General features: G+C 69.5%; 51 protein-coding genes and 1 pseudogene (1 of these 52 running past the window's edge). 13 read left to right on the forward strand and 39 right to left on the reverse strand.

Annotation, left to right across the window (positions count from 1 at the left end):
• Positions 1 to 436: 436 nt before the first annotated feature.
• From ACIREI_RS43165 to ACIREI_RS43190, 6 genes are all read right to left on the reverse strand, one after another.
• Complete coding sequence (locus ACIREI_RS43165; protein ID WP_403345497.1) at positions 437 to 1678, reverse strand: sensor histidine kinase; 1242 nt, start codon at positions 1676 to 1678, stop codon at positions 437 to 439.
• A 412-nt stretch (positions 1679 to 2090) separates the two neighbouring features.
• Positions 2091 to 3029 (reverse strand): PmoA family protein, encoded by a 939-nt coding sequence (locus ACIREI_RS43170; protein ID WP_062705346.1) that lies wholly within the window; start codon positions 3027 to 3029, stop codon positions 2091 to 2093.
• Positions 3026 to 4141 (reverse strand): Gfo/Idh/MocA family protein, encoded by a 1116-nt coding sequence (locus ACIREI_RS43175; protein WP_403345499.1) that lies wholly within the window; start codon positions 4139 to 4141, stop codon positions 3026 to 3028. Before ACIREI_RS43175 ends, ACIREI_RS43170 begins: the two co-directional genes overlap by 4 nt.
• A gap of 86 nt (positions 4142 to 4227) precedes the next feature.
• On the reverse strand, positions 4228 to 5532 hold the full coding sequence (locus tag ACIREI_RS43180; protein ID WP_403345501.1) for an ABC transporter substrate-binding protein: 1305 nt from the start codon (positions 5530 to 5532) through the stop codon (positions 4228 to 4230).
• Between the two features lie 102 nt (positions 5533 to 5634).
• A complete protein-coding gene (locus ACIREI_RS43185) occupies positions 5635 to 6531 on the reverse strand; it encodes a carbohydrate ABC transporter permease (protein ID WP_403345502.1) in 897 nt (298 codons plus the stop codon).
• Positions 6524 to 7435 (reverse strand): carbohydrate ABC transporter permease, encoded by a 912-nt coding sequence (locus ACIREI_RS43190; protein WP_403345635.1) that lies wholly within the window; start codon positions 7433 to 7435, stop codon positions 6524 to 6526. Before ACIREI_RS43190 ends, ACIREI_RS43185 begins: the two co-directional genes overlap by 8 nt.
• A gap of 239 nt (positions 7436 to 7674) precedes the next feature.
• Between ACIREI_RS43190 and ACIREI_RS43195 the strand changes: the two genes are divergently transcribed.
• Positions 7675 to 8664: a LacI family DNA-binding transcriptional regulator gene (locus ACIREI_RS43195; RefSeq protein ID WP_403345504.1), complete on the forward strand. Its 990-nt coding sequence runs from the start codon at positions 7675 to 7677 to the stop codon at positions 8662 to 8664.
• A gap of 133 nt (positions 8665 to 8797) precedes the next feature.
• Here ACIREI_RS43195 and ACIREI_RS43200 read toward each other — a convergent pair whose 3' ends face one another.
• Positions 8798 to 9508, reverse strand: a complete 711-nt coding sequence (locus ACIREI_RS43200; RefSeq protein ID WP_403345506.1) for a cupin domain-containing protein — start codon at positions 9506 to 9508, stop codon at positions 8798 to 8800.
• Between the two features lie 127 nt (positions 9509 to 9635).
• Between ACIREI_RS43200 and ACIREI_RS43205 the strand changes: the two genes are divergently transcribed.
• Entirely contained in the window at positions 9636 to 10280 is a 645-nt protein-coding gene (locus ACIREI_RS43205) for an SGNH/GDSL hydrolase family protein (protein WP_403345507.1), read from the forward strand.
• Positions 10281 to 10438: 158 nt separating this feature from the next.
• Here ACIREI_RS43205 and ACIREI_RS43210 read toward each other — a convergent pair whose 3' ends face one another.
• From ACIREI_RS43210 to ACIREI_RS43220, 3 genes are all read right to left on the reverse strand, one after another.
• Positions 10439 to 12691 carry a right-handed parallel beta-helix repeat-containing protein gene (locus ACIREI_RS43210; RefSeq protein WP_403345509.1) on the reverse strand — a complete coding sequence of 751 codons (2253 nt, stop codon included), beginning with the start codon at positions 12689 to 12691 and terminating at the stop codon, positions 10439 to 10441.
• Positions 12692 to 13275: 584 nt separating this feature from the next.
• Positions 13276 to 15756, reverse strand: coding sequence for an RICIN domain-containing protein (locus ACIREI_RS43215; protein WP_403345510.1), 2481 nt, complete (start codon positions 15754 to 15756; stop codon positions 13276 to 13278).
• 290 nt (positions 15757 to 16046) lie between these two features.
• A complete protein-coding gene (locus ACIREI_RS43220; RefSeq protein WP_403345512.1) occupies positions 16047 to 17042 on the reverse strand; it encodes a LacI family DNA-binding transcriptional regulator in 996 nt (331 codons plus the stop codon).
• A gap of 385 nt (positions 17043 to 17427) precedes the next feature.
• On the opposite strand from ACIREI_RS43220, the gene ACIREI_RS43225 reads away from it, so the two are divergent.
• Both ACIREI_RS43225 and ACIREI_RS43230 read left to right on the forward strand, forming a co-directional pair.
• On the forward strand, positions 17428 to 18435 hold the full coding sequence (locus ACIREI_RS43225; RefSeq protein WP_403345514.1) for a LacI family DNA-binding transcriptional regulator: 1008 nt from the start codon (positions 17428 to 17430) through the stop codon (positions 18433 to 18435).
• A gap of 499 nt (positions 18436 to 18934) precedes the next feature.
• Positions 18935 to 19063 carry a hypothetical protein gene (locus tag ACIREI_RS43230; RefSeq protein WP_279617164.1) on the forward strand — a complete coding sequence of 43 codons (129 nt, stop codon included), beginning with the start codon at positions 18935 to 18937 and terminating at the stop codon, positions 19061 to 19063.
• A gap of 139 nt (positions 19064 to 19202) precedes the next feature.
• On the opposite strand, the gene ACIREI_RS43235 is transcribed toward ACIREI_RS43230, so the two are convergent.
• The 9 genes from ACIREI_RS43235 to ACIREI_RS43275 all read right to left on the reverse strand — a co-directional run bounded on the left by ACIREI_RS43235 (position 19203) and on the right by ACIREI_RS43275 (position 28561).
• Entirely contained in the window at positions 19203 to 20462 is a 1260-nt protein-coding gene (locus ACIREI_RS43235; RefSeq protein ID WP_403345516.1) for an FAD-dependent oxidoreductase, read from the reverse strand.
• A gap of 36 nt (positions 20463 to 20498) precedes the next feature.
• Complete coding sequence (locus ACIREI_RS43240) at positions 20499 to 21134, reverse strand: CoA transferase subunit B (RefSeq protein WP_403345518.1); 636 nt, start codon at positions 21132 to 21134, stop codon at positions 20499 to 20501.
• Entirely contained in the window at positions 21134 to 21916 is a 783-nt protein-coding gene (locus ACIREI_RS43245; protein ID WP_403345520.1) for a CoA transferase subunit A, read from the reverse strand. Before ACIREI_RS43245 ends, ACIREI_RS43240 begins: the two co-directional genes overlap by 1 nt.
• Positions 21917 to 22274: 358 nt before the next feature.
• Complete coding sequence (locus ACIREI_RS43250; protein ID WP_403345522.1) at positions 22275 to 23240, reverse strand: fumarylacetoacetate hydrolase family protein; 966 nt, start codon at positions 23238 to 23240, stop codon at positions 22275 to 22277.
• A 92-nt stretch (positions 23241 to 23332) separates the two neighbouring features.
• Positions 23333 to 24271 (reverse strand): VOC family protein, encoded by a 939-nt coding sequence (locus ACIREI_RS43255; protein ID WP_403345524.1) that lies wholly within the window; start codon positions 24269 to 24271, stop codon positions 23333 to 23335.
• A gap of 42 nt (positions 24272 to 24313) precedes the next feature.
• On the reverse strand, positions 24314 to 25342 hold the full coding sequence (locus ACIREI_RS43260) for an amidohydrolase family protein (protein WP_403345525.1): 1029 nt from the start codon (positions 25340 to 25342) through the stop codon (positions 24314 to 24316).
• A complete protein-coding gene (locus tag ACIREI_RS43265) occupies positions 25339 to 26472 on the reverse strand; it encodes an FAD-dependent oxidoreductase (protein WP_403345527.1) in 1134 nt (377 codons plus the stop codon). The genes ACIREI_RS43260 and ACIREI_RS43265 overlap by 4 nt, the downstream gene beginning before the upstream one ends.
• A 116-nt stretch (positions 26473 to 26588) precedes the next feature.
• On the reverse strand, positions 26589 to 27560 hold the full coding sequence (locus ACIREI_RS43270; RefSeq protein ID WP_403345529.1) for a cyclase family protein: 972 nt from the start codon (positions 27558 to 27560) through the stop codon (positions 26589 to 26591).
• Positions 27557 to 28561, reverse strand: a complete 1005-nt coding sequence (locus tag ACIREI_RS43275; RefSeq protein ID WP_403345530.1) for a fumarylacetoacetate hydrolase family protein — start codon at positions 28559 to 28561, stop codon at positions 27557 to 27559. The genes ACIREI_RS43270 and ACIREI_RS43275 overlap by 4 nt, the downstream gene beginning before the upstream one ends.
• A gap of 129 nt (positions 28562 to 28690) precedes the next feature.
• Here ACIREI_RS43275 and ACIREI_RS43280 point away from each other — a divergent pair, with 129 nt between their 5' ends.
• Positions 28691 to 29626 (forward strand): LysR family transcriptional regulator, encoded by a 936-nt coding sequence (locus tag ACIREI_RS43280; RefSeq protein ID WP_403345532.1) that lies wholly within the window; start codon positions 28691 to 28693, stop codon positions 29624 to 29626.
• Positions 29627 to 30419: 793 nt separating this feature from the next.
• Here the strand turns inward: ACIREI_RS43280 and ACIREI_RS43285 are convergent.
• Positions 30420 to 30848: a hypothetical protein gene (locus ACIREI_RS43285; protein ID WP_403345534.1), complete on the reverse strand. Its 429-nt coding sequence runs from the start codon at positions 30846 to 30848 to the stop codon at positions 30420 to 30422.
• A gap of 64 nt (positions 30849 to 30912) precedes the next feature.
• Positions 30913 to 32568, reverse strand: a complete 1656-nt coding sequence (locus tag ACIREI_RS43290; RefSeq protein WP_403345637.1) for a serine/threonine-protein kinase — start codon at positions 32566 to 32568, stop codon at positions 30913 to 30915.
• A 521-nt stretch (positions 32569 to 33089) separates the two neighbouring features.
• On the opposite strand from ACIREI_RS43290, the gene ACIREI_RS43295 reads away from it, so the two are divergent.
• The gene (locus tag ACIREI_RS43295) at positions 33090 to 33437 is read left to right on the forward strand and encodes a hypothetical protein (RefSeq protein WP_403345536.1); all 348 of its coding nucleotides are present in this window, start codon (positions 33090 to 33092) and stop codon (positions 33435 to 33437) included.
• Positions 33438 to 33686: 249 nt separating this feature from the next.
• Here the strand turns inward: ACIREI_RS43295 and ACIREI_RS43300 are convergent.
• Together ACIREI_RS43300 and ACIREI_RS43305 are read right to left on the reverse strand one after the other, a co-directional pair.
• Positions 33687 to 33868: pseudogene (locus ACIREI_RS43300) on the reverse strand (PadR family transcriptional regulator); the annotation flags it as partial.
• Positions 33869 to 34023: 155 nt separating this feature from the next.
• The gene (locus ACIREI_RS43305; protein WP_403345537.1) at positions 34024 to 34587 is read right to left on the reverse strand and encodes a QsdR family transcriptional regulator; all 564 of its coding nucleotides are present in this window, start codon (positions 34585 to 34587) and stop codon (positions 34024 to 34026) included.
• 72 nt (positions 34588 to 34659) lie between these two features.
• Here ACIREI_RS43305 and ACIREI_RS43310 point away from each other — a divergent pair, with 72 nt between their 5' ends.
• Complete coding sequence (locus tag ACIREI_RS43310; protein ID WP_403345539.1) at positions 34660 to 35586, forward strand: DUF1295 domain-containing protein; 927 nt, start codon at positions 34660 to 34662, stop codon at positions 35584 to 35586.
• A gap of 290 nt (positions 35587 to 35876) precedes the next feature.
• On the opposite strand, the gene ACIREI_RS43315 is transcribed toward ACIREI_RS43310, so the two are convergent.
• Both ACIREI_RS43315 and ACIREI_RS43320 read right to left on the reverse strand, forming a co-directional pair.
• Entirely contained in the window at positions 35877 to 36512 is a 636-nt protein-coding gene (locus tag ACIREI_RS43315; protein WP_403345541.1) for a response regulator, read from the reverse strand.
• A complete protein-coding gene (locus ACIREI_RS43320; RefSeq protein WP_403345543.1) occupies positions 36509 to 37780 on the reverse strand; it encodes a sensor histidine kinase in 1272 nt (423 codons plus the stop codon). Before ACIREI_RS43320 ends, ACIREI_RS43315 begins: the two co-directional genes overlap by 4 nt.
• A 239-nt stretch (positions 37781 to 38019) precedes the next feature.
• Between ACIREI_RS43320 and ACIREI_RS43325 the strand changes: the two genes are divergently transcribed.
• On the forward strand, positions 38020 to 38223 hold the full coding sequence (locus ACIREI_RS43325) for a hypothetical protein (RefSeq protein ID WP_062705398.1): 204 nt from the start codon (positions 38020 to 38022) through the stop codon (positions 38221 to 38223).
• 26 nt (positions 38224 to 38249) lie between these two features.
• Positions 38250 to 39923: a molybdopterin-dependent oxidoreductase gene (locus ACIREI_RS43330; protein ID WP_403345545.1), complete on the forward strand. Its 1674-nt coding sequence runs from the start codon at positions 38250 to 38252 to the stop codon at positions 39921 to 39923.
• A gap of 63 nt (positions 39924 to 39986) precedes the next feature.
• On the opposite strand, the gene ACIREI_RS43335 is transcribed toward ACIREI_RS43330, so the two are convergent.
• Positions 39987 to 40469, reverse strand: coding sequence for an MFS transporter (locus ACIREI_RS43335; RefSeq protein ID WP_403345547.1), 483 nt, complete (start codon positions 40467 to 40469; stop codon positions 39987 to 39989).
• Between the two features lie 78 nt (positions 40470 to 40547).
• On the opposite strand from ACIREI_RS43335, the gene ACIREI_RS43340 reads away from it, so the two are divergent.
• Positions 40548 to 40850 carry a hypothetical protein gene (locus ACIREI_RS43340; protein WP_403345549.1) on the forward strand — a complete coding sequence of 101 codons (303 nt, stop codon included), beginning with the start codon at positions 40548 to 40550 and terminating at the stop codon, positions 40848 to 40850.
• A 63-nt stretch (positions 40851 to 40913) separates the two neighbouring features.
• On the opposite strand, the gene ACIREI_RS43345 is transcribed toward ACIREI_RS43340, so the two are convergent.
• The 8 genes from ACIREI_RS43345 to ACIREI_RS43380 all read right to left on the reverse strand — a co-directional run bounded on the left by ACIREI_RS43345 (position 40914) and on the right by ACIREI_RS43380 (position 45732).
• The gene (locus ACIREI_RS43345) at positions 40914 to 41225 is read right to left on the reverse strand and encodes a hypothetical protein (protein WP_403345551.1); all 312 of its coding nucleotides are present in this window, start codon (positions 41223 to 41225) and stop codon (positions 40914 to 40916) included.
• Positions 41226 to 41351: 126 nt separating this feature from the next.
• Positions 41352 to 42224, reverse strand: coding sequence for a hypothetical protein (locus ACIREI_RS43350; protein WP_403345552.1), 873 nt, complete (start codon positions 42222 to 42224; stop codon positions 41352 to 41354).
• Positions 42221 to 42772 carry a ParA family protein gene (locus ACIREI_RS43355; protein WP_403345554.1) on the reverse strand — a complete coding sequence of 184 codons (552 nt, stop codon included), beginning with the start codon at positions 42770 to 42772 and terminating at the stop codon, positions 42221 to 42223. Before ACIREI_RS43355 ends, ACIREI_RS43350 begins: the two co-directional genes overlap by 4 nt.
• On the reverse strand, positions 42711 to 42935 hold the full coding sequence (locus ACIREI_RS43360) for a hypothetical protein (RefSeq protein WP_403345556.1): 225 nt from the start codon (positions 42933 to 42935) through the stop codon (positions 42711 to 42713). The genes ACIREI_RS43355 and ACIREI_RS43360 overlap by 62 nt, the downstream gene beginning before the upstream one ends.
• 207 nt (positions 42936 to 43142) lie before the next feature.
• On the reverse strand, positions 43143 to 43715 hold the full coding sequence (locus tag ACIREI_RS43365; protein WP_403345558.1) for a helix-turn-helix domain-containing protein: 573 nt from the start codon (positions 43713 to 43715) through the stop codon (positions 43143 to 43145).
• Positions 43712 to 43873, reverse strand: coding sequence for a hypothetical protein (locus ACIREI_RS43370; RefSeq protein WP_403345560.1), 162 nt, complete (start codon positions 43871 to 43873; stop codon positions 43712 to 43714). The genes ACIREI_RS43365 and ACIREI_RS43370 overlap by 4 nt, the downstream gene beginning before the upstream one ends.
• A gap of 548 nt (positions 43874 to 44421) precedes the next feature.
• A complete protein-coding gene (locus ACIREI_RS43375) occupies positions 44422 to 45048 on the reverse strand; it encodes a hypothetical protein (RefSeq protein ID WP_403345562.1) in 627 nt (208 codons plus the stop codon).
• 531 nt (positions 45049 to 45579) lie between these two features.
• Positions 45580 to 45732: a hypothetical protein gene (locus ACIREI_RS43380; RefSeq protein ID WP_403345643.1), complete on the reverse strand. Its 153-nt coding sequence runs from the start codon at positions 45730 to 45732 to the stop codon at positions 45580 to 45582.
• A 173-nt stretch (positions 45733 to 45905) separates the two neighbouring features.
• On the opposite strand from ACIREI_RS43380, the gene ACIREI_RS43385 reads away from it, so the two are divergent.
• The gene (locus ACIREI_RS43385) at positions 45906 to 47957 is read left to right on the forward strand and encodes a phosphocholine-specific phospholipase C (RefSeq protein ID WP_403345564.1); all 2052 of its coding nucleotides are present in this window, start codon (positions 45906 to 45908) and stop codon (positions 47955 to 47957) included.
• A 27-nt stretch (positions 47958 to 47984) separates the two neighbouring features.
• Here ACIREI_RS43385 and ACIREI_RS43390 read toward each other — a convergent pair whose 3' ends face one another.
• Positions 47985 to 48977: a DMT family transporter gene (locus tag ACIREI_RS43390; RefSeq protein WP_403345565.1), complete on the reverse strand. Its 993-nt coding sequence runs from the start codon at positions 48975 to 48977 to the stop codon at positions 47985 to 47987.
• Entirely contained in the window at positions 48974 to 49780 is an 807-nt protein-coding gene (locus ACIREI_RS43395; RefSeq protein WP_403345566.1) for a phosphatase PAP2 family protein, read from the reverse strand. The genes ACIREI_RS43390 and ACIREI_RS43395 overlap by 4 nt, the downstream gene beginning before the upstream one ends.
• A gap of 243 nt (positions 49781 to 50023) precedes the next feature.
• On the opposite strand from ACIREI_RS43395, the gene ACIREI_RS43400 reads away from it, so the two are divergent.
• The gene (locus ACIREI_RS43400) at positions 50024 to 50638 is read left to right on the forward strand and encodes a TetR/AcrR family transcriptional regulator C-terminal ligand-binding domain-containing protein (RefSeq protein ID WP_403345568.1); all 615 of its coding nucleotides are present in this window, start codon (positions 50024 to 50026) and stop codon (positions 50636 to 50638) included.
• Between the two features lie 154 nt (positions 50639 to 50792).
• Here ACIREI_RS43400 and ACIREI_RS43405 read toward each other — a convergent pair whose 3' ends face one another.
• The 3 genes from ACIREI_RS43405 to ACIREI_RS43415 all read right to left on the reverse strand — a co-directional run bounded on the left by ACIREI_RS43405 (position 50793) and on the right by ACIREI_RS43415 (position 54294).
• Positions 50793 to 51788, reverse strand: coding sequence for a DUF2510 domain-containing protein (locus tag ACIREI_RS43405; RefSeq protein WP_403345570.1), 996 nt, complete (start codon positions 51786 to 51788; stop codon positions 50793 to 50795).
• A gap of 75 nt (positions 51789 to 51863) precedes the next feature.
• Positions 51864 to 53018: an anhydro-N-acetylmuramic acid kinase gene (locus ACIREI_RS43410; RefSeq protein WP_403345572.1), complete on the reverse strand. Its 1155-nt coding sequence runs from the start codon at positions 53016 to 53018 to the stop codon at positions 51864 to 51866.
• Positions 53019 to 53022: 4 nt separating this feature from the next.
• Positions 53023 to 54294, reverse strand: coding sequence for an MFS transporter (locus ACIREI_RS43415; RefSeq protein ID WP_403345574.1), 1272 nt, complete (start codon positions 54292 to 54294; stop codon positions 53023 to 53025).
• Between the two features lie 206 nt (positions 54295 to 54500).
• On the opposite strand from ACIREI_RS43415, the gene ACIREI_RS43420 reads away from it, so the two are divergent.
• Positions 54501 to 57035: the 5' portion of an ATP-binding protein gene (locus ACIREI_RS43420; RefSeq protein ID WP_403345576.1), read on the forward strand. 138 nt of this gene lie beyond the right edge of the window; 2535 of the gene's 2673 nt are visible here — the first part of the coding sequence; it begins with the start codon at positions 54501 to 54503; its stop codon lies beyond the right edge, outside the window.

Consider the following 57035-nt stretch of genomic DNA (forward strand, 5'->3'; position numbering starts at 1 on the left):
GCGAAGCCTCTTTCGCACACAAGAAGAAAAAGCTGATCAGCAGCACAAGGTACTTTTCGCCTCCGTCGGGCGAGAACACTTTCCGACTGTGATGTTCGCCGGAGAAGTTGTTCGTACCAGCGGTGCGGAGTCTGTTTTCCCTGATGAGAGGGGGGATGGCTGACAATTCCTGGGTTGCCGGGCCCGGTCCCGCCTCGGCGCTCTCATTGCCGAGCGATCACCTGACAACCAGGAGGCCGACCAGGCCGAGGCCCTGCGCGAGCAGGTCGCCGAGGTCGTGGCCCCGCTTGGCCTCATCACCGCACCCGAACCGCTCGGCCGCCTCCAGCCTCAAAAACGCCTAGACCGAGCTGAGCGGCATGAACGGCGCACACGACGGCGTTCGACCCAGCCATGCCCCCCGAGCCTGCGTCACGTCAATCAGGCCGCCGACACGTCACGCCCTGGCTGATGAGGCCGTCGGCAGCACCGCCGTGACCTCCCACCCCTGGGCCGTGAGGCGGGGACCGGTGCGCAGTTCGCCGCCGAGTGCGGTGACGCGTTCGGTGAGGCCGACGAGACCGAAGCCGCCGCCCCGCGCGGCCTGCGGGAGCCAGGTGCCGCCGCGGCCGTCGTCGCGCACGGTCACCGTCAGCATGCGGCCGTCGTGGACCAGCTCCACAGTGACCTCGGTGGCGTCGGCGGCGTGGCGGCGCACGTTGGTCAGGGCTTCCTGGACGACACGGTATGCGGCTGCCTGTACCTCGGGCGGGAGGTCGTCGGGTACGGCGGGATCACGGTGCACAACGACTTTCGGGCCGACGGGACCGCCGAAGCCCTCGACCAGGCCCAGGAGCGCCGCCAGATCACCGAGCGGACGGCTCGCGCTGCCGGCTGTGGCGCTGTCGTCCGGCGCCTCGCGCAATAGGCCGACGGTGCGCCGCATGGAGGCCAGGGCCTCGGTTGCGGAAGTTTCGATGTTCCGCAGCACGGGGCGCAGTTGGTCCGGGTCGGTGGTCATCATCTGGGCCACCTGCGCCTGGACCAGGACCCCGGTGACGTGATGGGCGACGAAGTCGTGCAGGTCGGCGGCCATCGCCAGGCGTTCACTGCGGCGGGTCCTGTTGACCATCACGCGGCGGCGGTGATCGAGGAAGCGCAGGTAGCCGCCCAGTCCGACGGTCACCATGACCGGAAACAGGAGCGCCGGCCCGAATCCTCCGGCTCCGGTGGAGTCCGTGGGAAGCCTGGCGGGCAGGGCGACGACGGCCACGCCGCACAGCCCCCCGCACGCCGCCGCCCACCACCCGGGACAGGAACGGACCGCAACCAGCAGCAGGCACAGCAGGCACGCCACTTCCCCCAGGCCGAACGCCATCTGCCAGTCGGCCAGGACAGCGACCACCGTCAACGCAACCGAGGCCCCGGCGGGTACGGCGATGCGCAGCGCAGGACTGGCCCACGCAGGCCGCCTGGCGGAGGGCCAGAGCACCGCGGCCAGGCAGAGCGGTAGCACTGCGGCGGGCTGCAGCCACGGTGTCACGCCGTATCCACCCGGCCTGTCCAATGCCGCGAGGCCCGCTTCCAGCAGGTCCGTGCCGGCCGCGAGGATCATCAGGGCCACGCCGACCGCGTGCAGCCTTCCGAGCCGACGGACGTGCGGCGCGTCCGGTCGGTCGATCAGGTGCCAGGAGTTCACGGCGCCACAGTAGACACCCCGCGGCCCGGCCGGATCGGCCGAACGGCCATCACCGCCCAAGCGGGGGACGCCGTAACTGTGGCCGAATGACCGATGCGTGAGCGGGATCCCGCGAGGAAGGTGGGCGATGTCCGCCTCAGCCCTGTCCGGTACTGGCTGTCCCAGCCGTCGCTTCCGCCACCGTGACCCGCACCGTCGGCTGTCGGCCGCCACAGCCTCATCCACCCCCACAAGCACGCGTCCGCCACCCGGGCCGCCGTGACCTGGGCCTCGGTCCGCACTCGCTGCGGGGCACCATGACGGACGACGGACGCCCCGGCGCGCCCAGGGCGCGGGCACCGGCCATGGTTCGTTGACGGAGCAAGCCGAAGTGCCGGGCCCGCCCAGCACTTCGGCTGCCATCCCGTGGTGCTCATGCGGATTCCCCGGCAGCGGTGATCGCGTCGGAACGCGCGAGCGTCTCGCGCACCGCGTCCGCGAGTGCGGGAGCCGCGCTCGCCTCGGCGTCAGCGATACCCACCCCATAACGGAATCGCACGGTCGCGCCGTCCTCGATGGCCAGTTCCTCGCTGAAGAACGGTGCCGGGTTGAGACAGGCGAACTCCTCTGATCGGGCGAACCACTGCGGCGGGTGACTCGGGTTGGCCGCGTCGTCGACCATGAGCACGAGCGACTGCGCGTCCGTCTCGTCGTGGCGGCCCGCGAAGCCCATCCACTCCATGCGCCGCCCGCGGACCTCGTCACCGCCCAGGCCTTCCTCGGTCACGAACTGTCCGCCGGTGAATGACCGCGGGCCACGCCAGAACAGCCCGCCGTAGCCGGCGTTCTCCCGTCCCTTGGTGGTCGGCGATCCCATGGCGACGTCCGTTCCGGAGACGTTCGTCATCCGCGTCTCGAACGTCAACGCCCAGGCGTGCGGGGAGATCAGGCTCGCTCGCAGTGTCCTGCGTTCGGTGAAGAACAACGCGCCGGACTGGGTGGTCCAGTCCAGGTCGTGGGCGAACGTCGCCGTCCCGTCGGCCCTGTCCAGGTCGACGACCCGGCGGTGCGCCTGGGTTCCGTTGTTCTCCAGCTGGACGTAGAAGCGTCCGTGGATGTACGTGGGACCGCCCCAGAAGTTCTCCTCGCCGACGTGGGGCAGGGACCATGCGATGCCCTTGTGCCACACGTGGTCGTGAGGACGGAACAGGCTGACCACCTTGCCGGCCCGGGTGCGCAGGGGGTGGATGTAGGGCTTGGGCGATTCCAGTTGGACGGTGTCCGGCTGGTACACGTAGCGGAACAACTCGGTGCCGCCGTCGCGGACGGTGACCGAGGTACCGAGGTCGTGGCGGATCTCAAGAGCGTTCATACGAGGGCCTCCTTGACCGGTTCCCACGGCACGGCGCCGCCGTCCATACTGACCGCGAACGGGTCGTCGTCGGTCAGTTCGCCCGCGGCGACGGGGACACCGCGGAAGGCGGAGGCGTACGTCGCCGCCGCGAACTCCAGCGTGCGGCGCGCGTCTTGCAGACAGACGCCGGGTTCCTTTCCGGTCTCCCAGGCGTCGAACACGGCCTCGATCTGGAGCCTGTGGCCGCTCGTGACGTCCAGCTCGTCACCGTCGGCCCAGAGGTCCGAGAGATCCTCGCGGCCGGGGGCCGGCGTGAACCGCCAGTGTTCCTCGCGGTAGCCGTAGAGGTGTTCGAGTTCGACCGTGGCGTGTTCGAAGTCGAAGCGCAGACGCGAGGTCTCCCGGGGGGACAGCAGGGAGTTGACCACCGTGGCGAGGGCTCCGCTGTCGAACCGGACGGCGGCGATCGAGACGTCCTCGGTGTCCGTGGGCCGGGCCTGGCGCTCGGCGAGTGCGGTGATCTGGGACCAGGGGCCGAGGACCGACAGCATGAGGTCGAACTGGTGGATGCCGTGTCCCATCGTGGGGCCGCCGCCCTCGACGTCCCAGCGCCCCCGCCACGGCACCTCGAAGTACGCGTCGGGCCGGTACCAGAGGGTCTCGCAGGTGGCGACCAGTGGCCGGCCCAGTGCGCCGGAGCCGGCCAGCCGGCGCAGGCGTACCGCCGCCGCGCCGTAGCGGTGCTGGAAGACGGTCAGGGCCTTGGAGCCGGTCTCTTCCTGCACCGTGGCCAGTTGGTCCATCTCGCGCAGGCTCAGTGCCGTCGGCTTCTCCACCAAGGCAGTGACGCCGGCCCGCATCACCGTGGTTGCCAGCGATACGTGGGTCTGCGGGGGCGTACAGATGTGTACGAGATCGAGGTCTTCGCTCTCCAGCAGAGCCTGCGGGTCGTTGAAGACGTGCGGCACGGAGAATCGGTCGGCGAACTCGGCGGCACGGCTGGGGTCGAGGTCGGCGACGGCGACCAGCCGGGCACGTTCGGAGAGTTCGGCGAGGGCTTCGGCATGGGCGTGGGCGATACCGCCGGTGCCGATGATGGCCACGCGGTACGGCGGCCGGGGGCTGGGCATGAGTGTTTTCTCTCTCTTGGTTCCTGACCCACTTCTCGTGGGGCTATCGGGGGCCGTGGGCAGCGGCGACGGCCCCCGGAAGGAGGTCACTTGGCCGCGTCGATCTCGCCCTGGAGTTCCTTGATGAAGGCCTTCGCGGCGGCTTCGGGCGAGGTCTTCTTGAAGTAGACCTCCTGGCTGTAGCGCTGCAGCTCCGGCTCGATTCCGCTTCCGCCGTTGGGGGTCACGACCGGCGACTCACCCGGGGTCACCGCGTTCATGTAGTCGGCCGCTGCCTTGTCGGTCCCGGCCAGAGTCGGCTGCAGGTGCTTCAGCATCTCCTTGTTGGCGGGGATTCCGCGCTCCGTCTTGAGGATGTCGGCGGCTTTGGGGTCGTTGAGCATGAAGTTTATGAACGCGGCCGCCTCGGCCGGATGCGCGCTCTGGCTCGAGACCGCCCAGTACATGGAGGGCTTGAAGAAGTTCGCCTTGGTGCTGCCGACACGAGGCATCTGCAGTAGTTGCACATGGGCGCCCGCGGCCTGCTGGATTGCGGTGATCTGGGTGTTGTACACCCCCATCATGGCCGCCTTGCCGGTGGCGAAGCTGCCCGCGGTCACACCGGCGGTCAGGTCCTCGACCATCGTCGACGTATTGACGCTGGCCCCGGACGAGAGCAGGCCCAGACCGTACTTCCACATGCCGGCGAGCGTCTCGGGCTTCAGCGAGACGTTGCCGTCCTTGTCGAAGAGGTTCTCACCGTGCTGACGAGCCCAGTACTTGACATCGCCGGCGGAGAAGCCGGGGGCGCCGGCCGCACCATGGATCTTGCCGCCACTCTTGTCCGTCAGCTCCTTCCCGATCTTGGCGTAGTCGTCCCACGTCCATGTCTTGTCGTCGGGAACCTTCACGCCGTACTTCTTGAACAGGTCGGTGTTCACGAGGATGGACAGGACGCCGACGCCGACGGGAAGCGCGTACTGCGTTCCATCGACCTGCCCGGTGGCCAGGGCCTGGTCGTCGAACTGCGAGGTGCTGAGGAGCTTCTTGGCCTTGCCGAGGTCGTACAGCGCTCCGCGGTCGGCGTACGACGCGAGATACAGCTCGTCCATCTGGACGACGTCGGGGGAGTCCTTGGCCGCGGTCGTCGTGGCGAGCGCGTCCCAGTAGCCGTTCCAGTCCTTGTACTGGCCCTTGACCGTGATGTTGGGGTACTTCTTCTCGAACGCCTTGATGACCTCGTCGGTGAGCTGGGCGCGGGCGTCCGCACCCCACCAGGTGGCACGGATGGTGACCGGCTTGTCGCCGAGCTCGGGAGCGGCGCCGGTGCTGCCGCCGGAGCAGGCGGTCAGTACGAGCGAGAGTGAGGCGACCGCCCCGATCGCGACGCGTCTGAAGGGGCTGGGGTTCATGTGGTTCTCCTGTGGCTGATAAATGGGTCGGATCGGTGGCTGCGGTGCTCCCGAACGGCCATGACTCGGTCGCCTCCGCGTGTCCGGCAGTAGCCCCCGCGGTTACTTGCCGCCGGTGGTCGCGATACCTCGCAGCAGGAAACGCTGTCCGGCGAGGAAGACGAGGAAGACGGGAACGAGCGACACGACGCTCATGGCGAACACCGAGCCCCAATCCGTCGCGCTCTGCTGGTCCACGAAGGTGCGCAGCGCGAGAGGAGTGGTGTACATGTCCGGGTCGGTCAGGTAAATGAGCTGGGTGTAGAAGTCGTTCCAGGTCCAGATGAAGGTGAAGATCGCGGTGGTCGCCAGGGCCGGGACCATCAGCGGCAGGATGACGTGGAAGAAGATCCGCGCGTGCCCGGCGCCGTCGATCCGAGCCGCCTCGTCGATCTCGCGGGGGATACCCCGGATGAACTGCACCATCAGGAAGATGAAGAAGGCGTCGGTGGCCAGGAACTTCGGCACGATCAGGGGCAGGAACGTGTTGACCCAGCCGAGCTCCGAGAACAGGACGTACTGCGGCACGATGATCACGTGGATCGGCAGCATGATGGTGACGAGCATGATGGCGAACAGCACGCGCTTCGCCCGGAATTCCAGTCTGGCGAACGCGTACGCGGCCAGGGAGCAGGCGAGGAGGTTCCCGAGGATCGCGCCGGTGACGACGATCGCCGAGTTGATCATGTAGTGACTGAACGGTTGGGAGAAGGCGTTCCAGCCGTTGCTGTAGTTCTCGAAGCGCGGGTGCGTCAGGGCGAGCCCCGCACTGCGGAAGATCTGACTGTTGGGACGCAGCGAGCTGACCACCATCCACAGGACGGGGTACAGCATCGTGAGGGCGCAGAGGGCCAACAGGCAGTGCTTGAGAGGGGCGCGCACGGCGCGTCTGACCCGGCGTATCGCGTGAGGGCGGGGGGCGGGCAGCGAGCGGGGTACGGCTTCGGTGCGGTCAGTCATCGTAGAACACCCAGTACTTTGAGGCCCAGAAGTTGACGGCGGTGAAGGCCGCGACGATGAGGAGCAGGACCCACGCGAGCGCGGACGCGTACCCCATGTCGAAGTGGCCGAACCCGCGCTGGTACAGGTACAGCGAGAAGAAGAGGGTGGAGTCGGCGGGCCCTCCGGTACCGCCGGAGACCACGAAGGCCTGGGTGAAGGTCTGGAAGGCGTGGATGATCTGCAGCACCAGGTTGAAGAAGATGATGGGCGTCAGCAGGGGAATGGTGATGCTGCGGAACTGGCGCCAGCGCTTCGCGCCGTCGACGGAGGCCGCCTCGTAGAGGGAGGTCGGAATCTGCCGCAGCCCGGCGAGGAAGATCACCATGGGGGAGCCGAAGGTCCAGACGTTCAGGACGACGAGGGTCGACAGCGCCGTTCCCGGCTCCGAGATCCAGCCCTGCCCCTGGACACCGACGAGGGCCAGGGCCTCGTTGACCAGGCCGTTGGTCCCGAACATCGCGCGCCACAGCACGGCGATCGCCACGCTGCCGCCGATCAGTGACGGCAGGTAGAAGACGGAGCGGTAGAAGGCGAGGCCACGCACTCCCTTGTCCAGCACCAGGGCGAGCCCGAGGGCCATCGCCAGCTGCAGCGGGACGGAGACGAGGACGTAGCTGAACGTCACTTCGAGCGACTTGTGCAGACGCTCGTCATCGAGCATGCGCGTCCAGTTCTCGACTCCGTTGAACTGCGGCGGCTGCAACAGGTTGTACTTGGTGAAGCTGAGGTAGAGCGAGGCCAGCATCGGGCCGAGAGTGATCCCGAAGAGCCCGACGAACCATGGCAGTAGGAAGTAGAACGCCGCCTTGTTCTGCTGTCGCGCGCCCCGTTGGGACCCGCGCAGCCGGCGTAGTTCGTTGATGGAGCTCACGGCACTGCTCCCTTGAGCGGCGGCATCGACACACAGTGGTGCGGGCCCGTCCCGGGCCACGCGTCACCCGAAAAGTGATCGTTCACTTTGTGGGTTGCGAGGACCATAGTGAACGATCACTTTTTACGTCAAGAGTGTGTAGTCTCTGACTTCACCGAACGTTGGCGGAAAGGTGGGGGAAGCGGATGGATGGCGCTGACACGGCGCGACGACGGCCTACGATCACCGATGTGGCACGACTCGCCGGTGTGTCACCCCAGACGGTGTCGCGGTATCTGCGGTTCAACGGCGGGCTGAAGCCAGCGACCCTGGAACGCGTGGAGAAGGCCATACGGGAACTGGACTACCGTCCCAACCTGGTGGCGCGGTCGATGCGCACGCGGAAGACCGGCCGACTGGCGATCCTCATGCCCGCCATGGCCTTCAACCCCTCACGCATGCTGGCAGGTGCCAGCGCGACGGCGCAGGCCGCAGGGTTTTTCGTGGATGTCGTGAGCGCCGGGGGCGGCGTACGCGCGAGGAGCGACCGCCTGCTGGAGCTCGCCGATTCGGGACAGTACGAGGGCATCCTCTCCCTCGCCCCCGTGCTTCCCGCCGTGGAGAGCAAACTGCACCAGAGGACGGCCGTGGTGATCTCGGCCGACTTCGACGACGAGATGCGCGGCATCGGGCAACTGGCCGACGCCACGCCCCTGGTGCGGATGATCGAGCACTTGGCGGCGCTCGGTCACTCACGGTTCCTCCATGTGGCGGGCGACGCGCAGTTCGCCTCCGCGAGGGCGCGCAAGCAGAGCTATCTGGAGACCGTCGAACGCCTCGGGGTCGAGTCCGTCGGGGTCTTCGACGGAGACTGGTCGGGAGAGTCCGGCATCGAGGCGATACGGTCGCTCCCGAGCCATGCGCGGCCGACCGCGGTGATCGCGGCCAATGACCTCGTCGCCGCCGGCGTCGTCCGGGGCGCCCGGGAGCGCGGCTGGGACGTGCCTGGCGACCTCAGCGTGACCGGTTGGGACAACGCCGGGGTCGGGCAGTTCATGACCCCGTCCCTGACCACCGTCGACGTGGAGCTCGAACAGCTCGGCAGCACGGCCATGGCCAAGCTGATCGCGGGTCTGAGGGACAGCGCGCCCGAGACGACTGAGGGCCCCCTGTTCCGGATCATCTGGCGGGAGTCGACGGCCGAGCCGCCTACGGCAGGGCGTCTCAGCCGCAGGCGGTGACCAGCGCCGCTGCCGGGGTGGGCGCGGAGCAGGCGGACCGTGTCCGTCCCCTGCGCCCGCACCGCCCATCCGGCCCGGCCGTGGGTGCGGGCCGAACCGGCCGCGCACGCCGCGCGTCCTCAGGTGGCCGCTCTCAGTTCGCGTAGACGTCAAGCCGACCGCACATGCCGAACTTCCCGCGGGCAGCAGGCTGTTCGGAGCTCACGGCGGCATCTGCGAGGTGGGGGGACTCTCCCCGCTCCAGCCAGTCGAGCTGCGCCCCAGTGGCCGCGGCGGAGGCCTCCGCGCCCTGTCGCCACCGCTCGCGCCACTCGGCGATGCGGGGCCGTACGAGCGCGGCGGCGGCACGGTGGAACGCGGCCAGGGCCTGTGGCCCGTCGGCCTCCCGAAGTGCCCGGTAACCCTCCAGGGCGAGGTCCCGCCGGGCCCGGGCGACGCGCTCCTGCTCCTCCTCGGGCGCGTCGGCCGGGATGGCGGTGGCGCGGGCGTACGTCTCCGGATCGGTCAGGTACTCCGGGGGCAGCGTGAGGACCGCGTCCCCCGCCTCCGGCAGTCCGCTGTTCTGCATCAGAACGGTGATCCGCAGATCGCCCTCGTTGAGCAGCCGGTGGATGGTGCCCGGCGTGAACCAGGCGACCGTGCCGGCCTGGAGCGGAGTGACCTCGTACCCGGAAGAGGTCAGCGTCTGCACGGCGCCGCGTCCGCCGGTGACGACATAAGCCTCTGAACACGCCAGGTGCATGTGAGGCGTGCCGCCGCACGCCCCGTCGGCGGCAGGCCAGTCGTACACCGACAGATGCGAGATGGCGACGCCCCCGGGCAATCCGGTGTTGGTTGTGTTCATGTGTGTCGACACTCCAGTTCCAAGCAGTAAGCGCTTTCTATCCCTCTTAATTTACGCGCCGGTCGCCCAATTGGTCAATGTTCTGTCTAAAATCAGACCCGAATAGCGAAGCCGCAAGGAGGGCGATGTGAACAATGGCTTGGTAGGTAAGAGCGTCTATGCCTTCGGCGACAGCATTGTGTACGGACATGTGTATCCGCACAGTTTCGTGGACGTAGTTGCGGAGCGCGAGGGTATGGCCCTCACCAAGTTCGCCCGGAACGGCGCGACCATAGGCGCCGACCCGCATGCTTCCGGAGGACAGATACTCACGCAGGTCGAGCAAGTGACCGACATTGCGCCGGACTTCGTCGTCTTCGACGGAGGCACCAACGACGCGCAGTCCATTTTCCGGGACCGCGTGTACACGGTCGGCACCTACGCCGAAGAGTTTGAGAAGACGCTGCACGCCATGGAGCGGAAGTGGCCGACTGCCCGTATCGTGTACGTCGCCGCCCACAAGCTCGGTTCGCGGGACTGGGACACTCAGGTGGCGCTGCGCGAGGCGACCCTGGAAGCCTGCCGCCAGTGGGACATTGCTGTCGCCGACGTCTTCGGAGAGACCACGTTCGACACGCGTGACGACACCCAGCGTGCGAAATACACGTTCGACGACCTGGTCAACGGTTTCCCTGGCACAGAGGGATCGGGAACACATCCCAACGAGGCGGGTATCACCACTTTCTATGCGCCGGTGGTGAGCGCCACGCTGCAGCAGATTTCATCACATTGATCAGTAGGCAATCGGATCTGCCTGACCGATATCGGCCAGGCAGATCCTTCTTCATTTTCATGAAGTCAGCCTGAGCTGAGCATCATGGTGGACGAGGAAGCGCTTACTAGATCGGTACACTTCCCGAAATGCTCAAGCCACCAGACTGGCTCAGGCTTTCACTGGCCGAATCCGGTGCCGCGCGAGATCCGGACGTCGTCCACGTGCACCGCCCCGCGCTCACCCCCGTTCGAGTACCACGCGACCTTTGCGATCCCCGGCATCGAGGCGCGGAACGCCGCGTCGTTCAGCACGCGATGGCCGTCGATGTCCAGGTCGAATCGCTGGTTCACGGTGTCCACGGTGAGCGTGACCCGGTACCACTTGCCATTGGTGTACGTACCGATCACCGTGTCCGTGGTTCCCTTGTACGCGTGGATCTGGCCGCGGGCGAAGGCGACGCTGACGGCTGGGGCACCGCTGGCGTTGTACACGTAGGGCAGCCCGAACCAGCCGGCCTGAGTGTCGTTGCGCATCACCTGCGTGTCGATGGTCACCACGCCCTGCATCGGGGTGCTGAAGAGCCGGGCGAGGTTGGTTCCGTCGGTGCCGCCGCCTTCGATGGTGCGGGTCAGCCGGACGCTCTTGTCAGTGGCGGACGGCGTCTCCACCACGGAGACGTCGTTGTTGGTCGCGATGACTCGCCACCCGTTGGTCCCGTTGGCGAGCGCGCCCGTGGCCAGGCCGTCGAAGGTGTCCGTGAACGCGATGTTGGGCGCGCCGCGTTCGAAGGCACCGATCTCCGGACCGTTCCCGATCGGCACAGGAGACCCGGCGTTGTCGAGGCCCCCGTTGCCGGTGACCGTGGCTCCGGCGTCGACGAACACCGAACCCGACTGGAGCGCGAAGTTCGCCGCCGTGCCGAGCCTCGGACCGTTCTCGTCGCCGTACGGCCCCGTGACGGAGGCGTTCACGAACTGCGGAGCGCCGACCACGGCGTTCGCGTCGGAGGTGGGCACGGTCGTCAGGTTGTCCGAGTAGCCGTTGTTGTTGTAGGTGATGGTCGACTTTTGTACGAACGTGGGCGCGGACTGCCCGGAGACGAACAGGTTGTTGGTCAGCGTCACCCTGCCGGAGGCGCCGCCGGTCACCATGTTCGTCGAACTGGTGTTGGCGAAGGTGTTGTTGTAGATGTTCGCCACCGTGCCGCCCGTCTGCGACAAGTGGAGGTTCCACCGCGTGCTGCCGGTGATGACGTTGTAGCGGACCACCACACTGCCGAACTGGACGTTGGAGTTGCACGCGCAGAGCAGGATGCCGTCGCCGTTGTCGTGGAGGTAGTTGTACTGGAACAGCTGGTTGGTGGTGCCGATGTCGGGGTCCAGGGCATTCTGGTCGGCACCGCCCGACGAGAGGTGGGTACCCATGATCTCGTTGTGCTGGACGGTGACGCTGTCGGCCATGTTGGTCTCGACGCCGGAGACGCCGACCCGGTCGATCACGTTGCCTTCGACCAGTGCGCCCTTGACGCCGGTGAGGTAGATGCCGTTGCAGCCGAAGGGCGTGTTCGCCTGCGTGATGTAGTTGCCGCGGAACGTGACGTTGGTGTACGGGGTGAACCTCGAGTCGGTGGCAGTGGCCCGCTTGCCCCAGCCGGTGAAGACGGCACCGGGCGCGTCACCGGCGTACTGCTTCGTGACGATCCCGCTGAACGAGGTGTTCTTGATGGTGGAGTTCTCCACGGTGATGCCGTCGAGGACCGTGGGGGCACCGGGCGCGGTGATGTCCTGGACGCCGGTGAGGAAGGCGATGCCGCCGGTGTTCTTCGAGCGGTCCCAGCCCTGCGCGAAGCTGATGCCCGGCTTGTTGTCGGCGGTGCTGCCGCCGACCCACTTGACCTCGCCGGTGACGTCGTGCACGTCCACCGAGTCGATCACGAAGTGGTGAAGGGTCTGGCCGTTGTCACCGTGCACGCCGATGCCGCGGAAGTCGCCGAGTTTCGAACCGTCGGTCGTCCCCGTGGGTACCGCGTTCGACACGTCGAGGTTGCGGATCTCCCAGTACTGCTGGTTGTTCAGCCGCACCGCGTCGCCGACTGTGCCCTGGCCGGCGATCTTCGGCTTGGCGCCCGCCCCGTAGCTGTCGATGGTGATAGGGGCGCCGTCGACGCCGGACCCCTTCGGCCAGAGCTGCCCTGTCCAGCTGTCACCGGCCTCGAAGCGGATGGTGTCGCCGGGCTGGAACGTCTTCGCGTTCACCTTGCTCAGCGAGCGCCAGGGCGCGCTGGTGCTGGTTCCGGTGTTGCTGTCGTTGCCGCTCGCGCTCACGTAGTACGTGGTGCCCGCGGCGAAGGCCCGTTGCGCGGGGATGAGCACGATCGACGCGAGCACGACGGCCAGCGCACACAGTGCGGCGGCTGTCGCTCGTGACACAAGTCTTCGGTTTGCTGTCATTGTCCTCTTCTTGTCGTCTGTGGTGGTGAGGTACCGGCTCATGTCGTGACGCCTCCAGCCGAGACGTCGCGTAACGACTCGGGGCGCTGGCGGCTCGGGACGGTACGGTGGACGCACCAACGGCTGCGCGACGACATGGGCACTGGTCCGGCCGGACACGCCCCATCGTGGGCTGAGCTCTGCGGCGGCTCCAAGATCCGTGCTTCCTGTGTCACAGTGCCCTCCCGGATGTGCAGCGGGCCTTCGAGAACGTCATGCCTGCCCCTCGGGGCGCATCGGGAAAACGTATTCCGCGCAGTGTGCCCAGCGGTGATCGAGTGCGTCAAGGTTTCGAGCAGATGAACGTCAGCGTTGTGGAGGCCCTGCCGGAAAGCCGACGGCGCCATGCGACAGTGAGCCGTGCGGCAGCCCGGCTGCTTCGGTAAGGCGCTTGTCACTGGCTGCTCACCCCGTCGCCCGGCGGGGGCCCCGCAGAGCAGGCGGATCTCATGGCCCCCCGGCGGACGGGTGGGGCAGGCCGGGGGTCGGGCCTGCCCCACCCAAGGGCTCGGTTGCTCAGTCGGTCATGCCACCTTGACCAGCTTCCAGCGCTGGTTGCTGCCGCCGTTGGTGTACCACTGGTCGATGGGGGTGTTGTCGGTGGTCCCACCCTTGTACACGTCCACCTTGTACCCGTTCGACCGGGACTCGATGGTGTAGCTGCCGCTGTCGCCCGGGGCGATCAGCCACTGCTGGCTGACGCTCCCGCTGGGGGTCTTCAGCTGCAACTGGGTGCCGGGCCAGGTGGAAGCCGCGTTGATGTCGAGGGACTTGCCGCTGGTGACACCCGTGATGGTGAGGTAGCCGCCGCTGGTGTAGGCCAGTTTCCACTGCTGGCTGCCGCTGTTCGCGTCGGTCTTCTGAACGACGGGCGTGCCCTCGCTGGTTCCACCGTTGTAGGCGGTGAGCACCTTGCCGGTGCTGGCACTGATGATCTTGTAGGTGCCGGACAGGTCGCTGACCGGCTCGTGGGTGACGGAGAAGTTGGAGTATTCGACGGGGTAGTAGCCGGCGGTGCCCAGGCCGGCCAGGCCCGCACCGTAGCTCGTGTCGGTGACCGTGCCGACGGTGTTTCCGTCGATCTTGGCGATGATCGTGCTGCCCTGGAAGGTCAGCGACAGGTTGTGCCAGGTGCCCGTGCCGGGAGCGGTGACGGTACCGCTGGCAAGGATGGTCCAGTTCCACGCTTTGTTGCCGGCGGTGTCGGTCTTCAACAGCGACCAGGATCCGGTGTCGGACAGGCGCAGGTGGTAGGCGTTCATCCCCCCGGCGCTGAACTTCGTCTGGGTGCCGACACGGCCGAGGAGCTCTGCGGAGCTGCCGCTCTTCTCCAGCAGTACGTCGGAGCTGACCGTGTAGTTGCTCCAGCCGACGTCGCCCATGAGGGTGTAGGGCTGGAGGGCGTTCGTGGCCGGGTACCACCAGACGATCGGCTTCTGGGGTGCGGTCTGGCGCAGGCACTGGCCGGTGCGGCCCCCGGTGCAGGGGGCGGCCTGGAAAGCGCCGTTCATCGAGGCGAAGTACTTCGCCTCCTGCCCGGTGCTGTAGCCGGCGAAGGAGTCCGAGTACGGCATCGAGAGCCGGTTGCGCGCGGGCGAGGTGGCCGTTCCGGCACCCTGGCCGGTGGTGGTGGTCACGGTGTAGACGTGACCGGGGTCCAGGGTGAGGGTGTACGTGCCGTTGTTGGCGGTCAGGTCACTGTTCTGCACCATGCGCGGGGTGGCGCCGCCGGGCTGCGACAGGTCGGTGGACCACACGTGCAGGGTGCCGCCGGGCAGGCCGCCGGCGACGTCGAGGGTGACCGTCTGGGGCGCGGTGGCGTCCATGGTCTCGTAGACGGTGCTCCAGGCGCTCTTGTCGGGCGCGGCGTAGCTGACGTAGCTGCCGTTGGCGCGGTCACCGCCGAGGTAGCCGGAGGCCGTGTCGAGGTACTTCCAGCCGGGTGAGGTGAACTGCGTGGTCTGGGCGATGGACCAGGCGGTGCGGGACACGCTGTAGGCGCCGGACCAGGGCTGGTTCGCGGTGATCAGGCCCTGGTCGTGGAAGAAGAGGTTCTGGTAGTCGGAGGCCAGCATGGGCCAGTTGATGTACGCGCTCATCTTGGCGTCGAGGTAGCCGCGGTTGATGGCGCGGGCGACCGGGGCCGCCCCGGTCTCTGCGTTCTCCGAGCCGTTCTCGCTGGCCCAGATCGGCTTGCCCAGCGACTGGGCGTCGGCGGAGGAGGAACAGGTGGTCATCGCGGACTGGTACGTGCAGGGGTAGTGCGCGCCGGCGATGTCCACGGCGTTGTACAGGGCGCTGTTGTTCTTCATGCCGGTGGCGATGTTCCAGGTGGTCTCGTCGCCGCCGACCAGCTTGGTGGAGGCGTAGCCGTTGGCCGCCATGGCCGACTTCAGGGTCTGGTAGAACCAGGCGCTGTACGGCTTCTCGTTCAGGCCGCCGATGTAGTCGATGGACAGACCGTGCCGCTTGGCGCAGCCCAGCCAGTCGATCATGTAGTCGATGCCGTCCTGTGTGTAGAAGTCGCCGTTGCCGATCCAGCCGGGGGCGCCCCAGGCCAGGCCGAAGAGCTTGATGTTGGGGTTGCGGGCTTTGGCCTGTTCCATCACCCACCACTCGTAACCGGCGTTGCAGTCGATGTCGCCCTTCGTGTGCTCGAAGCTGGCCTCGGAGCCGTCGGTTGAGTTGGTGTCGCCGCCGATCTCGACCTTGAGGATCTGCAGGGCCGCGCCGTATCCGGGCTTGAACAGGTAGTCCAGGATCTGGTTGCGCTGGGTGGCCGGGTAGTCGACCAGCAGGCGGGTGTTGCCGCCGCCGCCGCTGATCGCGCCCACGCCGTCGAAGGTGCGTCCACCACTGGTGCCGTCCACGGTGATCGCCGTGTCGGTGGCGGCGTACGCGGGCGACAGTGCTCGGCCGGTCAGCAGGGCCAGTCCCATGAGCAGGGCGGTCAGGGCCGCCAACCGTCTGATGTGCCTGACAGGTAGCCCTATGACGTCGTGCACGGGAGATCCTCCTCGGAGGGGTGTGGGGGTTGTGAGGCTTGCACCGGGGACTCGGTCCGGGTGCCTCGCGCGGGATTGCAGAGGTGGGGCGCCCCTGGTGATAGGTGCCCCGCTTCGGCGGGAAATCGTATTCCGCATTGGCGCGCAGTGTGCCCGTCTGTGATCGAAGGCGTCAAGACGTCGGTAAACATGCAAGAAATGCATCTTTGGCGTGCGACGTTCCGGTGGCCCGAGGGCCCTGGGTGTGTTGGCCGGAGTGACCCGGCGGCGCGGTCGGGCTCGAGGGCGCTTCAGACGACGCGGATCGCCGTGCTGTCGCGCACCACGACCTGCCCGCGCATCATCAGATGCGCTGCTTCCGTACGGTCCGCGAGCGCGAGGCGGACCGCCTCGGCACCTGCCTGCGCCAGCGGCAACGACACGGTCGTCAGCCGCGGTGTCACGTCGATCGCGAGCTCGATGTCGTCGAAACCGGTCACCGAGACCTCGTCCGGCACCGCCACCCCGGCAGTACGGAAGGCGGACATCGCGCCGATGGCGATGGTGTCGTTGGCGGCGAGGACCGCGTGGGGCGGCTCCAGCCCCTCGGCGACCAGCCGCCGCGCCGCATCGAACCCCCCCTGGCGGTTCACCGTGCAGTGCGAGATCCGGATGTGCCGCTCCTCGATGCCGCCATGGCGGAGACCGGCGATGAAGCCCGCGGTACGGGCCGAGACGTTCCCCTGCCCGCGCGCGCCGGCCAGGATCGTCACGTGCCGGTGCCCCGTCCCGGCGACGTAGGTGGCCAATTCCTTCGCAGGGCCGTGATTGTCGAAGCTGATGGAGTCGAACGGCATGTCGGTGTCACCGACGATCACTACCCGGCCGCCCTCGCGTTCGTAGCCGAGCAACTCGTCGAGCAGGCGCCCGCCGAGGGCGTTCGTGTCGAGGCGGCTCGAGGTCAGAATGAGCGCACGCGGCCGCAGAGCACGCTGCAACCGGACGGTTTCGAGCTGCCGCTCGGCGGTGCCGTGGGTCGACGAGACGGTCACGAACGCACCTGCGTCGCGCGCTCGCCGTTCCATCGCCGCGGCGACCATTCCCATCGACGGGGTCGTGAGATCGTCGCCGACGACCGCGATCGAGTCGTTCGCGCGCCGCATCGACCGGGCCGCGGCGTCCGCGGTGTAGCGCAACGCGGCCGCGGCGGAGACGACCCGCTGCCTGTATTCCTCCGCGACCGTCCGGGAACTGCCGCCCAGCACTCGCGACGCGGTCGAAACCGACACACCGGCGGCCGCCGCCACGTCACGCAGGGTGACGGTCGGCCTGGCTGAATGGGGCATCGCGCCGTCCCTCCCGCACACGAAAACGAGCCGCCGTCGACGCTACCCGAGGATATCCCCGGCCAGGCCGCCGAGGTGTGGACGAAAGTGCCGGTGACCGACTCGGGATACGGTCGCCCGGACCGACTCGGGATACGGTCGCCCGGCTGGAAGGTGGTCGCGTCGGCCCGGTTGGATTCCGCAAGGCATGTGCGGCGCAGTAGGCGCACCGGCCTACGGAGTGACCCTGGGTAGTGATTCCGCGACTTCCAGGCGCTGGGCGGCTCGGTGCACAATGTGCGGCATGGAAGATGGAGCGGCAGCGCCTGTACGGCGTCGCGGGGAGGCCGTATCCGAGGGGCGCCAGGTGACCCTGCATGATGTGGCGCGGACAGCGGGCGTCTCGCAGGCGACGGCGTCGCGGGTGCTCAACGGCAGCGTCCGCAACGTCCGGCAGGAGAACGTCGACCGTGTGCTCACCGCGGCTGCGGAACTGGACTACGCACCGCACCTGTCCGCCCAGGCGATCGCGCGGGGTTCGACGAACATCGCCGCGCTGGTCGTCAGCGGTGTCGACGACCCGTACTTCTCCTCCATCGCGGCAGGTGTCATGCAGGCAGCCGAGGCCGCCGGACTCATCGTGACCATGGCGGTCGCGGACCGCTCCCCGGAACGGGAACTCCAGATCGTCGGGACACTGCGCGGCATGCGCCCCCGCGTCATCATCATGACCGGCAGCCGCGTCGACGGCGCCGATGCCCGCGACGCACTCGTCGAGGAGCTCGACGCCTACCGGGAAGCGGGCGGCAGCGTAGTCCTGATCAGCCAGCACGACCTGCCGTTCCACACCGTCAGTATCGACAACTACGGTGGAGCGCGGCAGCTTGCCCGCGCGTTGGTAGGGCTCGGCTACCGGCGGTTCGCGGTGGTCCGGGCGGGGACCGGCCTCAGGACGTCCCGTGACCGGTGCAGCGGTTTCGTGGAGGGCGTGCGCGAGTTCGGCATCGACGTCGACGAGCGGCTGGTGGTCGAAGCCGAGTTCAGTCGCCGAGGGGGGTGTGCGGCGGCCAGGGAGCTCGTCCGGCGGGGTCTGGACGGCACGGAACTCGTCTTCGCGGTCAGCGACGTCATGGCGATCGGTGTGATGACCGCATTCCGCGACGCCGGGCTTGCCCCTGGCCGGGACATCGCCGTCGCCGGCTTCGACGACATCGGCCCGGCGGTGGACGTCGTCCCGGAGCTGACGTCCGTGAACGTTCCTCTGCAGCAGGTCGGGCTCCGTGCGATGGAGCTCGCGCTCTCCGACGATGACGCCCCGCGGATCGTACCGGTCGCCACGAACGTCGTTCTGCGGGCAAGCACACCCCCTCGATGACGGTGCCGGCTGATCGCGTGGTGAGCGTCGGCTGTCCGGCCCCGAGCTGCTCCGCGGCCCGCCCGACGCCCTCGTGGCGGGCGAGGTTCTTCCGGCCTGCCGAGCGCGCCGTAGCCGATGAACACGGTGCCGTCCTCGGGAGAAGCTCTGCTCAGATCAGAGCAAATGTCGAGCCGAGCCGGGCGGCGGACCATGACCAGGCCCGGAGCGGGCTCACGGCGGTAGCCGCGAGCGAGCCGCAGGTCGGGGAAGCGCACCAGCAACTGTTCCAGGACGACGCGGGACTCCAACCGGGCCAGTGGTGCGCCGAGGCAGGTGTGGAGGGCGTAGCCGAAGGTCAACCAGCGCCTGAGACGAGCGCAGCGCCGTGTGGTCGGGCAGGTCCAACGTGGTGATTATTGCCGCTGACAGGTCGGCTTTCGTGCCACCGCTTTCCAGGGCGAAGTTGTCGAGGACGAGTACGCCTTGTGGTCGGTCTGGAGCAGGGCCGGGCAATCCCATGGTGGACACACTGTTCTCGATCGCCGTGGTGCTCGGCGTACCCGTGACCCGACTGGTGGCCGGGTTGTCGGCGGCGAACCCCAGTCCGCGCTCGGCCACCTCCGAGCGGATCCCAGCGATGCGTTGACCGACGGTCGCGGAGCGTAGGAGAGGTTGTTCTCGACTGCCCGTTGAACGCTTGGCGTTCTGTGCCGGGGCGTGCGTCTGGCGGCCTGCTGTTCTGGGGCCAGCCCCGCCGGGCGCGGGCGCGGCCCCAGCAACGTGGTTCAGGAAGCGGTGTCGTGTGTCTCGCCGAGGCGGAGGAGCGCGGTGAAGCGGGCTTCGGTCCGGTCGATCTCCTCGAGCTGAGTGAGGATCGAAGTGGGGGTGGAGTCACCGACCACCTTCTGCATCAGCGGGGTGCGGTCCAGGATCGCGTCCCGGATCGGTTGCAGAGCGCGCGGCGCGTGATGGAAGACCTGCCCGAGGGCGTAGGCGTGCTGGGACTGCCGGGCGGTGTGCGGCTTGCGGGGGGCCTCGAAGGCGTCGAGTGCCTGGCGGACAGCGGCGTAGTCGCTCAGGTCCACCCCTGCGAGGCGGCGGCCGATGAAGTAGCCGTCCTCGGTGGCCATACCGGCGCCGTACCCAGCGTACGGGGAGGTGGGATGAGCGGCGTCGCCGACGAGGGTGGCGCGGCCCTTGGACCACTGCTTCAGCGGCTTGCGGTCGCGGATCACCCAGCGCTGAACGTGCGCGGGGTCGGTCGCGGCGATCAGCTGGGGGAGCGGACGGGCGAAGGCCTGACCGAGGCTGGTCGCGGTCGAGTGCAGGTCCCCGGTGAATTCCCGGCCTGCGTCGAACGCTTCGAGTACCCACCACTGGTGGCCGTCACGTCCCTTGTCGCGGATGGCGGTCCAACTGCCCTGCACAGTGCGGGTGTGGGAGAGGACGCACATCCCGGGCTCGGTCTCGACGCTGTCGTCGAAGGTGTAGCCGCCGAAGATGTGCAGGTTGTGCTCGCGCTTGGGGCTGTCGCCCCACAGAGTGCGGCGGACCAGGGAATCGATGCCGTCCGCGCCGATTACGAGGTCCGCCTCGTGGACTCGTCCGTCCGCGAGGAGCAGTCGAACACCGCTCTCGTCCTGCTCGACGCGCTCCACCGTGTGGTTGACCTGCAGGACTCCCTTGGGCAGCGCGTCGAGCAGCCGCTCGTACAGCTCGGGGCGCAGCAGGCCGACGAAGCCGCCGCCGTAGTCGCGGACAACCTGCTCCGGAAGGGCCGCGCGGACCCGGCGGCGGCCGCGGGCGTTGCGGAACTCGGACGTACAGGGCGCACCCAGGTCCTCGGTGTTCACGCCGAGCAGCCCGAGTGCCTTGATGGGGGGCGGCCACAGATTGAGGATGTTGCCGGCGGGTCTGGCGTGCGGGTAGCGCTCGAACAGTACGACGTCGTGGCCGGCCTGATGGACGGAGAGTGCGGCGGCCATGCCACCGGGTCCGGCACCGATCACGGCGACGCGGCCGCGCTTGGCGGGAAGTTTCTCCATGGTGGGTTCCTCAACCTTGGTCGTCGTTGACCTGCCTCAAGCGGCGGTGTGCAGTTTCGCGGCGGTGGCGGCGGTGATGTCGTGGTGGGTGACGCCGGGGGCGGTTTCGACGAGGAGCAGGCCGTCGTCGGTGACGTCGATGACGCCCAGGTCGGTGATGACGCGGTGGACGCATGCCTGGCCCGTGAGGGGCAGAGTGCACTCGTCAAGGATCTTGGGACTGCCGTCCTTGGCGGTGTGATCCATGAGGACGATGACGCGGCGGGCGCCGTGGACGAGGTCCATGGCACCACCCATGCCTTTGATCATTTTTCCGGGGATCATCCAGTTGGCGAGGTCGCCGGTCGCGGAGACCTGCATGGCACCGAGCACGGCGGTGTCGATGTGGCCGCCGCGGATCATGCCGAAGGACAGGGCGGAGTCGAAGAAGGCCGCTCCCGGGAGCACGGTGACGGTTTCCTTGCCGGCGTTGATGAGGTCGGGGTCGACGTCGCGTTCACTGGGGTAGGGCCCGGTGCCGAGGATGCCGTTCTCGGAGTGGAGGACGACGTGGACGCCCGGCGGGAGGTGTCCGGGTATGAGGGTGGGCAGGCCGATGCCGAGGTTGACGTAGGAGCCGTCGGTGAGTTCGGCGGCGGCGCGGGCGGCCATCTGGTCGCGGGTCCAGGGCATCAGCTGTGCACCGTCTCTCGTGCCTGGGGCGCGGAAATCGTACGCCTTTCGATCGGTTTGTCGGCGGCCTGCGCGGGCGTGAGGGCGAGGACCCGCTGGACGAAGACGCCCGGCAGATGGATCGCGTCGGGGGGCAGCTCGCCGGGCTCGACGAGTTCCTCGACCTCGGCGATCGTGATGCGGCCGGCCATGGCGGCCAGTGGGTTGAAGTTGGCGGCGGCCTTGTTGAAGACCAGGTTGCCGTGAGTGTCGCCGCGCCAGGCGCGGACGAGCGCGTAGTCGGTGGTGATGCCGTGTTCGAGGACATGCGTGCGGCCGCCGAAGGAGCGCTTCTCCTTGGCGGGGGAAGCGAGGGCGATGCCGCCGTCCGCCGCGTAACGCCAGGGCAGGCCGCCGTCAGCGACCTGGGTGCCCACGCCTGCCGGTGTGTAGAAGGCCGGGATGCCGGCCCCGCCGGCCCGTAGCCGCTCGGCCAGGGTGCCCTGCGGTACGAGTTCGACCTCCAGCTCGCCGCTGAGGTACTGGCGGGCGAACTCCTTGTTCTCGCCGACGTAACTGCCGGTCACACGGCTGATACGGCCGGCGGCCAGCAGGAGGCCGAGTCCCTGGCCGTCTACGCCGCAGTTGTTGGAGACGACCTTCAGGCCGGTGGCGCCCTGGACGTGCAGGGCGCCGATGAGGGTGGCCGGTATGCCGGACAGGCCGAAGCCGCCAACGGCGAGCGAGGCACCGTCGCAGATGTCGGCGACCGCCTCGGCGGCGCTCGCGCTGACCTTGTTCACGTGCGGGTCCTTTCAGCCGGAGGTCGGCCGGGGGGGCGAACGGAGGAGCGGGGCAGAGCGCAGTCGCCCAGCCGCCGTCGAGGCTGGCGCCGGTGAAGTACGAGGCCTCGTCAGGAGGGCCGGTCCGGCGGAGTGGGATGTGGCGGCCGACGGCGCGCATCGGGGTGGTCGTCGGCGAGCACGTCGCCGCGCGTGGCCCTCGGCGTCGATCATTCTGGGGGTGACGCAGTGGGCCGGGTGCCTGTGTCACATCGGTGGCGGTCGGCTCCCGCCCGGGCCGGTGCCTCGACCGTGCCCTGCCCGTGCACGGCCCCGGTGACGACGACCTTGTCGGCCGGCCTGCTCTCCGCCGCGCGGTTCACGGGCGCGTTCGGGAGCGTCTACGGGCGCGAGGGACGGGTACCGGTTCGGCACCGGGTACCACGGTGTTGGAGACGGTGCCGATGCCCTCGACGGTGAGGGTGACGGTGTCGCCGGGCTTGAGCGCCGGCGGGTCCTGGCGGCCGCGTATGCCCCAGAGTTCGGCGAGGCAGCCGCCGTTGCCGCAGGTGCCGGAGCCGAGTACGTCGCCGGGGCGGACCCAGGTGCCGCGGGAGGCGTAGGCGGTCATCTCCTCGAAGGTCCAGCTCATGTTGGACAGCAGGTCCTTGCCGACGACCTCGCCGTTGATCTCGGCGGTCAGCGCCAGGCGCAGGAATCCGTCGCTGTCGCGGTAGGGCTCCAGCTCGTCCGCGGTGACGAGGTGGGGGCCGAGGGTGGTGGCGGTGTCCTTGCCCTTGCAGGGGCCGAGGCTGACCTGCATCTCGCGGGACTGGAGGTCGCGGGCGGACCAGTCGTTGTAGATGGTGTAGCCGATGATGTGGTCGCGGGCCTGCTCGGGGGTGAGGTCGCGGCCCTCGCGGCCGATGACCGCGGCGACTTCGAGTTCGAAGTCCAGCACCTGGCTGCCGGGAGGCACGGGGACGTCGTCGTGAGCGCCGATGACGGCGTAGGGGTTGGTGAAGTAGAAGGTGGGCGCGTCGTACCAGGCGTCCGGGGCGCCCGGGACTCCGTCGATGTTTCGCCGTACACCCTCGACGTGCTCCTCGAACGTGATGAAGTCGCGTACGGACGGCGGTTGGAGCGGCGGCAGCAGTCCCACCTGGGAGACGTTTGGGCCGCGCGGCACGTCCAGGCTTGCGTTGCCTGCCTCGCGCAGCGCCTCGGGGCCCGCCTGGATCAGGTCGAGAAGCGTCCCCGTGCCGGGGCAGGGGTAGAGGGTGCCGTCGTCCTCGACGGTGGCGACACGGCTGCGGCCGTGCTGTTCGTACGTGGCGAAGCGCATGGCATTCCTAGGGAGCTGGGTGGGTTGACACAGGCCGGGGGCCCGGCGGCATGGCAGGCGGGGGAGTGCGCCGAGCCCCCGGGGTCAAGGGGTCAGACCGGCGGAGCGACGAAGACGCCGCGGTCGACGTCGTTGAGCATTTCCTTGGCGACCATCTCGTTCATCGGGTTGGACGTGCCCCACTGGTCGCCGTTCTCGGGCTTCGTCAGGTCGTAGATGTGCGGGTGCCAGGTGTCCTCGTCCAGCTTTTCGAGCTCGGTGGTGTACTCCACGGTGTTGCCGTGCGGGTCGAGGAAGTACGTGAAGGTGTTGTCGCCGGCCATGTGGCGCCCGGGGCCCCAGATCTTGCGGGCGCCGGAGCGCATCACGCGGCCGGAGCCGCGCATGTACTCGTCGATGCCGCGCATCTCGAAGGAGAGGTGCTGCAGGGAGGTGTGCGGGCCGCTGGCGATGGCCATGGAGTGGTGCTGGTTACTGATCCGCATGAAGTGCATGACGTCGCCCATGTGCGGCAAGGCCATCGTGTCGGACAGCCGGAAGTCGAGGTGCTGCTCGTACCAGGCGCGGGTGGCGTTGATGTTGGGGGAGTTCAGGACGACGTGCGAGAGACGGACCGGGATGGACTCCTTCTCCTCGATACGACGGTGCTGGCGCGCCTCAACGTCGGCCGAGACCTCGATGGTGCGGCCGTCGATGTCGAAGAAGCGGAAGCCGTAGCCGCCGCCGGGGGTGTCGATCTTGCCTGGCTGGGAGATCAACTGCACTCCACCCGCGAGGAGTTGCTCGGCGAGCGTGTCCACGTCGGCGGGGTTCGCCGCGCCGTAGGAGATGAGGTCGAGGCGCTTCTCCTCGGCCTTGCGGAGCCGGACGATGTACTGCTCGGGGGAGCCCTCGGCGGCCAGGAAGGAGATGCCGGAGTCCTCGGCGACCTTGGTCAGGCCCCAGACGCCGGCGTAGAAGTCGAGCTGCTTGTCGTAGTCCGGCACGGCCAGGTCGACGTGCCGCAGGTGAGTGAGCAGACGTGTGCTCATGGTGGGGGTTCTCCTCTGTGCGGTTCAGACGGTTCGGACGCTTCAGACAAGGCGGAGCAGCGCTGCCGCGTTGCCGCCGCGTACGGCGTGGAAGTGGGGGGCGGGCAGGTCCGTGACGTCGCGCAGCGCGCCGAGCGGGTCGTCGGTGCCCATGTCGAAGGGGAAGTCGGAGCCGAGCAGTACCCGGTCGGGGCCGGCCACGCGGATCAGCTCGCGCAGGACGTCCGGGTCGTGGACGAGGGAGTCGAAGTACAGCTGCTTGAGGTAGCTGCTGGGCGGGTGCGCGCAGCCGCGGGTGTCGGTGCGGGCCCGCCAGGCGTGGTCGGAGCGGCCGATGTGGGTGGGCAGATAGCCGCCGCCATGGGCGGCGACGATGCGCAACCCCGGGTGCCTGTCCAGGACCCCGGAGAAGATCAGATGGGACAGGGCGACGGCGTTCTCGGTCGGCTGGCCGACGGTGTTGGACAGGTACCACCGGTTGAGGCGCTCGTCGAGCGTGCAGCCGAAGGGGTGCAGGAAGAGGATCGCGCCGGTTTCCTCGGCCCGTGTCCAGAACGGCTCGTACGCGGGGTCCGACAGTTCGCGTCCCGGTGCGTGGCTGGAGATCTCGACACCGCGCAGGCCCAGGCCGAGGGCGTGTTCGAGGGCTTCGACGGCGAGGCCCGGGTGCTGGAGCGGGACGAGGCCGAGGCCGTGCAGCCGCTGCGGGGCCTGGGCGACGTGCGCGGCGGTGCCCTCGTTGGCCAGTTCCCACAGGGTACGGGCCAGGTCCTCGTCGGCCCAGTAGTGGTAGTGCGACGGAGACGGCGAGACCAGCTGGACGTCGACCCCGGAGGCGTCCATCGCGGCGAGCCGGGCCTTGACGTCGGTCAGCCTCGGGAAGCGGTCGCGGAACATCGGGCCGCTGACGGCGATGGCCTCGGGGCCGTTGCGGCGGGCGTCGAGATCGCGGGCCGCGGCCAGCCCGGGGTGTCCGGCGACGGCTTCCTCGACCTGAGGGAGCAGGACGTGCGCGTGGACGTCGATCGTGGGTGCGCTGTTCTGGGAACTCACGGGGTTCACGGCGTTCACGGGGTCTCCTGCAGGGCGGACATCGTGCGGCTCATCAGCCCGGGTGCGTCGGCGTCACGGGCGCCGTCCATCTGCCACTGACCGAGTTGCACGGATGCTTCGACCACCATGCGGACACGGCCGATCCGGCGTTCGTAGAAGCCGGTCAGGAGGGCGTCGAGGGAACTCCAGTCATGCTCCTCGCTCAGCATCTCGGCCAGTACGGAGGCGTCCTCCAGCGACATGGCCGCGCCCTGGGCGATCGTGGGGGGACAGACGTGGGCCGCGTCACCGATCAGGACGACCCGGCCGCGGTGCCAGGAGCCCTCGACGAGCAGCCGGTCGAACCAGGTGTAGTTGACCTCGGCGGGGTCGGTGATGCTCGCGGCGATCTCCGGCCACGCACCCCCGTAGGGCGCGGCCAGCCGCCGCATCTCGTCGGCGTACGAGGCCGGGTCGATGGAGGCGCGGTCGCGGTTGGCCTCGACGAGGTAGGCGTAGATGGTGTTCTTGCTGGTGGGGCAGTAGCCGGCGATGTAGCACGGTCCGCCGTAGGCCAGGGTCATGCGCTCCACGCTCTCGGGGCGGGGCACGGGGACGCGCCAGATGGCCATGCCGGTCGGTTCGGGCTTGTCGCCGATGCCGATCATCGCGCGCGTGCGGGAGCTGACGCCGTCGGCGGCGATGACAAGGTCGTAGCGGCCCTCGGTGCCGTCGCTGAACCGGGCGGTGACGCCGGACGCGTCCTGGACCAGTTCCTCGGCGGTGGTGCCGAGGCGTACCGTCGCGCCGCTCTCGACGACGGCCTCACACAGAATCTCCTGGAGCCGGGGCCGCTGCATGCCGAAGATCGAGGGCAGGTCTTCCCCACCGGTGCGGAAGTCCTGCTGGACGTGGAACACGGTCCCGTCGGGCGCGGCCATGCCGACGGCGTCGACGGCGCTGCCGCTCTCCCGGACCTTGTCCCACACGCCGACTTCGCGCAGCACGCGCAGCGCGTTGCCCTGGAGGGTGATGCCGGAGCCGAGCACGTTCCAGTCGGGCTTGGCCTCGATCAGTTCCACAGCGATGCCCGCCCGCTGCAGCAGCACGGTCACGGCGTTGCCGGACGCGCCGCCGCCTATGACGAGGACGGTGCGGGGGTCCTTCATGGGTTCTCCCGTAGCTAGTGCCGCGCGAGTTCGAGCGGCAAGGGGGGGGTGTTGCGGGCCGGGCGGGCGAGGGTGGCGTAGCCGTCCGGGCGCGGCCCGCCCGGCGGTCCAGGGCGTTACTTGACGGCGATGGGATTCACCGGTGAGCCGACGGACCCGGTGATGGGCAGTGGTGCGGCGGTGAGCCAGAACTCGTACCGGCCGTCGCCGGCGCAATGTGCGGCGAGGGCGTCGAGGTCCCACATCTCACCGATGAGCAGGCCGATGTGGGGGATGGCGACCTGGTGCAGCGGCTGGAAGGCGTGGTCGAACTCGTTGGGCCGCACCTCGAAGCCCCAGGTGTCGGTGGCGATCCCGGCGATCTCGCTGCGGTGCAGCCAGCCGGCCGTGCTGAAGCTCAACCCGGGTGCCGGCCCGCCCGCGTAGTCGCCCCAGCCTTCGTGACGGGCGCGGGCCAGCCGCCCGGTGCGCACGAGGACCAGGTCGCCACGACCGACGGTCACACCGTGCGAGGCGGCGGTCGCGGTCAGGTGCTCCTCGGTGATGGCGAAACCGTCGGGCAGTTCGCCGTCCTGACCGACGACCAGGCCCACGTCGAGGAGGACGCCCCGCCCGGCGACGTGCGGAGCCATGTGCTCGACACCGGTGACCAGGTCGCCTTCGGAGGTGACGACCTTCTCCGCCGGGCGGCCGTTCCACGCCTTGCCGTGGTCGAAGATGTGCCCGAGCCCGTCCCACTGGGTGGAGCACTGCAAGGGCATGGCGATCACGTCGTCGGCGCCACCGAAACCGTGCGGAAAGCCCTGGCCGCCCAGAGCGGCGTCGGTGCCGGTGGCGAGCATCGTGTGCACCGGGTTCGTACGCCGCTGCCAGCCGTTCTGCGGGCCGTCCATGTCGAAGGCCTGTGACAAGGAGAAGCTGACGCCGTCGCGGATCAGGGCCGCGCCCTCGCGGCGCTTGGCCTCGTCGAGGAAGTTGAGCGTGCCGAGCACGTCGTCCTCGCCCCAGCGGCCCCAGTTCGAGTACGCCTTCGCGGCCTCGGCGATCGCCGCCTCGGGATCCGTACGGTCGATATGGGCGGGGCTCATTGCTCTTTCTCCGCGACACAGCGGGTGCGCTGGGCGCCGAGCCCGGTGACCGAGCCGTCCATCACGTCGCCGTCGCGCAGCAGTCGGCCCCAGTGGATGCCGTTGCCGGCCGGGCTGCCGGTGAGGACGAGGTCGCCGGGGAGCAGCCGGGCGGTCTGGGAGATGTACGAGACCAGCCGTGCGACGCCGAAGATCATGTCGCTGGTGGACTCGTCCTGCATGGCCTCACCGTTGAGTTTCAGGGTGACCTGCAGGTCGGAGGTGTCGGCGATGGAGCCGGCCGGGACGATCCACGGGCCGAGCGGGGTGAAGCCGGGGGCGTTCTTGCTGCGCAGCCAGTCGGTGCCGATCGGGGGCATGTCCCGGCGGAAGACGGTCGCGCGGTCGGTGAGGTCGTTGGCGATGGTGTAGCCCGCGACGTACTCCAGCGCCTCGTCCACGGTGACCCGGTAGGCGGGGCGGGAGATCACCGCGGCCAGTTCCAGCTCCCAGTCGGGCTTCTCGGCCCAGGTGGGAAGTACCACGTCGTCGTAGGGGCCGCTGATCGTGGTCGGCAGGCCGATGAAGACGTACGGGAGGTCCTCGGCGGCCCGCTTGTCCATGACCGCCGCGACCTGGGCGCGGGCCTCCTCGATGGTGCCCGGGGCGTCCGGGGCGCGGTGTGCGACCGCCAGGTCGATCACGTGCTGGCGGTAGTTGGCGCCGGACTGGAAGATCTGCCGGGGCTCGACGGGCGCGTGCACCGTCAGGTCCGCCAGCGGTCGCCAGTCACGCGTCGGGTCCCCGGCGAGGGTCTGCAGCCGCGGCAGCTCCTCGTCCCAGCGCTCCAGGAGCGCGAGCGTGGTCAGCGCGGGTTCGTCCAGTGCCGTGCGCAGGTCGAGCGCTCGGCCGTCCGGCGTCACGAGGCTCGGGAACCTGGTCTCGCCCGGTGCCGAAAGGGTGCCGATGGCGAACGGTCCGGAGAAGGGGGTGAAGGGTGCCGACGTGGCTGCGGATGTCACGGAGATTTCCTCCCGATTGCGGTGCCACTAATCTGGCCCAGTAGATTGCAATCAGGGAAATCGATTTCCTGTATATGAGAATCCAGCCGGTGAATACCGATGGTGCCGGCTCCGGAATTGGGATGCTTCGTGAACTTGGCCAGCCTGGACCTCAACCTCGTCGTTGCCCTACGCGCCCTCCTGCAGGAGCGCAACGTCACCAGGGCCGGCCAGTGCATTGGGCTCAGCCAACCCGCGATGAGCGCGGCCCTGGCCCGGCTGCGCCGCCACTTCGACGACGACCTCCTCGCCCGGGTGGGCGGAGGGTACGAACTGACCGCCCTCGGGCAGGCCCTCCTCGACCGAACCACCACCGCATGCGACCTGCTGGAGCGCGTCTTCGCCAGTCAGGCCGAATTCAACCCCTCTCGCGAGGAACATGAGTTCACGCTGATCGCCTCGGACTACGCGGTTGCCGTCTTCGGCACCGAACTCGCCCGCACCATCGAGGCCGAGGCACCAGGCATCCGGCTCAGGTTCAAACAGGTACCGAACGAATTCATCGACAGCACCGGGTCGCTGCTCAGCACCGTGGACGGGCTACTGCTGCCCCATGGCATCATTCGCGGTTTCCCCATGGTCGAGCTCTACCAGGACAGCTGGGTCTTCCTCGTCGCCGACGACAACCCCGAGGTCGGCGAGCAGCTCACCTTCGACGATCTGGCCCGACTGCCATGGGTGACGTACCAACGAGCCTACGACGCCCCCGCCGCCCGCCAGATCGCGACGCTCGGCATCGAGCCGCGCGTCGCGGTCTCCGTCGACAGTTTCCAGCTGATGCCACTCCTGGTCGCGGGCACCCGCCGAGTAGCTCTCCTTCAGAGGCGTCTCGCCGACGAGCTGGACGGACTCGCACACGTCCGCATCATGGAACCGCCCTATGACGCCGTGCCGATCCAGCAGGCCTTGTGGTGGCATCCGGTCCATATGCACGACGCGGCGCACATGTGGCTGCGGGAGACGGCGGCCCGGGTCGCCGAGATGATGGAGGCCGGTCGGCCTACGATTTCCCGTCCGCCGGAATGAGGGCGGGGCTATGCCCTGCACAGGCAGATGACACTGCCAGGCCGCAGCCGACGCCGGACGGGCGACCGCCGCGTGGAGCCGGTTTGAGCAGTTGCTGCTGCTCTGGCTGGAAAGGTTCGCCGGCCGGTCCCGGGCCGGCGGCGACGATCGCCTGCTTGAGCTGCGTGTATCGGGGGAAGGCCCAGGCTCATCTGCGGGCCGGCTTCCGCTCGCGCCGTGGCCACGAGCGTTGCGTACGGGCCCGCGACGGTCGTGACCTTCGATCTGGATCCACGCCTGGTGGAAGGCCATTCGTGCCAGCAGACTGCTGATCTCGTCGGTGAGTTGTTGCCGTATGGCGGATGAGGACTCCGTGGGCGGCGCCGTATGCGGTACGGCATCTCCAGGTACTCCTCGACCGCCATCAAGGCCTCGGCGAAGGTCTTCGCCCGGCGTTCTCTTCGTACGGCCCGTTGGTTGAGGGCGTAGGTCAGGAAGGCACCGAAGCCAGACACCTCCACAAGCGAGACGAACGGACGAACTACGCCCATCTCGCCTGCTACAAAGCGGAGTTCATGCCCACCCACGCCGAACCACCCGATCACGTTCGGAAATCGGATGGCGTCTCAGGGAACACAGATCGTGGTTCGACGGCTGGAGACGTCGATCGCCCAGAGGCACGATGCGACTTGAGCTCGTTCGCCCTCGGGCCTGTGACAAGGAGGAGGCCAGATGATGGAAGACGCCGGAGGCATCGACCTCTCCCCGCAGAGGCGCTGCGGGCGCGCTCCTGCGCCGCGCGTTGGTCGAGGCCTCATGGCAATGGGTCTTCCGTCACGGCGGTCGCGCGGTGCCGGGCGCGGATGGGCGCGATCACGGTGCCCGTGGTGCGGTCGAGATGACTGGGGCCCTCGGGCAGCTGGTCCGGGCTGATGTAGCTGCGCGGCCCGAGGTGAGTGGCCGGGGCGAGCCGATGCAGGGTGACCTTCCCGGCACGACGGACCCGGTTCCATCCGCTACGGCGGAACAGGCGCCAACGCTGAGGGAAGATCCAGGTGTCGACCCGTTCGATCCGGTCGCTCACGCTGGTGAGCTGATGCACGTGCTCGGCATGGGTGAGGTCGTTGGCGCCGTTGTGGAACCCACCGAGCGTGATCACTATGAGCGGGGAGCGCAGCTGGGTGTGCAGTTCGAGGTCGCAACTGGAAGTCCGTACCGGAGGGCGGAGGCAACGGAGCGTCATGACCTCGGCGAAGCCGGCGCTGGATGGGAAGGGCTCGGCACCGCCGTGTCGGCGGGCGCAGCCGTCAGCGCCGGGTGAGGGTGGACGGCGCCCCGGCGGACTGGTCACCTTCGACGCGCAGGCCCAGGGTGTCTCGGCCGGTCATCGTGACGATGTAGATAGTGCCGTTGGGGCAGGAGACGTCGGCCTCCTCTTCGGTGGAGTCGCTGCTGACCGCCTTGAGGACCATCGACGCCTTGCGTATCTCCTGCAGTCGCAGGGTATCGGTGCATCCCAGCTCACGTTTGAGGCCCACTTCGGTCACCCTGCTGACCTGCTTGCCCACCAGCTCATATCGCTTTGCCGGGTGGAGAGTCAAAGTGACGGTGAACTGGTCGGTGGGGCGCCCAGTGGAGTCGTCAGGAGTGGGATTGCCCGGCCCTGTGCCGACCCATGTACCTGCCCAGGCCTCGGGAAGCGATGTGGCGGTGGATGTCGGCTCAGGCGTCCCGTCGGAGGCGTCATCGGTGGCAGTGGATGACGGCGCAGACGTCCCGTCGGAGGCGTCATCGTCGGAGGAATACCGCACGAGGAACGTGCCCGCCGCGGCCATCAAGGCCACGGCCATGGTCCCGGCGACCGCCCGGCCGGTACGGCCGGACACCCACCGTCGCACGGCGCCGACAGGCGGCAGGACGGCGGTCTTTGCGTCGGCGGAAGCCGGGCCGTCTTCGGGCTCACGTGACACAGCCGCCACAGACGGCAGTTGCACTGTTGCGGAGATCAACGCTTGCGCCTCCTCCTCCCGCACGGCGAGATCTCTCTCCAGCCCCTCGGGCAGCAACTGCGGCCAGGTACCGCACCGGCCGCCCAAGCGTTCCAACAGCACGCTGACGGTGCCGGGCGTGGCCCGCTGCTCGGGATCCTTGGCCAGACAGGACCGCAAGAGCGGGACCAGGGCCGCCGGAACGCCGTCGAGGTTCGGCTCCTGATGCACGATGCGGTAAAGCTGCACCGCAGGCGAGAACTCGTCGTTCGGGCTGGAAAAAGGGCCCCGTCCCGTCGCCGCGTACACCAATACCGCAGCCAGAGAGAAGACGTCACCCGGTGCACCCGATTCCCCGGCACTCACCTGCTCCGGCGCCAGATAGCCGGGAGAACCGATCACACCCCCGGTCCTCGTGTGACGCGAGTCCTCCGTCGCGCGCGCGATCCCGAAATCGATGAGCAGAGGACTACGGCGGCCCAACAGCACATTGGACGGCTTGACATCCCGGTGGGCCAGCCCCGCCCCGTGTACCGCTGCCAGCGCCCCGAAAAGCTCGGCCGCCAGTGCTAGGACGCACTGCTCGGACAGCCGGCCGTATCGCCGCACCCACTCTGCCAGGGACGGCGCTGCCACGTATTCGGTGGCGAGCCACTGCGGGCGCTGCCCCGCCGGGCTGTAGTCCACCACCGCAGGCGTCCAGGCCGAGCGCACCCGGTCGCTGTTCCGGATTTCCCGCGCGAATCGCTCCTCGAAGCCTGGCTCCCGTCCGAACTCGGCACGCACCGTCTTGAGCGCCAGCGGACGCCCCGACACGGTCCGGGACAGATACACCCGTCCCATTCCACCCTCACCGAGCCGCGCCAGCAGTGGATAACCACCAACAGCCTCCGGATCCGCCGTGTCCAGCAACTCCACGCCCTGCCGCCCTCTCAGATTTGCACTGCCGATCAGGTTCAGTCCCCGGACCAGCACAGCCAAGCGCCGCATCCGTAGCATCGGCACCAAGCATCACCTGTCACACCTGCACTAGACCATTCTCAGCCACAACGTCCGGCAGCCCGAGAATCCGTCACCGGGCGCGAGGCCACGTGGGCGGTCGGGAGGGCACACCTTGGCACAGCTTCCGATTTGTCCGGGTGTGCGCGCGTCGTGGCATCGGGTCGGAGCGGTGTTCCTGCAGCCTCGCGGTCGTCCAGGGGCCGGGGCCGTGCAGGTTTCGGTGCTCGGGCCGGGTGGGCGGTCTTCCAGCAGATGTGCCGGAAGTCACGGCGGACTTGGGCAGGGGCCGGTCCGCCCGGGAACTTGGCCTTCAGTCCGGCGTGAGGTGACGGGCACGATCCATGCCTTTCCGCTCGTGCTGTGCAGCTGATGCCGGAGGAGGGCTACGCCGTGGTCACGATCCGCAAGGTCACCGTCCGCGCGGACGCCGATCCGGCGCTTGTCTTCTACTACGGCATCATCGGAGAACTGTTCTGGGCCATTTTCAGGCGTGGGTGCGGAGGCGGACCCGCGACGTCTGGAAGAGCTCCGGCCAGTGCGTGCTGTGGGAACTGAGCAGTGAACCGCACGGCTCTGCGCTCGCGATCGAGTTCATCGCTGCTCGCCGACCACAGGCCGTCGGTGTCCGCGGGTCGCCCCTCGGCGAGGCCTCCTCACCCGCCACGCTGACCGTCCTGATCAGCGGCATGTCCCGGATCCTGGTCATGGACGAGGCTTTCGGCCCGAGGGCGGTCTGGCGGGCCTCGCACAGTGGGTGGAACGGGAAGGCGTCCACCGGCCCGTACCGCGCGGGCATGCCGAGAAAATCGCGGTCGATGGCGAGGGGGAGCCGGTCGTCGTGAAGCTGGGGGTGTGGCTCTCGAACACCAAATCGAGGCGCGACCGGCTTGCACAGGAACAGCGGGACGAGCTGCGGGAGCTGGGCATGGAAGGGGCCTGATACCAGCCGCGGCCGGTCTTTGAACCGGCCGGACACTCGTAGCGTCAGAGAGACCCCGGAGGAGCAGTCCTCCGGGGTCTCTTGCTGTCGGCGGGCGAGCGGGTCAGCTGGTGCCCAGGCGGGCGTCCAAGGGATGGGGGCAGTTGCTTTTGGCGTACCGCTTGCGCTCAGGACCGCTACCGGCCTCGATCCCGTCGACCTGGACGAGGCCGTTCTCCAGCAGCAGGGACATGGCCGAGCAGACCTGGCCGTAGTGCAGTGGCCGGTCGTGACCGAACTTTCGTCGAAGGCTCGCTTGAGGTCGAAGCCGTGGTGGTGGGGGGCGGACTCCAGGAGGCCTAGGAGTGTGTGGTCACGGACAACGGGAGGAGTGACGGTCCATGGCTTCGTGGACCTGCCACCGAGCCCACAGGCGGCGGGCACTTCCGGTCCGTCCGTATCCGGCCTGGCCTCGACCACGCACACGTGGTCGAGGCCAGGCCGGCCGGTCAGCGCAGGAGTCTGCGGATGATGGTGGTGGCGGCGCTGATGTCGGTGGGCTGCCCGGTGAGGAGCTCGCGGTAATAGAAGGACTCGGCGACCCGGACGACGGCGTAGGCGAGGGTCGGGGCGTCGATGTCGTCGGGTTCGCCGATCTCGGACTGGATGAGCCGGCTGACGGTCTCGACTATGCGGCCCTGGATGACGCCGTCACGCGAGGTCATCACCCGTAGTGCGGTGTCGGGGTGTTCGGCGACGAACCGACGCATGGCCGGCAGTTGTGCGCTGGTGGTCAGCATGGAGTGAACGAGGTCGGCGACCTTGTCGGCGCCTTGCCCGCGGCTCCGGGGGTAGAGCTGGGCGAACTCGGTTGTGGCGATCGCCCAGATCGCCTCGCCGATCAGGCGGTCGCGGTCGCCGTAACGCCGATACAGGGTGGCGCGGCCGATGCCGGCCTCGGCAGCCAGCGCCCGTGCGTCGATCCAGCCGTCCCGCAGGAACATCGCGACCGCAGCGCGCAGCACCGGCTCATCCGGGGGCAGCGGAGCCGGAACCTCTTGCATTTGAGACATCACCGTCCTACTGTCTCACCCGATCTGGCGAGACACATGTGCATCAGTGTCTCACTTTTGGAGGGAGTTGCCATGGCCACAGTGAGGCGGACAATGCCGTTCGCGATCTACGTCGTGATGTTCGCGGCCCTTGCACTTCAGAGCGACCTCACGGGGTTCATGGTCTGCAACCTGCTTGTGCAACTGGCCGTCTTCGTCGTGGGTGCGTGTCTGCCGGCCCACCGCACCGGGTTCATGTCCTACGTGGATGTGGCCTGGCCGTGGGGCCTGGCCCTGATCGGGGTGCAGGTCCTGGTGTTCGGCGGCCTGGATTCGCCTGCGGCTGTCGCCACTGCGGCGATCTACCTGCTGATGGGCATGCGTATGGGCGCCTGGGCGCTGCGATTCATGGTGTTCAAGCGGTTGCCTGGTGAGTTGCCGCGGTACCAGTACCAGCGGCGCCGCTGGGAGCGGGACGGGTTCCGCAACGAGAAGGTGTCGCTCCAGGTCGAGATCATGGTCCAGTGCGGCGCCAACATCGCTGTGCTCGCGGTCCCGGCCGCGCTCGCCACCGTGCGCACGGCCCGCCTCGATGTCGTGAGTGTCGCGGCGATCGCGCTGTGGGCGGTGTTCTGGGTCTTCGAATCGGTGGCGGACCTGCAGAAGGCCCGTTTCGCCGACCGTACCCGACGAGACGGTGTGCGCCGCACCTGCGACATCGGGCTGTGGCGCTACAGCCGTCACCCCAACTACTTCGGTCAGTGGATGCAGTGGAACAGTCTCATCCTGTTGTCGCTGCCCGTGCTGATCGACCGCTGGCCACACCATCACATCGTCTTCGGCCTGCTCACGGCCCTCGCTCTGGCCTGGATCTCCTGGACCACGTACCACATGCTCGTGCACTACACCGGCGCCGTTCCCGCCGAGTATTTCAGCCGGCAACGACGCCCCGACTACATGCGCTATCAGCGCGTCACCAACCGGTTCTTTCCCGGGTCCCGACGGACCACTCATCAGTGATCCCATCCGAGGGCCCCATCGGTGACGAGGCAGAGCGGCGGGCACGGGTGCCGCCGCCCTCCCGCACCGCTGCCGGCTCGCCTCCATCAATGGCAGCGGCCAACAGCTCAACAACCGCCTCCAGGCCATCGAACGGGACACCGGCGCGGCCCGACCAGTACGGGCTGGAAAAACACCCTGCTGGAAAGGGAGTTGACATTCATCACAAGATCACCGGCCAAGCGTGACCACCCGGTGTCACCACCGACTACGGGCCAGAGCCGTTCGCTTTACAGTCCCGCACGCGAAGATCACCGGTGTGGTGGAGTGAGGACGCCGCGCGAGAGGGCGACGGTGACGGCTGCGGTGCGGTCGTTGACACCCAGCTTGACGAACGTCCGCAGCAGGTGCGTCTTCACCGTCGCTTCGCCGATGTACAGCTGCCGACCGATCTCGCCGTTGGACAGACCCCGCGCGACGAGGCCGAGTACCTGAACCTCGCGGGGGGTCAGCTGCTCCCTGGCCGGCGCCTGCATGTGCGTCACCAGCCGGGCGGCCACCGGCGGGGCCAGGACGCTCTCACCCCGGGCCGCCGCCCGGATCGCGTCGGTCAGGATACCGATCGGGGTGTCCTTGAGCAGGTAACCGGTGGCGCCGGCCTCGATCGCCGGCAGGATGTCGGCGTCACCTTCGTAGGTGGTCAGCACGAGCACGCGAATGCCGGGGTGCTCCTGGCGGATGCGCGCCGTCGCGGTGGCGCCATCGGTACCCGGCATCCGCAGGTCCATGAGGACGACGTTCGGGCGCGTCGCGGCGGCGAGGACGATCGCCTCGTCGCCGGAGCCGGCCTCGCCGACGACCCGCAGGTCGTCGTAGGTCTCGAGCATGCCGCGGAGGCCGAAGCGTACGACGGGATGGTCATCGACAATCAGGATGTGGACAGTCATCGAGGCGGTTCCGCTCGCTCAGTGGTCGACCGTGTGGAGCTGAGATCAAGCACAGGCTGCAGGCTGTGCGCCGCCTGCTCGGCCGGGGCCGGCGGCAGCTCGACCCGCACCGTGGTGCCCTGGCCAGGAGCCGATCGCACCGTGCAGGTTCCGCCGAGGCTGGAGGCGCGGGTGCGCATGCCGAGCAGGCCGTATCCACCCCGGACGGCGGCCGGGTCGAAGCCCTGGCCGTCATCGGTCACGGCCAGCGCCATGAGGCCGGAATCGTGGCGCAACTCCATCCGCACCGCCGTGGCGGCGGCGTGCTTGCCGACGTTGGCCAGGGCCTCCTGCGCGGTGCGCAGCAGGGCGATGTCGGTGCCGGTGGGTGCGCCGGACCGCTCGCCGACGATCGACACCTCGACGCGCGTACCCGTGTCGCGCGTATGCCGGGCGGCGAGCCGGTCCAGCGCATCGGCGAGTCCGCGACCGGTCAGGTCGACCGGGGCCGATGCGGCGATCAGCGAGCGTGCCTCCGCGAGGTTCTCGCGGGCGGTCTTCTCCAGGATGTCGAGCTGCCCGTCGGCGGCCGTCGGATCACGGAGCAGGGTCGTCCGTGCGACCTGGGCGAGCATGAGGATGCTGGTGAAGCCCTGTGCCAGGGTGTCGTGGATCTCGGCGGCCAGGCGTTCACGTTCGGCGTGGACGCCTGCCTCGTGGCCCGCGCGTTCCAGTGCGGCCCGCGTCCGGGTCAGTTCCTCGATCAGCGCGGCCCGCTTGCGGTTCTGCTCGCGGATGCCGGTCAGATAGGCGCCCACGAGGATCGTCACGGTCATGGGTACCAGAACGGTCACGCCGACCATCGCCAGCGTGTAGCGGCTGACTCCGGCCCGCGCCACCATGGCCCAGGCGAGTTCGGCGTAGAGGATCGACAACAGCGGTAGACGTACCCGCCACCTCGCGACCATCACGAACAACTGTGGGCAGAGCGCGAACAGCAGTGCGCCACCGATCGGGGCGATGGCGAGCAGAAGCGGGAACACGACCGCCAGGACGGCGAAGTAGGCCGCACCCCAACGCTCGTCGCGGTTCTCCATGGCTCGCGGAGCGACCAGGGCATAGCAGGCGACGATGACAGCGAGCGTACCGAGGGCAAGCAGGCGTTGTCCGAGCGCCACGGTGACGTCGGCCGCTATGGCAATGGCAAGAGGTATCGCGACGGCGCCTACGAGGACGTGCCATCCGACGCGGTAGCGGTAACCGAAGTCGACGGTGCTGCGTACTGCCACGCCCTGTCCACCTTCGCCCGCAGAGATCTGGCCGCCAGTCTACGGGCGGCCACGTCCACGTTTACGGGCGCCCACGTCCACGGTGCCCGACTCGGCGCCGAGGAACGTCCACGCACCGGTGGGGGCGTGCGTACGTCGATCGGTTGACGACGGGGTCCAACCAACCGTTGTCGCCGCCTCGGCCTCAGAACCGTCACGCTCGTTGTCGAGAACTTCGGCTCCCCACCTGGAGATACCCCATGAAGAAGAACTGGTTCGTCCTCGGCCTCGGCGCACTCCTGGCCTTTGTCGGCGTGGGCTGGACCTTGCAGGGACTCGACGTCATGAAGGGCTCGGCGATGAGCGGCGTGACGCTGTGGGCGGTCGTCGGGCCGATCGTGGCGATCGTCGGTCTCGTCGTGCTGGGTGTCGGCTTCGCCCGGCTGCGCCGGGTGAGCCGGTAAGCGCCGATCAGACGTCCGGTATCGACATGGAGACTCAGAAGACAGGTCGGCCGGCACCGGGAAGACCGCCCAAGCAGTGGTATGGCGAGCTTGCCGGCGTCGCGGCCACCGCACTCGCCCTGGGCGTCGGTGAGCTGGTGGCAGCTGCGACGGGCGGGCCCTCAGCGCCCCTCGTGGCGGTAGGTGGCGTCGCCGTGGACGCCGCGCCGACTCCGGTCAAGGAGTTCGCCGTCGCGGTGTTCTACACGTACGACAAACTGGCGCTGCAGGCGGGAATCGTGCTGGTGTTGGCGGTGTTCGCCGCGTTCATCGGTGTACTGGCCATGCGCCGGCTCTGGTACGGGCTGGTCGGCGTCGCTGTGTTCGGGGTGATCGGCGTACTCGCGTCAGCCACCCGGCCCAGCGCCACGTGGGCGTACCCTCTGCCGACAGTGGCCGGTGCACTGGCCGCTGCCGGCCTTCTGGTGCTGCTGCGTCGCACCCTGCCACGCCGTGCTGCGGTATCGGCGCAGGACCTGGGGGACGGCACCGGCCTGGACACGGCCGTGGCGGCGCAGGGAACCCACACCCCCCTGCAGGGTGCCCGTTCGCCGTCGTCGGACACCGGCATCTCGGTGGTGGACGGCGCGGGACAGCCGTCGGGCCGACGACGGTTTCTGGCGCTGGCGGTCGGGGCGATCGGCGCGGCCGCGGTGGCTGTACCGGGCGGACGTCGGCTCTGGGCACAACGTGTGGCCGCGGCCCGGGCCGCGGTGGTTCTTCCGTCCCCGTCGAGCCCGGCACCGCCACTGCCCGCCAAGGTCTCCGTCGGCGTGCCCGGAGTGGAGCCGTTCGTGACCAGGACCGCGGACTTCTACCGGATCGACACCGCTTTGACGGTGCCACAGATGGAACCGAAGGACTGGCGGCTGAGGATTCATGGCCGGGTGAAACGGCCGCTGACATTGACGTACGAGCAACTGCTGGCACGGCCGATGGTGGAGCGCTACATCACGCTGGCGTGTGTGTCCAATGAGGTCGGTGGCGAGTTGGTCGGTAACGCGCGGTGGTTGGGGGTACCGATCAAGGGTCTGCTGGATGAAGTCGAGCCGGATGACAGGGCGGATCAGGTGGTGAGCCGTTCCGTGGACGGCTACACGGCAGGTACGCCGACGGCAGCGTTGCGTGACGGGCGGGACGCGTTGCTGGCGGTCGGGATGAACGGGGAGCCACTGCCGGTCGAACACGGATTTCCGGTCCGGATGGTGGTGCCCGGGCTGTACGGATACGTATCGGCGACGAAGTGGTTGACGGAGCTGGAGCTGAGTCGTTTCTCGGACTTCAGCGCCTATTGGGTACGGCGGGATTACGCGGCGCTGGCTCCGGTGAAGACACAGTCGCGGATCGACACACCGGCCGCGGGCAAGCATCTGAAGCAAGGTCTGGTGATGGTGGCCGGGGTGGCGTGGGCGCAGCATCGTGGGGTGTCCGCGGTGGAGGTCCGCGTGGATGACGGACCATGGCAGCAGGCACAGCTCGCGGCGGTGCCGTCGGTGGACACATGGCGGCAGTGGAGCTGGCCGTGGCAGGCGACGCCCGGCGAGCATCGCCTGCAGGTACGCGCCACCGACAACACCGGCCAGGCGCAGACAGGACAGGTGCACAAGCCGTTGCCCGACGGGGCGACCGGCCGGCACACGATCAAGGTCACGGTTGCCTGAGCATTTCCCGCCGGGCGGGGATTCCCGCCTGAAGACATCTTCAAAGGGCTGCGGCCCAGGCCCTCAGGCCACCTGGTCGGGTAGCGGCCCGGGCTCTGCGGCACTGGCCTGTCGCCGGGCCACCAGCAGCCCGGCAGCGACGATCGCGGAAGCCAGCCCCAGAACCCCCACGGCTCCGGCCAGCGTGCCGACCGCCGATTCCAGGGCAAGGAGCACCAGCGGGCACACGAACGAGCCGCCGAAGAAGGCAGATGTCCACAGCCCCGTGCCCCGGCCGCGATCCTCGTACTGCAACCGGGACATGGCACTGGTGAGCAACGACGGCAACAGCATGCCGGTGCCCAGGCAGTTGATCACCGCACCGACGATCATCAGCGGGACGCTGCCGGCGAGGAATATCACCCCGAAACCGGCCGCGCAGACCGTGAAGACGGCGGGCAGCATCGGCCCCGGGGAGCGCTTCAGGCGGGCGAAGGCGATCGCTCCGGCCACGGTGCCGGCGCTCGCGACCGCGGTGGCCAGACCGATCATGCCCGTGTTGGCCACTCCGAGGTCGTCGACTGCTCCATTGGTGACACCGCCAGTGTTCTCCTGCCTGCGACCTTCATCCAACAGGCCGCGAGATTGACCTTCGATATGCGAGGTCCGGGCTGGCTCGATACTGCGGGCGCACCCGTGTTCCCCCACTACGAGGAACCCGGGGATGAAAGCCGGGCGCTTCTGGTAAGGAAGACCTTCCTGCAGAACTTCCTCGTGGAGCACAGCCTTGAGCTGGTTGTGTGGCACTGGTACGAACGAATGCAGCTACGAGACGACTATCACCAAGGCAAACACCCTTATGTCGAATCGAGCGTCATCGCCCGGCTGGGGGCGGACATGAAGATTGGCCAGGGCACCCCGCAGCGGGCAGAACGGGACCTGGAGTGATTGGCAGGTACTCCCTCACCGTGACGTACGGTGCCCCAGTGGCTTCCGCTGTGAGACGGCTGGTTAAAGGAGTTCCTTCCCCGGCGGTTTGAGGTCCGGTGGGTAGCCCTTTGCACGGAGCCAGGCGTCAAGGGCGAGAGCGACGATGTCACCGTGAGGGATGTCGGTGTCGGCGTTGCACCGGCGGATCCGGCGCTGGAACTGAAGAACTTCAGGGACGGCGTGGTTGAGCTGCCCTCGTTTGGTGTGCCGGTCTTTGATGACGTTCAAGGTGTCGGGGTGCGGCGTAAGAGCGTCGTCGGTTGGCTGGAACTCGGCGTCGAGCGCGTCGGCGATTTCACGCAGTCGGCGGGCGTAGGGGGAGTGATCAGACACGAGAGCTGCTCCGGTCGGTCCGGCTAGGCGGATAGCTATCCGCCTACTGGGCTATTGGAATAGTCGGCACGAGGGGCGGCCGCACCCCGGCGCGGGGCGGCCGCCCTGCGTGCACTGCAGTCGGGCTCAGAACCCGCGAGCGGTGAGCCAGTCGTCCAGCGCGACCGAGACGATGTCGCCGATGGGCAGGTGATCGAGTTCGTTGTCGAGGGCGAAGCGTTTGATCCGCTTCTTGAGCTTCAGCGCAGCGGGGACCGACGAGTCGAGGCTCTCGCGGGCGATGATGCGCTGGTTGAGGACGACAGCGGTCTCGGGGACGTGCTTGGGGCGGCCGGGACCGTGCGCGTACGGGGTCCCCTCGCTGGGAGCCTCCTGCGATCGAGTGTCCTGTTCCTGGTGAGCCCCCGGACTTTCGCTCCTCACCGGGAACGCCGTACCGCCTGCCACCGGAGGAACAGCAGGGCGAACCGCCACCTCGGCGGCCAGAGCCGCACCAGCAGCCGCGGACGTCACACGGGACGGACCGTGCTGCGCAACAGGTTCGGCCGGCTGCGTGGGCTGGACTGCAGGTGCTCCAGGCTCGGGGGCCGGGGCTACAGGCGGCACCTGCCGTTCCGGCGGCTCCTCACCAGCGCTCGTTCCCGCCTCGGGGGCGACGACGGCTGGGCGAACCGGCTGACTGGCAGCCGGCTCCGGCATCGTGCCGCTCGGCGCCTCAGCAGTCGGCTGGGCGGAGGCCTGCACCACTTCGGGCACCGTCTCGGTCCGGCCCTGCGCCGACCCCTCGACGGGAACGGCGGAAGGAGCGTGCTGAACCTGCGCCTCGCCCGCAGTGGGACGACCTTCGCCCTGGGCGGCAGCCTGTTCGGCGGCGTACTGCTCGGGGGTGAGCTCGGCGGCCGGGGGAGGGGGCGGCGTGGTCGCCTTCTTGGTCCCGCCGCCGAGGGTGCGGCCGGTGCGGCGGGCCGGAGGCTTTATCCTCTCGTTCTTGTCGGTCATGCCGTCAGCTCCTTCATCAGCTCGGCGTACTCGCTCAGTTCGGTGGGGATCTCGCCGAAGGCCTCCATGTAGTGCACCCAGGAGTGGATGGTCGTCTCGGCGAGGGGGAACGGCTCGTCGCGATCCGGGCCGATGCCCTCGCCCTGGGAGGGCTCCAGCAGCTTGTCCTTGGCGTTGCGGGGCAGGCTGGTGCGGTCGTCGGCCTTCACCAGCACCACGTGGGCGGTGACGTCGCGCTCGTTGCGGGCGGCGGCGCGCTCGGCCTCGTCGAAGGTGGCCACGAGCTTGCGGCGCTCGATCTTGGTGGGGGCGACCGGCACGATCAGCCGGTTCGCTTCGGTGACAGCCTCGTGGAAGATGCGGGCGCTGCCGCCGCCGGCGTCGACCACGATCGCCCCGAACTCGGCACGCTTGGCGCGGATGTACTCGGCGATATCGTCGAACGGGTACCGCTCGACCACCAGGTTCTCCGGGACCTCAAAGCCCTCAGCCTGGGCGACCTTGAACCAGTCCCAGGCGGACTGACTGGTCGCGTCGGCGTCCAGCAAACAGCGTCGGCAGCCCCAGGACGACGGCGTAGTAGAGGGCGATGAACCAGGCGGAGGTGGTCTTGCCGGTGCCGCCCTTGAGCATGCCGACGACGATCACGAAGGCGTCCCAGGCGTGGGCTGTGGCCGCCGCCAGGGTCTTGATACGGGTGTTCTCGTTCACGTGTGTTTGATCTCCTGAAACTGGAAAGGTGCGTTGACTTGGCGGGGAGTCGCCGACAGCGTCGACGCTTGGGCCTGGCTGCCTGGCTGCCTGGCTGCCTGCGGCCGAGCGGGGGTGCTCTGGCCGCGCAACCGGAGCCGGGATGGTGCATGGGCGGGTCGGTGAGCCGAGCGGCACTGTGGGGGATGCCTGCGAGGACGGCGGCGCTCATGGCCGTTTCCTCGTGTCGCGGGCCGGGCCGTGGTTGTGCTGGGGCCGCATGGGGGTGCCTGCTTGGTGCAGGAGCCGGTAGACCGTGGCCACGGAGTAGTTGCAGTCCTCAGCGAGCTCCGGCACGGTGGCTCCGGCCTCGTACCGCGCCCGCAGGGACCGCGCGAGCCTCTGCCGCTGAACGGCCCGCGCCGCGGCGCGTATCCGCAACGTCTGCTGCGGGGTGCGCACAGCGCCGCCGGCCTCGATCAGCAGGCGTCGGGCAGCACGCCTCGTCCCAGCCCCCGCCGCGGCGAGCTCGGTGAGGGTCGCGCCACGCTGCTCGTACAGGGCGCGCAGGTGGGCCGCGAGACGCTGGCGCGCCTGTGGATCCTGGCGCATCCGGCGGGTCTGCCACGACGTACGCATCTCGGTCCCGGCCTCGTGCAGCCGGTTGAGGACCGTGCCGTACGACAACCCACTGGCGGCGACGAGTTCCTCGACCGTGGCACCGGACTCGTACTGCTTGCGCAGGGACTCGGGCGTCACCACCTTGCTCGCATCGGAGGTGACCGGGGGCTCTGGGTTCATGCTGCGGACTCCCATTCGCTGAGGGCTTCGGCATGGGCGGCGGCCAGCTCGTCGTAACTGCGCTGGTCGGCAGGGGTGATGAGGATCAGGCGGCCGTCGGTGGCGACCCGCCAGTCGGCGGCCGGACGCCCTGTGACCGGGTCGAGGGACACGCCCATCCGGGGAGTGCCACGTCGGCGGGATCTCGTCGGGGCGGGGCGCCGGCACGAGGACCTGGCGGCCGTCGCGGACGATCACCACGGCCTTGCTGCGGTGCTCCGACAGCCGCTCCAGCGCCTCCCGGTACGCCGCGCGCTCGACAGCGTGCAGCGCCTTGCGCCGGGCCGCGACGCCCGTGGTTCCATGCTGCTCTGCGACCGAGTCCCAACCCTGAGCCGGTTCTGCGATCTCGTTGGTCACTGCATCTGGAAGGCCGTTACCGAAGCCCTCCAGCGCGCGAGGCGCGAGGCTCCAGGTCTCTCCGCTGTGGTGCACCAGGCCGTGGTCGGCCAGGCGACGCAAGGTCCGGTAGGCGGTGGCCCGGGACACCGACGCCGAGCCGACAAGCTCGCCGACGGTCTGGGCCGGCCGGGCATGCAGCGCGCCAATGATCACGAGGGCGGAGCTGCCCAGGCCGTGGTGGGCGAAGGCGTCGTGGCCCATCAAACGGCCGATGACGGTGGAGTCGATGTCGGCCGCCACGCCTGTCTCAGGGGTGGGCCACTCCTCAGGTGCCGGGTCGGGGGGGGTACTGAGTGGTCCGGAAACGAGACAACGGAACAGGGACGCCATGGCGGTGGGCGCCACCGTCGCCGAGGTACCAGGTGGAGCCCTCCCGGCCATGGCCGACCCGCAGGCGGCGCAGCCACCCGCGCGGCTTGAGAAGGGTCTCGTAGACCACCCGCAGCGTCGTCCGGGAGATGCCTGCTTCCTCGGCGGTCTGCCGCTCACTGGCGTGGTGCAGGGGCCCGCCCGCGATCTCGGCGAAGTTCAGATGCGCCCGCAGCACCCGCAGCGCGGTTCGCCCCCGCTCCCCGCGCCAGGGCGTCGTCTCGATCCGGTCCCGCAGCGCGGCGAGAACCTCGTACGCCTGCTGGCGCGACTCCACGACCCGCGTGCTGGCGACCGCGGCCGAGGCGCTGGCCCACACCCGGCGGATGTAGTCCAGGGCGCGCGCCTGCCCGGAGCGCAGCGCGATGTGCTGGACGTGCCGACCGCCTTCATGGTCGGGATGAAGCAGCAGCCGGGTCAGCTCATCGACGGCTCCGCCGGCGCGGGCGACGTGACAGGCGATGGCCGCCGTGATCCTGTGCCCGTGCTCGGCCGCACCCTGACGGTCCGTACGGAGGACCACGGTCCGGGCGTCGGAGCCGAGCCTGCTGTAGCTTCCCGTCGCATACCGGCCGGTGAGGTCTCCGAGCAGGACAAGGTCAGCCGCAGCCGGAGGCAGCCGGTGAAGGCCCAGTCGCTCGCTCGGGTGAAATGTCCGTCGGGATGGGTCTGCCTGGTAGGTGTGGTGTGGCACTGTGGGGTCGTCTCGCAAGGACGTGGACGCCACCCAGGCCCGCTAAAACCACGGGTGGTGTCCGGGACCGACCTCCAATCGGTGCCAAGCGAAGCCTCCAGGATGGCCGTCCTGGAGGCCTTCGTATGCCTGGCTCCTCAGTGGAGGCAGGCGTCCCCATCGCGACTCGACCGAGATCGACGCGGAGCGCCTCCAGAGGAGTCCTGACCCGCTCGGCACCGCCCCGACCTCGGCCGATTCGGGGCCAAACAGAGGGCGATTGCCTCTGACCGGCTCCGAGCAGCTGGGGTCGAACCGGGGTCGAATCAGAGCGGTTTCCTCTGACTGCCTCCGATCGCCTCTGCAACCCGACCTAGCAGGTCACAACCGGTCCGATCCCGGAAACCCGCAGGTCAGAAAGGTGCTCCAGGAATACCAGTCGTACCACTCCACGGCGTTGCCGACCGAGGCGGCGAGGAGCTGGCGTACGGGCCGTGCAGCCGGCGGGGAATCCGTGCGCGTCGTCTCTGTCATGATCGCGACCATCCCCGCACCCCGGCCCCGGCACACCTGTCGTACCGACGACTTTCACACGAGCGCCACCAGACCCTTCCCTGACGTTTGGTGCTCCTGGAACACTCCTTCCGCGCGCATTCCGTCACCAACGGCCGGTCAAATCACCCTCTATGGGAAGAGGTCCCTCGCTCATGCCCGAAGTCAACCGGCGCCGATTCCTGCAACTCGCGGGCGCGACCACGGCGTTCACCGCTCTGTCGAGCTCCATCCAGCGGGCCGCCGCCATCCCGGCGAACCACCGCACGGGGTCGATCGAGGACGTCGAGCACATCGTCGTCCTGATGCAGGAGAACCGTTCCTTCGACCACTACTTCGGCAAGCTGCGCGGCGTCCGCGGCTTCGGCGACCCGCGCCCGGTGAAGCTGGACAACGGCAAGTCGAACTGGCACCAGTCGGACGGCACCAAGGAGATCCTGCCGTTCCACCCGGACGCCGACGACCTCGGCATGCAGTTCCTGGAGGGCCTGCCGCACGGCTGGACCGACGGCCAGCAGGCCTACAACGGGGGCAAGTACGACCAGTGGATCCCGGCCAAGGGCACCACGACCATGGCGTACCTGACCCGTGAGGACATCCCCTTCCACTACGCCCTCGCCGACGCCTTCACCGTCTGCGACGCCTACCACTGCTCGTTCATCGGCTCCACCGACCCGAACCGCTACTACATGTGGACGGGCTACACCGGCAACGACGGCACGGGTGGCGGCCCGGTCCTCGGCAACGACGAGCTCGGCTACGGCTGGACGACCTACCCCGAGCGCCTGGAGCAGGCCGGCATCTCGTGGAAGATCTACCAGGACATCGGCGACGGCCTGGACGCGGCCGGCTCCTGGGGCTGGATCGAGGACGCCTACCGCGGCAACTACGGCGACAACTCGCTGCTGTACTTCAACAAGTACCGCAGCGCCCAGCCCGGCGACCCCTGGTACGACAAGGCCCGCACCGGCACCGACGTCAAGAACGGCGACGGCTACTTCGACCGGCTGAAGGCCGACGTCAAGGCCGGCAAGCTGCCGCAGATCTCCTGGATCGCCGCCCCCGAGGCCTTCTCCGAGCACTCCAACTGGCCCTCCAACTACGGCGCCTGGTACATCGCCCAGGTCCTGGACGCCCTCACCGCCAACCCCGAGGTCTGGTCCAAGACGGCCCTGTTCGTCACGTACGACGAGAACGACGGCTTCTTCGACCACGTGGTGCCGCCGCTCCCGCCGAAGGGCGCATCGCGGGGCAAGTCCACGGTCGACGTCTCGCTCGACCTCTACCCGGGCGACAGCAAGCGCCCGGCAGGCCCCTACGGCCTCGGTCCGCGCGTGCCGATGCTGGTCGTCTCGCCGTGGAGCAAGGGCGGTTACGTCTGCTCCGAGACGCTCGACCACACCTCGATCCTCCAGTTCATGGAGCGCCGGTTCGGCGTCAAGGAGACGAACATCTCCCCGTGGCGCCGGGCCATCTGCGGCGACCTGACCTCGGCCTTCGACTTCTCCCGCAAGGACAGCCGCCCGGCCGCTCTGCCGGGGACCGACGAGTACGAGCCGCAGGACCGCGAGCGTCACCCCGACTACAAGCCGACGCCGCCGGCTGACCCGGACATGCCGGGACAGGAGCGCGGCCTGCGCCCCGCCCGCCCGCTGAAGTACGCCCCGTACGTGGACGGTTCCGTCGACGCGGCGGCCGGCAGGTTCACGCTGGCCTTCGCCTCGGGCGCCAAGGCCGGGGCCGCCTTCCACGTGACGTCCGGCAACCGCACCGACGGCCCCTGGACGTACACCACCGAGGCCGGCAAGAGCATCGCGGACACCTGGAACTCGGCGTACTCGAACGGCTCGTACGACCTGACGGTGCACGGCCCGGCCGGCTTCGTGCGCTGGTTCAAGGGTTCGAACAAGGCGGCCGGTCCCGAGGTCACCGCCCGGCACACCGGCGACGACATCGAGCTGACCTTCACCAACAAGGGCACCGCCGCGGTCCGGCTGAAGCTCGCCAACGGGTACGGCCCTCGCCCCACGACGGTGACGGTGCGGCCCGGCGCCACGGTGCGGCGCACCGTCGACCTGGCGGTGAGCCGGCGCTGGTACGACCTGACCGTCACCTCCGACGCGGACCCGGCGTTCCTGCGCAGGTTCGCCGGGCACGTGGAGAACGGGCGGCCGGGTGTGAGCGACCCGGCGATCATCACCGAGTGACCGTCCGCGACGGACGGACCGCTCGGATCAGAGCGGTGTGAGGTGCCCCGGCTGCGGTTGCCGGGGCATCAACGCCGGTTCCTGCGCCGCCGACTCGGGCTTCAGGGCCAGTACGGCTGCCACGGGGTGCTCGTCGTCGGTCTCGCGGGAGGGCGCGACATCCGGGTCGGGGGTGAGGGCGCCTTCGGGCGCGAGGCCGGGTTCGGGTGTCGCCCGGGTGAGCAGCACCACACCCCAGGACGCCAACCCCGCTCCGGCCAGCGCCAGCAGGATGCCGGCCGCACCGCCCTGCAACCGCTCGCCGAGCAGGACGAGCCCGATCACCGCGGCGGCCAGCGGGTTCGCCAGCGTCACCACCGCGAGCGGGGCGCCGAGGCCGCCCCGGTAGGCGGTCTGCGACAGCAGCAGCCCGCTCGCCGCGAGGGCCGCGACCAGCAGCGCCACCCCGGCCACCTGGAGGCTGAGCAGCGGGGCGGAGTGGTCGGTCAGGGCCACCGTCACGGTCTGCGTCAGCGCCGAGGCCACCCCGGAGGCGAAGCCGGACGCGGCCGCGTGCCGCAGCCCCGGCCGGGCACCCGGCCGCGACAGCATGCCGATCAGCGTCACCGTCACCGCCGCCACCGCCAGCGCCTCGGATGTGCTCAGCACCTCGTCGGGCGCGTGTCCCGACGCCGTGACGAGGATCGCGGCCAGGCCGACGAGCGTCAGCGCCGTACCCCGCCACTCGACCGCGCCGACCCGCCGCCCCGCTATGCGCGCGCCCAGTGGCACCGCGGCCACCAGGGTGAGCGCGCCGAGCGGCTGTACGACGGTCAGCGGACCGTACTTGAGGGCCACCACGTGCAGCAGCGCGCCGGAGCCGTTGAGCAGGACCGACCCCCACCAGGCGCCGGAGCGCAGCAGCCGCAGCGTGCCCGATCCCGGGGCGCGGGAGGCCAGTCGCTCCTGGGCGACGGCCGCGGCGGCGTAGGCGACGGCGGAGAACAGGGACAGGAGGACAGCGAGAAGGGTGGCGTTCATCGGCCCGCTCCCACGAGTGCGGCTTCCTCGTCCCGGGCCGCCGGGACGAGCTTGTCGGCGCCGCGTCCGGCCGTAGTCGCCGTGCGCTGCGGCAGGTTGATCACCGCGAGCGCGATGCCGAGCATGGCCGTCGCCACGATCGCGTCGAGCCAGTAGTGGTTGGCCGTGCCCACGATGACCAGCAGGGTCGCCAGCGGGTGCAGCAGCCACAGCCACCGCCATCGCGACCGGGTCGCCGCGATCAGGCCGATCGCCACTATCAGCGCCCAGCCGAAGTGCAGCGACGGCATCGCCGCGAACTGGTTGGAGAGGTGGTCGGTCTCGGGCGAGCCGTACACGGAGGGGCCGTAGACCTGCCCGGTGTCGATCAGGCCGGTCGCGGCCAGCATGCGCGGCGGGGCCAGCGGGAACGTCAGATGCACGACCAGGGCGGCCGCGGTGACCGCGGCGAGGATGCGGCGGGCCCAGACGTAGTGCGCGGGGCGCCGCAGGTAGAGCCAGATCAGGAAGGCCGCGGTGGCCGGGAAGTGGATGGTCGCGTAGTAGGTGTTCGCGACGTGTATGAGCGTGTCGCCGTGCAGCAGCAGGTGCTGCACCGAACCCTCGCCGGGCAGCTGGACGGCTCGTTCGAGGTCCCACACCCGGTCCGCGTTGCGGAAGGCCTCGGCGGTGTGGCCCGTGGCGAGCTGCCGGCCGAACTTGTAGACGAGGAAGAGCCCTACGACGAGCAGGAGCTCCCGGACGAGCGGAGGCCGGGCTGTCGCGTGGGTCTTCGCCCGAGGAGGCTCGGTGTGGCCATTCATTCCCCCGGCCCTTTCGCTGACGGTGGGTGGTGCTGGGTGGTGCCGCGTGGTGCTGGAAGTGGCACTCATCGATACGGCGACGTACCGAAACGCCCCTGTACCGAAACGCCCCTGTACCGATACGACACTGTACCGATACGGGAGCGTTCCGGTACAGTGGCGTTTCGATAGACGTACGACACACTGGAAGCACGGCCTCCCGCCCCCTGCGAGGCCGCCGCACAGAGTGAGGAGAAGGGTCCGATGACGTCGCAGGCCGCGGACGGACCGGAGACGGTCGCCGCCTCGCGCCGCTCCAAGATCACGCCCGAGCGTGAGCAGGAGTTCTTCGACGCCGTGCTCGAACAGATCCGCGCGTGCGGCTACGACTCCGTCACCATGGAGGGCGTCGCCGCCAGCACACGTTGCAGCAAGTCCACGCTCTACCGGCAGTGGAAGACGAAGCCGCAGTTCGTGGCGGCCGCCCTGCGCGCCTGTCGGCGCACCCGCTTCGAGGGCATCGACACCGGCACCCTCGCCGGCGACCTGTGCGAGGCCGCCAGGGCCGCGGGGGTGTGGTCGGGCAGGGATACCCGGCTCTTCCAGGCGCTCGGCCATGCCGTCATGCAGGACTCGGAACTCCAGCAAGCCCTGCGTGAGGCGCTCGTCGACCCCGAGCTCGACGCGCTGAAGGAGATCCTCCGGCGCGGGGTCGAGCGGGGGGAGGTCGCCGCCGACCATCCGGCGCTGGAGTACATCCCGGCGCAGATCTTCGGCGTGCTGCGGGCGCGGCCCGTCCTGGAGGGGGAGGACGCCGACCCCGACTACATCGTCCGGTTCGTGCGGGCCGCCGTACTGCCGGCGCTCGGCCTGACCTGAGACTCAGGCCGCCGTCCACGGGATGACTGGACGGTGACCTGTTCCGCGCCGCACCGTGGGGACGGGGGCGGCGCGCACCCCCCGGCCGGGTGGGGTTCCTCTTGAGCGGAGGGGCGCCCCACCCGGCCGCTTCGTGTCCGGGAAAGACAGCGGCTCAGATGTCCTGGCCGTTGCCGCCACCGGTGGACACCTTGATGCCCTTGGTGATCTCGTCGATGACCGACTGCTCCCCGGCGTCCACGCCGATGCGGACCACGACGATCTGCTGCTCACTGACTGGCGAGGGGAAGGCGAGCGACTGGACGTAGCCGTCGGCGCCCTTGCTGGTGACCGCCTTCCAGCGGACCAGATAGCCCTTCTGCCCGGCCACGGTCACCGCCTTGGAGGCCAGCACCTCGTGCGAGGTGATCTCTCCGTACCCCTTGCCGTAGGACTCCTCGGCGTTCGCCGCGATGTCCGCCTTGGCGACCTCCTCGGCCGTGTCGCCCTTGGTGCGGAGCGCGAGCGCGGGCGCCGAGTAGGCGCCGCCCTTCATGCAGGTCTGGGAGGTGTCGGAGGGGCACTTGTACGTCTCGTTCGACGCCACCTGCGCTCCCCAGTTGATCTGCTGGCCGTACCAGCCGTCCGGGATGGCGATGCTGATCCCGCTGACCGGGTCGGTCACCGAACCGCTCTCCACCTTCGGCGCCTCCGACTGACCGGGGGAGGGGGACTCCCCGCCGGAACCGCCGCCGCTGCTCCCGCCGGAGTCCCCGAACGGGCCGCCCTGACCGCCACCGGGCCCACCCTGGCCACCCTGCCCGCCAGGGCCCTGCTGCTGGGAGTTGGCGCTGCCGCCGCCCGAGCCGTCGTCGGCGGTCAGCGCGTACACGCCGACGCCGATGCTCGCGAGGACCACCGCGGCCACTCCCACGGCTATGCCCGTGCGCAGGCCGCTCCGCCCGCCCGACGGCGGTCGGCCGGGATAACCCGGATGCACCGGATACGCGCCGTCGGCCGTCAGCTGCTCCGGAGGACCCCATACGTCGGCCGACCCCGCGGGCCGGACCTGGTCCGTCCATGCCTTGCCGTCCCACCAGCGCTCGGTGGGCGAACCGTCACTTTTCTGGCCCGGGTCGGGATACCAGCCGGGAGGAGTCACCTGCGTCATGGGTCCACCGTATGAGGCCTCGGTGAAAGTCGGATGAGAGGATCCGGCGCCGACGCTTCGAAATTCCGGCCCGAGTCACTCCAGGACGAGCCGAACGGGCCGCTCCCGGGCGGGCGGCGGCAGCCGCAGGCCGTCCCGGCCCGGGGTGATCGAACCGAGCACGCGCGCGTGCCGGGCGCCCGTGGCCGCCGGATCGGTGCCGGGCAGTCCGTGCGCGGTCAGAAACCCCAGTACGGCGAAGGCGTACGCCTCCTTCGCGGCCGACGGCAGCCCCAACTCGTCGGAGGGACGCAGCGCCACCCCCGGCAGCCGCTCCCCGAGCATGCGCATCAGTACGGGGTTGCGTGTCCCGCCACCCGAGGCGATCACCTCCGTCGCGCCCACCGCACGCACGGCGTCGGCGACCGTGCGGGCCGTGAGCATGCTCAGGGTGGCGACCACGTCCTCGGCCGTCAGCGTCCCGAACCCGGCCAGGACCTCCCGCAGATAGCCGAGGTGGAACAGCTCCTTGCCCGTCGTCTTCGGCGCGGGCTGTGCGTAGTACGGCTCCTCCAGCAGCCGTCGCAGCAGCGGTTCGTGGAGCGTGCCGCGGGCGGCCAGCGCGCCGTCGACGTCGTACGCGAACCGCCCGCCGTCGAGTCCGCTCGCCGCCGCGTCGATCAGCGCGCACCCGGGCCCGGTGTCGAAGGCCGTGCCGTCCGGCGCGGTGAGGTTGGCGATGCCGCCGAGGTTGAGGGCGACCGGCGTGCCCGGCCGGCCGCGCAGCCACAGCAGGTCGACCAGGCTGACCAGCGGCGCGCCCTGCCCGCCGGCGGCGATGTCGCGCGGCCGGAAGTCGGCGACCACGGGCAGCCCGGTCGCCTCGGCGATCCACGCGGGCTGCCCGAGCTGCAGTGTGCCGTGCACCTGCCCGTCCTCGGCCCAGTGGTACACGGTCTGCCCGTGCGAGGCGATCAACTCGCCCCGCCCGCTGCACAGTTCACGATCAGCCCGGACGGCCGCCGCCGCGAAGGCCTGCCCGATCCGCGTGTCGAGCCGGCACACCTCGGCCATGGAGGTGGTCCCCGGCGGCAGCGCCGCCGCGAGCGCCTCCCGCAGCCCGTCGTCGTACGTCTCGCTCACCAGCCCCAGTGGCCCGAGGACGAGGCTGTCGCCGACGAGGTCCAGCTCGGCCGCCGCCGCGTCGATGGCGTCGTACGACGTGCCCGACATCAGGCCGATCACCCGCATGTGCTCAACTTGCCTTCCTCCACGGCGACTTGGCCAAAGCGAGGACGCTCACCGCGCACGTCGCCGCCGCGTAGTACGCGGGGATGTCCACGCTCCCCGTTCGTTCGATCGTCTCCGTGATGATGAGCCCGGCACAGCCCGAGAACACCGCATTGGACAGGGCGTAGGCGAGTCCCAGCCCCGTGTAGCGGACGTTCGTCGGGAACAGCTCGGCGAGCATCGCGGGGCCGGGGCCGGCCATCAGCCCCACGACGGCACCCGCGCCGCACACCGCCGCGCCCTTCACGGTGAGGGAAACGCCCGGGTCCTGAAGGAGGTTGAGCAGCGGCACCGCGAGGACCACCACCAGCACCGCCCCCGCCAGCATCACCCTCCGCCGCCCGAGCCGGTCGCTGAGCCATCCCGCCGGCAGGATCGTCCCCGCGAACCCCAGGTTGGCCAGCACCGTGGCGATCAGCGCCTGCTGGAAGGTCGCGTCCAGCGTGGACTGCAGATACGAGGGCAGCACGACCAGGAAGGTGTACCCGGCCGCCGCCCACCCCATGATCCGCCCGGCGCCCAGCGCGATCGCCCCGGCCACCTCGCGCAGGGGCGGCCGCTCGGCCTCCCGCTCCTCCCGGAACGCGGGCGTCTCGTCCAGCCGCAGCCGCAGCCACAGGGCGCCCAGCCCCAGCGGCAGCGTCAGCAGGAACGGCAATCGCCAGCCCCACTCGCCCAGTTGCCGCTCGGTCAGCACGGTGGCCAGCAGCGCCGCCGCACCCGCACCGCCCAGCAGCCCCAGCGCCACGGTGAACGACTGCCACGCCCCGTACAGCCCTCGCCGCCCGGATGGCGCGAACTCGGTCATCACCGACACCGCCCCGCCGAACTCGCCACCCGCCGACAGCCCCTGAAGCACCCTCAGGAACGTCAGCAGCCACGGGGCGAGGGCGCCGACCGTGGCGTACGTCGGCAGCACACCGATCAGCGTCGTCGCCCCCGTCATCAGCGTGATCACCAGGATCAGCACCGGCCGCCGCCCGATCCGGTCGCCGAGCCGGCCGAACAGCGCCGCGCCGACCGGCCGGAAGAAGAACGCCAGCGCGAACGACGCGTAGGTCTTCACCAGCGCCTCGGCCTCGCTGCCGCCCTCCGGCGTGAAGAAGCGCGCCGCGATGATCGTCGCGAAGTAGCCGTAGACACCGAACTCGTACCACTCGATGAAGTTGCCCACCGACCCCGCGACCAGGGCCTTGCGGGACCGGACCGTGTCTCGGTCATGGGAAGCCAGCGTCATGCCCCTGCCTCTCGACTACCGTTCGGCCGTGGGTTCTTGACTATCCGTAAGTAACAGCGTGGCAGGTCGCGGGCCCTGCGCGTCGCCCGCCCGCACCCGCTGTCACCCGTCACGGCAACAGGTGCCCCGAGCGGCCTCCGCTCAGACAGCCGGACGGCTACGCTCGACGTCGGTACGTCGTTCGGGCGACTCTGGGAGGTAGCGGGATGACGGAGGTACGGCCCACCCAGGCCGCCTCGGCCTCCCTGTGGGAGCGCGACGAGGAACTCGCCGCCGTCGAGCGGGCGCTCGACACCCTGTGCGCCGACCAGTCCTCCACGGGCAGCCTCCTGGTACTGCGGGGCGAGGCCGGACTCGGCAAGACCGCACTGCTGGCACTGACGCGCCGCCTCGCCGAGGCACGCGGCTGCACGGTGTGGTCCGCCCGCGGCAGCGAGACCCTGAGCTCCGTTCCCTTCAACGTCGTACGGCAGTTGCTGCAGCCCGCCCTGCTGTCGCTGATGCCGGAAGAGGCGCGCGAGTACCTCGGCGACTGGTACGACATCGCCGGACCGGCCCTCGGCATAGCGGACCCCGGCGAGCGCCAGGCCGACCCGCAGGGCGTGTGCGACGGTCTGGTGGCCGCCGTGCGCAGGCTGGCCCGGCGCGACTGGCCGCTCGTGCTGCTGGTCGACGACGCCCACTGGGCCGACCAGGAGACCCTGCGCTGGCTCGCCGCGTTCGCCGAGCGCGTCGGTGAGCAGAACGTCCTGCTCGTGGTCGCCCGCCGCCCCGCCGAGGTCAGCGGCGACAGCGCCCGCCACCTCGACGCGATCGCCGCCGCGGGCAGCTCCGTCGCCAACCTGAGCGCCCTCACCCCGGACGCGACCGCCGGCCTCACCCGCGCCACCCTGGGCCCGCACGCCGACGACCCGTTCTGCCGCGAGGTCTGGGCCGTCACCGGCGGCAACCCCTACGAGACCGTCGAACTCCTCGCCAAGGTGCAGGACAGCGAATTCGAACCGACCGAGTCGGCGGCCGGTGAACTGCGCACCCTGAACCGCGCGGCGCGCGGCGGCGGCCTCGTCACCAGGCTCAAGGGCCTCGGCGTCGAAGCCACCCGGTTCGCCTGGGCGGCCGCCATCCTCGGCACCGAGATCACCGTGGACCTGGTGGCGGAGCTGGCCCAGATGAGCACCGAGGACGCCGGACGGTGCGCCGAACTGCTGCGCACCGCCCGCATCCTCACCGAGCCCGACCCCGCCAACCCGCAGGGGGACGACGGCGACCTGCAGTTCGTCCACCCCCTGATCGCCTCCGCCGTCTACAACTCCATCCCCGACGCCCTGCGCACCGCCATGCACGGCATCGCCGCCCGCGTCGTCACCGACAACGGACGCGGAGCCGCCGTCGCCGCCCGCCACCTCCTGGAGGTCCACCCGGACCACGACGAGGAACTCGTCGAGCAGCTGCGCGAGGCCGCCCGCGAACACCTGGCCGTCGGCGCCCCCGACGCGGCCCGCCGCTGCCTGGAGCGCGCCCTGCTGGAACCGCCCGCCCCCGACGCCCACGCGCGCGTGCTGTACGAACTCGGCTGCGCCACCCTGCTCACCGCGCCCGCCACCACCATCGACCACCTCCGGACCGCGCTCGCCCTGCCCGGCCTGGACGGCGGTGAGCGCGTCGACGCCGTCTGCCGCCTCTCCCAGGCACTGCTGCACAACGACCAGTTGGAGGAGGCGATCCGCACCGTCGAGGCGGAGGCCGCCCGGCACCGGACAGGCCCCGCCAGAATGCGGCTCCAGGCCGTGCAGTACATGTGGGAGAGCCTCCACGCGGGCGAGACGACAGCACCGAACCTCCGGGAGCGACTCGCCGAACTCGCCCGGACCTGCACCGGCCGGGACAACTCCGAACGCGCCCTGCTCATGCTGCGCGGCTTCGACGCCATGGCCCGCGGCGAGAACGCCGAGGAGGTCGTCGAGGTGTGCGACCGCGCGCTCGTCAACGGCCGCCTCGCCCCGGGACTCGGCTGGACCGACACCGAGTGGGGCCCCGAGATCATCATGATGCTGGCCTGCGCGTACGCCTACACGGACCGGCTCGACCGGGCCGAGGCCCTGTACGTGGACGCCCTGCGCACCTGGCAGACGGCCGGCTGGCGCGGCGGCCACCTCGCCCTCGGCCACGCCTATGTCGGACTCGGCCACCGCAGGCGCGGCCGGCTGCGCGAGGCCGAGGCGTCGATGCGTCAGTCACTGGAGTTCGCCGAGCGCGTCGGCCGACGGCTGCCCCTGCACTGGTCCGCCACCAGCAACCTCGTCGACACGCTGCTCGCCCGCGGCCATGTCGACGAGGCCTGGGAGATCGCCGAGCACCACGGCTTCGCCGCACCGTACCCGGCCACCCTCGTCCTGCCCGACCCGCGCTCGGTCCGCGGCCGCCTGCTCCTCGCGGTCGGCCGCACCCAGGAGGGCATCAACGAGCTGGAGGAGGCGGCGAAGGTGGCGGCCGTCCGCGGCCACCACAACCCGGTGATGGTCCCCTGGGCCGTCGAACTGGCCCGTGCCCTGGCGAACGTGGACCCGGCGCGCGCCGCCCGGCTCGCCACCGACGCCCGCCGGCACGCCGAGCGCTTCGGCACCGACACCGCGATCGGCGAGGCCCTGCGGTGCGCTGCCGCGTTGGAGAGCGGGCAGCGGGCGGTACGGCTCGCCGAGCAGGCGGTGGCCTATCTGGAGGCTTCGCCCTGCCAGTACGAG

The sequence above is a fragment of the Streptomyces sp. NPDC093591 genome (genome assembly GCF_044764885.1).
In the GTDB taxonomy this organism is placed as follows: Bacteria; Actinomycetota; Actinomycetes; order Streptomycetales; family Streptomycetaceae; genus Streptomyces.

Bases quoted from the DNA above. Each gene is read 5' to 3' on its own strand.
- ACIREI_RS43170 (WP_062705346.1), bottom strand. From the start codon at position 3,029: ATGAACGCTCTTGAGATCCGCCACGACCTCGGTACCTCGGTCACCGTC.
- ACIREI_RS43175 (WP_403345499.1), bottom strand. From the start codon at position 4,141: ATGCCCAGCCCCCGGCCGCCGTACCGCGTGGCCATCATCGGCACCGGC.
- ACIREI_RS43180 (WP_403345501.1), bottom strand. From the start codon at position 5,532: ATGAACCCCAGCCCCTTCAGACGCGTCGCGATCGGGGCGGTCGCCTCA.
- ACIREI_RS43185 (WP_403345502.1), bottom strand. From the start codon at position 6,531: ATGACTGACCGCACCGAAGCCGTACCCCGCTCGCTGCCCGCCCCCCGC.
- ACIREI_RS43200 (WP_403345506.1), bottom strand. From the start codon at position 9,508: ATGAACACAACCAACACCGGATTGCCCGGGGGCGTCGCCATCTCGCAT.
- ACIREI_RS43230 (WP_279617164.1), top strand. From the start codon at position 18,935: ATGGTGGACACACTGTTCTCGATCGCCGTGGTGCTCGGCGTACCCGTG.
- ACIREI_RS43235 (WP_403345516.1), bottom strand. From the start codon at position 20,462: ATGGAGAAACTTCCCGCCAAGCGCGGCCGCGTCGCCGTGATCGGTGCC.
- ACIREI_RS43240 (WP_403345518.1), bottom strand. From the start codon at position 21,134: ATGCCCTGGACCCGCGACCAGATGGCCGCCCGCGCCGCCGCCGAACTC.
- ACIREI_RS43250 (WP_403345522.1), bottom strand. From the start codon at position 23,240: ATGCGCTTCGCCACGTACGAACAGCACGGCCGCAGCCGTGTCGCCACC.
- ACIREI_RS43255 (WP_403345524.1), bottom strand. From the start codon at position 24,271: ATGAGCACACGTCTGCTCACTCACCTGCGGCACGTCGACCTGGCCGTG.
- ACIREI_RS43265 (WP_403345527.1), bottom strand. From the start codon at position 26,472: ATGAAGGACCCCCGCACCGTCCTCGTCATAGGCGGCGGCGCGTCCGGC.
- ACIREI_RS43270 (WP_403345529.1), bottom strand. From the start codon at position 27,560: ATGAGCCCCGCCCATATCGACCGTACGGATCCCGAGGCGGCGATCGCC.
- ACIREI_RS43285 (WP_403345534.1), bottom strand. From the start codon at position 30,848: ATGACGCTCCGTTGCCTCCGCCCTCCGGTACGGACTTCCAGTTGCGAC.
- ACIREI_RS43305 (WP_403345537.1), bottom strand. From the start codon at position 34,587: ATGTCTCAAATGCAAGAGGTTCCGGCTCCGCTGCCCCCGGATGAGCCG.
- ACIREI_RS43310 (WP_403345539.1), top strand. From the start codon at position 34,660: ATGGCCACAGTGAGGCGGACAATGCCGTTCGCGATCTACGTCGTGATG.
- ACIREI_RS43315 (WP_403345541.1), bottom strand. From the start codon at position 36,512: ATGACTGTCCACATCCTGATTGTCGATGACCATCCCGTCGTACGCTTC.
- ACIREI_RS43325 (WP_062705398.1), top strand. From the start codon at position 38,020: ATGAAGAAGAACTGGTTCGTCCTCGGCCTCGGCGCACTCCTGGCCTTT.
- ACIREI_RS43330 (WP_403345545.1), top strand. From the start codon at position 38,250: ATGGAGACTCAGAAGACAGGTCGGCCGGCACCGGGAAGACCGCCCAAG.
- ACIREI_RS43350 (WP_403345552.1), bottom strand. From the start codon at position 42,224: ATGACCGACAAGAACGAGAGGATAAAGCCTCCGGCCCGCCGCACCGGC.
- ACIREI_RS43365 (WP_403345558.1), bottom strand. From the start codon at position 43,715: ATGAACCCAGAGCCCCCGGTCACCTCCGATGCGAGCAAGGTGGTGACG.
- ACIREI_RS43370 (WP_403345560.1), bottom strand. From the start codon at position 43,873: ATGGGCGTGTCCCTCGACCCGGTCACAGGGCGTCCGGCCGCCGACTGG.
- ACIREI_RS43380 (WP_403345643.1), bottom strand. From the start codon at position 45,732: ATGACAGAGACGACGCGCACGGATTCCCCGCCGGCTGCACGGCCCGTA.
- ACIREI_RS43385 (WP_403345564.1), top strand. From the start codon at position 45,906: ATGCCCGAAGTCAACCGGCGCCGATTCCTGCAACTCGCGGGCGCGACC.
- ACIREI_RS43390 (WP_403345565.1), bottom strand. From the start codon at position 48,977: ATGAACGCCACCCTTCTCGCTGTCCTCCTGTCCCTGTTCTCCGCCGTC.
- ACIREI_RS43395 (WP_403345566.1), bottom strand. From the start codon at position 49,780: ATGAATGGCCACACCGAGCCTCCTCGGGCGAAGACCCACGCGACAGCC.
- ACIREI_RS43400 (WP_403345568.1), top strand. From the start codon at position 50,024: ATGACGTCGCAGGCCGCGGACGGACCGGAGACGGTCGCCGCCTCGCGC.
- ACIREI_RS43405 (WP_403345570.1), bottom strand. From the start codon at position 51,788: ATGACGCAGGTGACTCCTCCCGGCTGGTATCCCGACCCGGGCCAGAAA.
- ACIREI_RS43410 (WP_403345572.1), bottom strand. From the start codon at position 53,018: ATGCGGGTGATCGGCCTGATGTCGGGCACGTCGTACGACGCCATCGAC.
- ACIREI_RS43415 (WP_403345574.1), bottom strand. From the start codon at position 54,294: ATGACGCTGGCTTCCCATGACCGAGACACGGTCCGGTCCCGCAAGGCC.